Genomic DNA, 57,671 nt, shown 5'->3' on the forward strand with positions numbered 1-57,671 from the left:
GTAAAAGCAGTCGATGTGGCGGGTAACATCAGCAACTATGCGCCCAACTGGATGATTAACTATGACTCTGGCGTGAAGCACAGTTCTGGCGAAGAGAACTGGAACTGTCGCGCCAATACCAGCTGGCAAACCGGCCGGGTGTATCAGTACGGCGGGTTGAAAGTCACCGAACTGAAACATGGCACCAGCAACAACTGTTTCTATACCGGCATCATGAACCGGCCAGATGGCTATGAAAGCAAAGCGATTGAGATGCTGGATCATTCGGTCGTGCAGTTTGATTTTGGCGCCACCAATTACGTCGAGTTCAATTATGGCTATCTCCACAATTGCGATACCTACGTGGATATCTTCTCCCCCAGCGGCGAGCTGCTGGGGCGCGAATACCTGCAGCCCGGCGGCGCCAGCCGGTCTGAGCAGGGGTTGAACACCTTTAGCTGGCAGGCTCCGGCGGGCCAGCAGATTGGTTATATTGACGTCCATTCGGGCGAAGATCCGGATACCTATAAAAAAGTGCTGTGCTGGAACGTGCTGGTGAAGCGCGATGTCGGCTGGATTATTGATACTGTGCGCTGGGGCAAAGACGAGAGCCTGGTACAGCACCATACGCTGCCGGAAACGCTGGAACAGGAGGGCGCGCAGCTGCATCTGAATGATGTGCAGCAGTGGCTGGCGGCGCACAGCGGACAACTGCTGCAGGGCTTCTCTGCGCTGGTGCTGGAAGGAGAACATCAGCAGCTTGATTATCAGCAGCTGACGCAGCATATCAGCGGCCTGCAGCATATCGATCTCACCGGCTCAGGGGACAATCTGCTGCAGCTGGATGCGCAGCAGCTGTTACAGCAGGCGCACCAGGATGTGCTGCTGCCAGAGCGTACGCGCAGCTGGCTGATTGATGGTGATGCCGGCGACGTGGTGCAGCTCAGCGATAGCACGCAATTTTATCAGCAGTGGCAGCAGCAGGGGACGCAGCAGAGCGGTGGCAAAGTGTGGCAGGTGTTTGAGAGTCCCGACCACAGCGCAACGCTGTTAATCAATAATGAGGTGATGGTCGCCTGAGCGTAACAGATGCGGCCGTGCGGTTTAGTACGGCTGCCAGCGGAAAAGGCGCGTGCCTTCTCCGCTGAATTTACATGAACAGCTCCAGCAGCGAATTGAGGAACAGTTTGCCTTTTTCGGTGATCTGCCAGTGCTCTGGCTGCTCCTGCACATAACCGGCGGCAATGGCTGCGTCGATCTGCGGGCGAATCACTGCCTCTTCCAGCCCGGTGTAGCGCTGAAAGTCGGCGCGCGGCGCGGCTTCCAGCAGGCGGAAACGGTTCATAAAGAACTCGAACGGCTTGTCCTCGTCCGGCACGTCATGCTGCTTATCCAGATAGTTGCCCTTCATAAAACCGCGCGGGTGACGGGTTTTCACCGTGCGCACGATGCGCCCGTCCGGCTGCGTCAGCTTGCCGTGCGCGCCACAGCCGATGCCGAGGTAATCACCGAAGCGCCAGTAGTTCAGGTTATGCTCGCAGCGATAGCCCGGTTTGGCGTAGGCCGAGGTTTCATACTGCTGATAGCCTGCGGCGCTCAGCAGCTGATGACCCTGCTCAAAGATATCCCACAGCGCATCGTCATCCGGCAAAACCGGCGGGCGTGAACCAAACAGCGTGTTGGGCTCAATGGTCAGCTGATACCACGACAGATGCGGCGGGTTGAGGGCAATCGCCTGGCGCAAATCGTCCAGCGCCTCTTCCAGCGACTGATCCGGCAGGCCGTGCATCAGGTCGAGGTTAAAGCTGCGCAGGCCGAGACCGGCCGCCAGCTGTGCCGCGCGGACCGCCTCGTCCGGACCGTGGATGCGCCCCAGGCGCGTCAGCTTTTGCGGACTGAAACTCTGCACGCCAATCGAAATCCGGTTAATGCCCGCCCGCTGATAGCCGCTGAAGCGATCGGCTTCCACCGTGCCCGGATTGGCCTCCATAGTGATTTCGGCGTCCGCCGCCAGCGGCAGGCGCGCACGCACGCCGTCCATCAGCTGCTGCATCGCCTCGCTGCTCAGCAGGCTGGGCGTGCCGCCGCCGATGAAAATGGTGCGCACTTCGCGCCCGGCGGTCAGCGGCAGATCCTGGTCAAGATCGTTGAGCAGATGCTGCACATACTCGCTGTGCGGCACTTCGCCTTTGAGCGCGTGCGAGTTGAAGTCGCAGTACGGACATTTCTGCACGCACCACGGGATGTGGATATAAAGGCTTAACGGTGGTAACTCAGGCATTGCGCATCGCTTCCAGCAGCAGCGTCAATGCTTTACCCCGGTGCGACACGGCACGCTTTTCATCCTTGCTCAGCTCGGCGGCGGTTTTACCCAGCGCCGGCACGTAGAAGATCGGATCATAACCGAAACCGCCTTCACCGGCGGCCGCGCGGGTAATCTCCCCGGCCCAGCTGCCGTGGAACACCAGTGGCGTCGGGTCAGCGGCGTGACGCACGTACACCAGTACGCAGTGGAACTGAGCCTGGCGCTCGCCGTTCGGCACCAGCTCCAGCGCCTGCAGCAGTTTGTCGAGATTCTGCTGGTCGCTGGCATCAACGCCGGCATAGCGCGCCGAGTAAATGCCCGGCGCGCCGCCCAGCGCATCGACCGCCAGCCCGGAGTCATCGGCAATCGCCGGCAGGCCGGTGATCTGCGCCGCGTGACGCGCTTTCAGGATGGCGTTTTCGATAAAGGTCAGCCCGGTCTCTTCGGCAGACTCTACGCCCAGCTCGGTTTGCGCCACGATATCCAGGCCGAAGGCCGCTAACAGATCGGCCAGTTCACGTACTTTGCCCGGATTACCGGTGGCGAGCACAACTTTTTGCATAACAGTTCCAGATTAACGAATTACAGCAGGTACCAGAGACCCGGGAACAGGTCCATACCGAGGAAGTTCAGCGCATACAGCACCAGAATCACGATCATCGCCGAGAAATCGATGCCGCCCATCGCCGGCAGGATACGGCGAATCGGTGCCATCAGCGGTTCGGTCAGCTGGATCAGCACATAGTCCATCGCGCCGCGTCCCTGGCTGATCCAGCTCATCAGCGAGCGAATGATGATCACCCAGAACACCAGATAGCCGGCGGATTTGACCAGTGACAGCAGGCCCACCAGCAGGTTGGTCGGATCGACGGAGAACACCCCGACCTGAATCAGCAGCAGAATCGGATATTTCAGCGTGGTCAGCACGAATGCCAGCAGCAGTGACGCGGTGTCAATCGGTCCCAGCGCCGGCAAAATGCGGCGCAGCGGTTTAACAATCGGCTGGGTGATCTTCACGACAAACTGCGCCAGCGGATTGTAAAAGTCACAGCGTGACCACTGCATCCAGATGCGCAGCAGCAGCACCATCACGTACAGATCAATCAGCGTTTTGACTAAAAACGTCAGTGTTAACATGAGGTTCCTCAATTATTGTTGTGAAGGGCGTGCATAATCCCGCGCGCCAAATACCGCGGTGCCGATGCGCACCATCGTACTGCCTGCGGCAATCGCCGCATCCATATCGTCGCTCATTCCCAGAGAAAGCGTATCGACGCCTGGATAGTCCTGTTGCAAGGCGCGAAACGCGCTGGCCATCTGCTGGCACACCGCCAGCTGGCGCGCGTAATCCTGCTCGGGCGCCGGAATCGCCATCAGTCCACGCAGGCGCAAACGCGGCAGAGCGGCAATCTGTTGTGCCAGCCCGGCGACGGCCTCCAGCATGATGCCAGATTTGCTGTGCTCGTCACTGATATTTACCTGAATTAACACGTTGAGCGGCGGCAGCGCGGCCGGACGCTGATCGTTCAGCCGCTGCGCGATACGCAGACGGTCAACGGTATGGCACCAGGCAAAGTTTTCCGCCACCAGACGGCTTTTATTGGATTGTAACGGCCCGATAAAGTGCCATTGCAGATCAGGATGTGCGGCCAGTTCGGCAACTTTTTCAACCCCTTCCTGCACGTAATTTTCACCGAAGGCGCGCTGTCCGGCGGCAATGGCTTCTGCGATAGCGCTCGCAGGTTTGGTTTTGCTCACTGCAAGCAGCGTAATTTCTTCTGGCGCGCGGCCGCAACGCGCGGCGGCAGCAGCGATCCGCTCGCGCACTTGCTGTAAGTTGTGCTCAATGGAAGTCATAGTCAGGAGAAGTTAAATGGATTTGGATGACGTTGTGGCGCTTAGTGTAAAGCATAATGCGGCCGATCTGCACCTTTGCAGCGGACATTTACCGCACTGGCGCCGGCAGGGCGTACTGGAGCCAATACCGCAACAGCACAGCTTGCCTGAGCGCTGGCTGCAGGCCTTTAGCGAGCAGTGGCTTAGCGCCGCGCAGCGCAGCGAGTTAGCTGGCAGCGGTCACGTCGATTTCGCCATCACGCTCGGCAACGGCAGCCGGCTGCGCGCCAATCTGTTCCGCCAGCGTCACGGACTGGCGCTGGCGCTGCGGCTGATTGCCAGTCAGCCACCGGATATAGCGCGCCTGCAGCTGCCGGACGTGGTGCGCTCGCTGCTGCAGCTGGAGGAAGGGCTTATCCTCATCACCGGCGCGACCGGCAGCGGCAAATCCACCACGCTGGCGGCGCTGGTGGATAGCCTCAATCGTCAGCAGGCGCGCCACATTATCACGCTGGAAGATCCGATCGAGTTCGTCCACCACAGCCAGCGTTCGCTGATTCAGCAGCGCGAAATCGGCGCGCACTGCGCTTCGTTTCAGCTCGGATTAAAAGCGGCGCTGCGTGAAGATCCGGATGTGATCCTGCTGGGTGAGCTGCGCGACAGCGAAACCATCCGCCTGGCGCTGACCGCTGCTGAGACCGGCCATCTGGTGCTGGCCACGCTGCATACGCGCGGCGCGACGCAGGCGGTGGACCGGCTGGTGGATGTGTTTCCGGCCGAGGAGAAAAACCTCGTGCGCACGCAGCTGGCCGGCAGCCTGAAAGCGGTGCTGGCGCAGCGTTTAGTCGCCGCCAAAGCCGGTGGCCGCATTGGCCTTTTTGAAGTGCTGGTGGCGACGCCGGCGGTCGCTAACCTGATCCGCGAAGGCAAAATGCATCAGCTGCCCGGTGTGTTGCAGACCGGCGCGCAGGCAGGGATGCAGACTTTCGCCCAGAGCGAGCAGGCCCGGCGCGAGGCGGGATTAATTTGAGCGGGGACGTGCCCTGAGAATCGCCGGCACGGCGGCGCGAAACCGCGCGGCCGCGTCCGGGCTGATTTAATGCGTCTCGAACCAGTCCTGCAGGATAATCACCGCGGACTGCGAATCGATATGGCCTTTCTGCAGCGCGCGATAGCCGCCGCGTTCGAACAGATCGGCACGCGCTTCAACGGTGCTCAGGCGCTCATCCTGCAGCTCCACACGCACGCCGAAGCGGCCGTGCAGCCGGTTAGCAAACTTGCGTGCGCGCGCAGTCAGCGGCTGTTCGCTGCCGTCCATGTTGAGTGGCAGGCCAACCACCACGTAATCCGGCTGCCACTCTTTCAGCAGCTTACCAATCAGCTCCCAGTCCGGTGTGCCGTCCTGCGCTTTCAGCGCGGTAAGCGGACGCGCAGTGCCGGTCAGCTGTTGCCCGATGGCAACGCCGATGCTTTTGGTGCCGAAGTCAAAGCCGAGCAGCGTTTCACTGGCCATCAGGCGTGCCCTGCATCGCTGGTCATGTTGTGGATGTCCACACCCATGCTGCGCGCGGCTTCACGCCAGCGTTCGGCAATCGGCGTCTGGAACAGGATTTGCGTATTGGCCGGCGTGGTCAGCCAGGCATTCTCCAGCAGCTCATTTTCCAGCTGATCCTTCTCCCATGCGCAATAACCCAGCGCTACCAGCACGTTCTCTGGCTGTTCACGCGTGCCGATCGCTTCCAGCACATCGCGTGAAGTGGTGATCACCGTATTGTCAGAAATACGGATACTGGAGGAGAATACGCGCTGGGCCGAGTGCAGAATAAAGCCACGATCTTCCGCCAGCGGACCACCGGCAAACACCGGTTTGTCCAGTTTGATGGCAGGATCGCGTTCTGATGGGCTGATCTTAAGTTTTTTCAGGATGCCTTCGACCGTCAGGTTGTCCATCGGCTTGTTAACGATCAAACCCATGGCACCCTCTTCGTTATGCTCGCAGATATACACCACCGAGCGTTTGAAGAAAGGGTCCTGCAGCGACGGCATCGCAATCAAGAAATGGTGCTGTAAATTCATTCTCACTCGTTTACCAAAAATAGCCGGTGCTGAACGGCTGCACCGGCTTTGGGTGGTTCACGGAGCTCTCACTCCTGCGGCATCCTCAGCCCAAACGTTTTTCAATCGCGTCCATCAGCATGCCGGTGATGGAGACCGGGAACGCCGCCTCGATTTCGCGGATGCAGGTTGGGCTGGTGACGTTAACTTCTGTCAGTTTATCACCGATAATATCGAGGCCGACAAAAATCAGCCCTTTGGCTTTCAATGTCGGACCTACGCGGCGGGCAATTTCCCAGTCGCTGTCGCTCAGCGGACGGGCTTCGCCGCGGCCACCGGCGGCGAGGTTGCCACGGGTTTCGCCGCCCTGCGGAATGCGTGCCAGGCAGTATGGCACCGGTTCACCATCGACCACCAGCACGCGTTTATCACCGTCTTTGATCGCCGGCAGATAATTTTGCGCCATGCAGAAGAACTGACCGTGGTTGGTCAGCGTTTCGGTGATCACGCCGAAGTTGGCGTCATCTTTTTTGATGCGGAAAATCGACGCGCCGCCCATGCCGTCGAGCGGCTTGAAGATCACATCGCCATGCTCCTGCCAGAACGCGCGCAGCTGCTCTTTGTTGCGCGTCACCAGCGTGTCTGGCGTCAGGTCGGCAAACCAGGCGGTGTAGAGTTTTTCGTTGCAGTCACGCAGGCTCTGCGGTTTGTTAACGATCAGCGTGCCTTGCTCTTCCGCGCGCTCCAGCAGATAGGTTGCGTAGATAAACTCGGTATCAAACGGCGGGTCTTTACGCATCAGCACCACGTTAAGATCGGCCAGCGGGATAGTCTGCTCGCTGCCAAACGTGTACCACTGCTCGTAGTTCTGCTCGACGCTCAGCAGCCGGGTGCGCGCGTAAGTCACGCCACCGCGCAGCGACAGATCGCCCATCTCCATGTAGTGAATTTCATAACCGCGGCGCTGTGCTTCCAGCAACATGGCGAAGCTGGAGTCTTTTTTAATGTTGATGGACGAAATCGGGTCCATAACGATGCCAAGCTTAATCATTATTCTCTCCTCAAAGGGGAATTCAGCCACCCCGTTCCGTGCGAAAGCGTTGTGCTGGTCAGTTATCTGCGTGTGTCTTCGGGCTGAAAGTATCCCTTAACCGAGGTCACCAAACCTCACCTGAAGTGCCGTGATGGCGGTGAGCGCCGTGGTTTCGGTGCGCAAAACGCGCGGACCGAGCAGGATATCGGTAAAGCCGTGCTGCGCCGTCATGGCAATTTCCTCTGCCGACAGGCCGCCTTCCGGGCCAATCAGCAGCCGTACGCGTTCAACCGGCTGCGGCAGCGTATTGATGCTGTGGCTGGCGCGCGGATGCAGGTTGAGCTTCAGGCCGTCATCCGCTTCGGCACACCAGGCTTCGAGCGTCATCGCGGCGCGGATTTCCGGCACGCGATTACGACCGCACTGCTCGCAGGCGGCGATGGCAATTTTCTGCCACTGCTGAATCTTTTTCGCCAGGCGTTCGGCATCCAGCTTTACGCCACAGCGTTCAGAAAACAAGGGCGTAATCACATTCACGCCCAGTTCGATCGATTTCTGGATAGTGAATTCCATTTTTTCACCGCGCGACATCACCTGACCGAGGTGTAAGTGCAGCGGGGATTCGCGATCGTCAGGCTGGCTGGCAAGGACCTTTACTTTTACACGCTTTTTGTCGGCCTGGGTGATTTCGGCGCTAAAAGTCAGATTACTGCCATCAAACAGCTCGATCTGCTGTCCGGCGCTCATGCGCAACACGCGGCCGACGTGGTTGGCGGCATCCTCATCAAGCAGAACTTCACTGTTAACGGTTAGAGCTTCGGGGTGATAAATGCGGGGTATGCGCATGCGGTTCCTGCCGGCGTTATGCCGCATCGCGCGATGCGGCCCAATCGAAAAAAGCTAGTGTAGGGTAGCGCTTTCAGCGCTGGCAAGCCTGCTGTACCCAGGAATTGTGATTTCCCTGCACCGTGGCGATGCGCTGGTCACGTTCGCACTCCCACGGCGTGACCGGATACTGCTTGTTCCACGCGGTGAACAGCTGGGTTTGCTGGCGTGACAGGCGCAGATGATACTGGTCGCGCATATAGAAGTAGGTGCGGGCGATGGCGCCGCGCGCGCGCTCTGGAGGCTCGGCGCGCTTCTGCTTAAAATCGATCTTCATGCTGCACTGACCGTACTGCTGCTCGCCACCGTTCCACTGGTTGTACTGGAAGTTGTTGCGGTCACCGTTCACTTCACCGATGGCTGGCTGCAGGTTGTGCAGATCGCTTTCGATGCGGCGGTAATCTGCGTCTTTGCTGCAGTTTTTCCGTCCGCCATTTTGCCAGCACTGACGCTGATGACCAAACTCCCACGCCGGCATGACGTGTTCCCACTCGATGCGTTCCGCGCGGTTGGCGTTCTTGCGCACGCTATAGCCGCAGCTGCTCAGATCCGGCACGCCTTTTTTACCGTGCCAGCTGATTTTGCAGCCGCAGTAAAAATCCGCCGGCGCATCCGCGTTGATCTTTGCCGCGACCACTTTCGCCTGCTGAAAATTGTTCTGGTTGTAATGGGTGAGACTGAGGCTGTACGCGCTGAGCGGCGCGACCAGCAGAGAGAGTAATAACAGCGTTTTGCGAGACATATTCCAAAAAATAACCTGGTACCGAAAAAGGGCGGCAGGGTAACAGAATGGTCGGGCGCGGGGAATGAGAATCGCGGACTAATCCGCTGCGTATTCACCGGGTTGCAGCAGCGTACCGCAATGCACGCAGCGATATTCGCTCTCACCACGCACCACGCGGTTGTGGCGGCGTACCGTCAGCTGATGTTGCTGGCAGCGACAGCGATAGGGGAAGGTATTGCTGCGCACCGAAGTGATTGCGAACTGATGGGTGCGGCGGGCGGGCACGCCCAGCACGTCCTCCATCATCCACTTCCACTCTTTGCCGTGCGGCGGCACGCGGCCGAAGGTTTTCCACACCAGCAGATGCGCCAGTTCATGCGGCACCACTTCATCGATAAAAGCCTGCTGGTTTTCCAGCAGCAGCACCGGGTTGAGGCGAATTTGCCACTGCTCCAGCCACGCGGTGCCTGCGGCCGTGCCGCGCTGCTGATAAACCAGCGTCGGCTCTTCGAAATGACGTTCGAGTTTTTGCTGAGCCAGCTGCAAAAAATGGCGCAGCGAGCGCATGACGGCTTGTTGCAGGGCGATGGGCAGACGTGGCGTTTTCATGTGCGGCAGCATAAGGCGTTGCCGCGGGGTACGCAACTGCATGCGCACAGGCGGCAGATAAAAAAAGGGCCGCCCTGCGGCAGCCCCGGTTAACGCATCTGGCCTTACTGCTGGCCGATATCGCGCAGTTTTTTGCCCGACATCAGGTTGCGCTCGATGTGCTCCAGCGAGACGTTTTTGGTCTCCGGAATCAGCGCGACCGTCAGCAGAATAAAGAACACGTTCAGCGCGGCGTAGACCCAGAAAGTCGGCGCGTTGCCCAGCGAGTTCAGCATGGTCAGGAAGGTGGCACCAACGATCATGTTGGCAATCCAGTTGGTCGCGGTAGAGACGGTGATACCAAAATCACGCCCTTTCAGCGGCTGAATTTCAGAACACAGTACCCAAATCAGCGGACCGGCTGACATCGCGAAACCAACAATGAACATCAGCAGCATGGCGATGGCAAAGTACTGCTCACCGGCAGAGTTGATGCCAATGTGCAGCATGGTACCGAGGATACCCATGCCGGCTGCCATCACCAGGAAGCCCAGCACCAGCGTTGGTTTACGGCCCCAGCGATCCACCAGACCGATAGCAATAAAGGTGGCCAGCACGTTCACCAGACCCACGATCACGGTGCCCCACATTTGCTGCGTGGTATTGGCGAAGCCGGCGATTTCGAAGATTTTCGGTGCGTAGTACATGATGACGTTCATGCCGGTGAACTGCTGCATCACCTGCAACAGCACGCCGAGGAACACCGCGCGGCGGAAGTTGCTGTTGCTCTGGAAGAGCTGCCAGCCGGACTGTTTGATCTTCAGGCTTTCGCGGATCTCATCCAGCTCGCGTTTCGCCTGCTCGCTGGTGTCACGCAGGCGATCCAGCACGCGCTGCGCATCGCGGAAGTCACCTTTCGCCGCCAGCCAGCGCGGGCTGTTTGGCAGGAACACCACACCAACCAGCAGCAGCACCGCCGGAATAGTGATGATGCCCAGCATCCAGCGCCAGTCGCCCGAGGCACTGAACGCGGTGTCCGACAGGTAAGCGCCGAGAATACCGATGGTGATCATCAGCTGATACAGGGAAATCATACTGCCGCGGATCTTCTCCGGTGCGATTTCCGAGAGATACAGCGGGGCGGTATAAGAGGCAACGCCGACGGCAAGGCCGAGCACCACGCGTGCGGCAATCAGCATTTCCGGGTTTGGCGCCATCGCTGACCACAGTGAACCGATAACGAACAGGATGGCACCGGCCATCAGGCTCTTTTTACGGCCGAGACGCGAAGACATCCAGCCGCTGCCCACGGCACCGACTGCAGCACCGAACATCATTGAGCTGACGATCCACTCCTGCTGATGTGCGGTAACGTTGAAATCTTTCGCGATGAAGGGCAGAGCACCGGCGATAACGCCGATATCCAGACCGAACAGCAGGCCCGCCAGAGCGGCCAGAAAGCAGACAAACAGGGTCATCGCCTTGTTTGAGGTTCTGCTTTTGTGAGTATTACCAGGCATATTGCCTCCGAAGTTTATCCATCTTTGTTTTTATCAATGTTAAGTAAGCTGCCTGCGGGAAAAAGTGAGTGCGATCACATCGATGTAATCGGTTACACACGCTGAAACCCTGTAATCCAGCATTTTTTGCCCGAATCAGTCACATAACCAGTAAGGTATAGCACCCTTTAAGTTTCTGACATCACTATAAATATCGGCTATCAGACGACGCTGAAAATAACGCATTTTCATCACCGTTACTACGCTGAAAAATCTCTAAATTGAAGATATTAAAAGGATTTCAAAATGTAATCGTTAACACTTTGTTGTAAGCGCAGTGCTAACAGTGTAGACAGCGCTGAAAAATGCGCCTGCGGTGGTATAGACAAAAAGTGTGATGGTGCAGAGGCACGTTGGATTGGTTCGGAGACATAGCAAATAACCACTTTATTTGAGTGGTTATTGTTCATTTATGATACTATCGGTGCCAGGAACAATTTCTTTCGGAAAGGGAAATCGAATAATGAGTAGCTTATTTCTTCAGGTTGATGGTGTTGCAGGGGAGTCAAGAGACGCCACGCATATGGGCTGGATTGATATTGATAGCTACAACTGGGGGGCCTGGCGATCCGGCAGCGAAGCCGGTATGGGCAGTTATCGCAATCTGGTGGTCAAGGCAAAAATTGATAAGGCTACTCCCGCAATGCTGTTGTTAACGTCGAGTGGTCGAAAGCTAAGAAAAATCATCGTATCGGCTTGCAGAGCAGGAACGGGCCAGCAGGAATACTATCGTATAACACTGGAAAATGTGCAGGTGTTCGAAGCTCAGCTTAATGATAATGATGTAGTTGCGTCAGTCGAGTATGAATTTCAGGCTAATATCGTCAAAATCCAATACTGGGAGCAAACGGCTGCAGGGGGCAAAGGCGCTGAAACGCGTTCAGGCTGGAACATTAAAGAGAATACTTCAGCGTTTTAATAAGGAAGATATTCATGGAAGACATTACTAAATCGATCCTGCTATTTTCATCCCAAAAGAAAGAAAATGATTTTCGCGCAGATGACATGCTTTGTGGGGACTTGACAACAGAAATATGTATAAACAAATACGGCCTTAATAATGTTTCTGCAAAGTTAAATCCTTACACACTTGAACCAGTTTCAGTCTTTAATCGTAAAAAGCTAAATAAATATGAAGCGGCTAAAATACTTTTTTCTGAATTTAGGGAGTTGGCTAGATTTCATTCGTTCTACGGTCCATATAAAGAGATAATATTTCAAATTATAAATCATATGGAGTTAAACTCTGGCAGGCCTTATCAATCACTATTACTCAATTCAGCATTTAAAGAAATGCTATTAAAACAGGCGCCAGAAAGTAGCATGCTCAACAGAATCAAACTGGCGTTACAGGATAGCTTGTTAAACCACTCAGAGTTCGACCCTAAGAGGTTAAAAGCTGATATGATGAAAATGTCTAAGCCTAAATTTTCCAGAAAAGTGGACAATTTTAACGGCCTGGGCATTAGCATCCATGACATTCATCATGTCAGCATCACGCTGGAAAACGTCTGTTATTCTCAGCATAGATATTCTGCTAAGATCAAAGTAAAAGGTCAGGATCATTTTGGACTAGACGATAGAGACATCTTGCATCCACTCTATAACAAGCTCAGAATATTCAACATATGGTTTATCCTGCAAAGACATAAGGATTATGCTTACAAGCCTTTCTTCACGAATATGGAGGCAACAATAGAGTTCTCATGAATAAAAAACCCCGAATTGTAATAATTCTTTTGTCTTTTAGTCTCATCTTTTTATCCATATTAATTTGGGTGGGCACCTCTTCTGAACCTGATATTAAAGATGTTTTTTTTGAGAATGGCGCATTAATGGTCGTTGTTCAGCATCCCCCCGCATCAGGTAAAGCACTTGAGAATTGGTGGATGAATAAACTTAAGCCAATGATTGATCAGCTACCGAACCCGCAGCAACACGATTTAAAATCCATATTCGTGGTGAATTTTAACGGCGGATATAAATCTTTATCGTTTTCTGAAAAGGATTTCTCTGGCGAAAGTGATGAGGATTACATTTGTTTTGAGAAAATAAAAAGCGAAAAAAGATGCTTATTAAAAGACTATCCGGTTTTTATAAATGTTGGGAGTGTTTATTATTCATTGCATATGGGTGAGTTGACTATAAACCTAAAAAAATAGCTTTTTTAATGGTCTTCTAGTGAGTGTACGGAAAAGTAGTACATTCAGCGTATTAAAATAAAAGTTTGCTGTTATAAAAAAGCCCGCTTGCGCGGGCTCGATTTTACCTTCTCCGCTAAGAGAAGCTCGGGGTGAGAGCCGTTGCCCGCACCCGCGGAGATTACAGGCCTGCGGCCTCGCGCAGCTGGGCGGCTTTGTCGGTCTGTTCCCACGGGAAGTGTTCACGACCAAAGTGACCGTAGGCAGCGGTTTCTTTGTAGATTGGCTTCAGCAGATCCATCATCTGAATCAGACCGTATGGACGCAGGTCGAAGAACTCACGCACCAGCAGCGTCAGCTGTTCGGTTGAAACTTTCTCGGTACCGAAGGTTTCCACCATGATTGAGGTCGGTTCTGCCACACCAATCGCGTAAGAAACCTGGATTTCGCAGCGATCGGCCAGGCCAGCGGCAACGATGTTTTTTGCCACGTAGCGCGCAGCGTAAGCCGCTGAGCGGTCAACTTTCGACGGATCTTTACCGGAGAACGCGCCGCCGCCGTGGCGAGCCATGCCGCCGTAGGTATCGACGATGATTTTACGACCGGTCAGGCCGCAGTCGCCCATCGGGCCGCCGATCACGAAACGACCGGTTGGGTTGATGTGGTATTTGGTGCTGGCGTTAATCCACTCGGTCGGCAGTACCGGCTTGATGATCTCTTCCATCACTGCTTCACGCAGATCGGCCTGTGAAATCTCTTCTGAATGCTGAGTTGACAGCACTACCGCATCGATACCGACAATCTTGCCGCCGTCGTACTGGAAGGTAATCTGGCTTTTGGCATCCGGGCGCAGCCATGGCAGCGTACCGTTTTTACGCACTTCAGCCTGACGCTGTACCAGACGGTGCGCGTAGGTCACCGGTGCCGGCATCAGCACGTCGGTTTCATTGGTGGCGTAACCAAACATCAGGCCCTGGTCGCCCGCGCCCTGTTCCAGCGGATCGGTACGGTCTACGCCCTGGTTGATGTCCGGCGACTGTTTACCAATCGCGCTTAGCACCGCACAGGAGTTAGCATCAAAGCCCATATCGGAATGAACATAGCCGATTTCACGTACGGTATTGCGGGTGATCTCTTCGATATCGACCCAGGCGCTGGTGGTGATCTCACCGCCAACCAGCACCATACCGGTTTTTACGTAGGTTTCGCAGGCGACGCGTGCTTTGGGATCCTGTTCAAGGATGGCGTCCAGCACGGCATCGGAAATCTGATCGGCGATTTTATCAGGATGTCCTTCTGATACGGACTCGGATGTAAAAAGGTGTTTAGCCATTCTGTTCTTTACCTTGCAAATGGTTTGAATTCGACTGCATAGCGTAAGCGGGATGATGCCAGCTCGACGCCCCTTCAGGCAAAGCCGCAAGCAGTAGGAAGTGTCAGCGTACCAGGCTCACACCGCCTGGATGTTAATCAGTTTAGATGGAAAACCATCTGGACGGCTATTTTAGGTCACTCAGTGCGCGTTTTTCCAGTGCTTTTTCGCCATCCGCATTTATCGCTACAGATCAACTGGAATATTTTCCTGACACCCGCCGCAGCGCGCCGACAAAGATTTTGCATTTTGCCGCGTCAGACTGTATAAAACGCCGCAGTTGTCCCATGGATGACGCCCCCGTGCGTCGCGCTGTCAGAGGCTGTTGATCTGATTTTCATCCACTCCGTTTCCGCATGCTGTTAGCAGGCGCTGGAGGTGATAAAAACAATGAACCACATTTTCGCTCTCTTCGGTTCACGGCGCCGTTCTGGCGCGCTGGCACGCCTTTCCATTTCCAGTTCTGCTCTTTTCTCTCGTCGAAGTTTTCTGCGCTGCGGTAATTATCCCGACACGAGCGCCGGCTAAGCTATTCCCCCAGTTTCTCTGCTGTGTTTCACTCGCCTGTGGTGAGGTGATGCGGGACGATTTTGCCCCGTTGTTCACCGCTTCCGGCACGGTGTTTTACACTTAACCTCAGTAAGGCGCACGGTAACCTGCTGAGGCAAGATAAGCAGAATGAGGAAATTTGCATCCGGCGCAGTAGCAGCAAAATCCGGCAACTTTTTCATATTTCAACGGAAAATTGAGGTTCGTGATGTCTGACGACATGAAGAATATCAAGGGTTCGTCAGCTGGCGAACAGGGTGTACTCCGCTCAATGCAGGAGGTGGCGATGAACGATCAGGACGCAAGCAGAATGCTGCGCACCTACAACATTGCCTGGTGGGGAAACAACTATTACGACGTCAACGAACTCGGCCACATCAGCGTCTGCCCGGATCCGGATCAGCCGGAAGTGCGCGTTGACCTGGCGAAGCTGGTTAAAGAGCGCGAGGCCGACGGCCAGCGCCTGCCTGCGCTGTTCTGCTTCCCGCAAATTCTGCAGCACCGTCTGCGTTCGATTAATGCCGCCTTTAAACGCGCGCGTGAATCCTACGGCTATAAGGGCGACTACTTCCTGGTTTACCCGATCAAGGTTAACCAGCATAAGCGCGTGATTGAATCGCTGGTCAACTCCGGCGAGCCGCTGGGGCTGGAGGCGGGTTCCAAAGCTGAGCTGATGGCGGTGCTGGCGCACGCCGGGAAAACCCGCTCGGTGATTGTGTGTAACGGCTACAAAGACCGCGAATATATCCGTCTGGCGCTGATTGGTGAAAAGCTCGGCCATAAAGTCTATCTGGTGATTGAGAAGATGACCGAAGTGCGCCTGGTGCTGGAAGAAGCCGAGCGGCTTAACGTGGTGCCGCGCCTCGGCATCCGCGCCCGTCTGGCATCGCAGGGCTCCGGTAAGTGGCAGTCGAGCGGCGGCGAGAAATCCAAATTTGGTCTGGCGGCATCGCAGGTGCTGCAGCTGGTCGATATCATGCGCAAAGCGGGTCGTCTCGACAGCCTGCAGCTGCTGCATTTCCACCTCGGCTCGCAGATGTCCAATATTCGCGATATCGCCACCGGCGTGCGTGAATCGGCGCGCTTCTATGTTGAGCTGGCGAAGCTGGGCGTCAACATCAAGTGCTTTGACGTCGGCGGCGGGCTTGGGGTTGACTACGAAGGCACACGTTCGCAGTCAGACTGTTCAGTCAACTACGGCCTGAACGAATACGCCAATAACGTGATCTGGGCCATCGGCGACGCCTGTGAAGAGCACGGTCTGGAGCATCCGACCGTGATTACGGAATCGGGGCGTGCGGTGACCGCGCACCATACCGTGCTGGTCTCCAACATCATCGGCGTTGAGCGCAATGAATTCAGTACGCCGGTCGCACCGGATGCTGACTCACCGCGCCCGATTCAGAGCCTGTGGGATACCTGGCAGGAGATGCACGAGCCAAGCGTACGCCGTTCGCTGCGCGAATGGCTGCATGACAGCCAGATGGACCTGTTCGACATCCATACCGGCTATTCGTCAGGCACCTACGATCTCGGTCAGCGCGCCTGGGCAGAGCAGCTGTATCTCAGCATCTGCCACTATATTCAGCAACACCTTGACCCGAGCAACCGCGCCCATCGGCCGATCATTGATGAGCTGCAGGAGCGCATGGCGGACAAGATTTACGTCAACTTCTCGCTGTTCCAGTCGATGCCGGATGCGTGGGGCATCGATCAGCTGTTCCCGGTGCTGCCGCTGGAGGGACTGAACAAAACTCCGCAGCGTCGTGCGGTACTGCTGGATATCACCTGTGATTCCGATGGCACCATCGATCACTACGTTGACGGCGACGGTATTGCCACCACCATGCCAATGCCTGAGTACGATGTGGATAATCCACCGATGCTGGGCTTCTTCATGGTCGGGGCGTATCAGGAAATCCTCGGCAATATGCACAACCTGTTTGGCGATACCGAAGCGGTTGACGTCTTCGCCTTCCCGGATGGCAGTGTAGAAGTGCAGCTGTCTGATGAAGGTGATACTGTGGCGGATATGCTGCAATACGTGCAGCTCAATCCTAACGATCTGATGACGTTATTCCGCGATCAGGTAAAACAGCAGCAGGATATTGACGAAGAGCTGCGGGCGCAGTTCCTTGAAGAGTTTGAGAGTGGGCTTTACGGCTACACCTATCTCGAAGACGAGTAAGTGTATTTTCCGCAACGGGCTCCGGCTGGAGCCCGTTATTATCACCTTCCCTGACAATCCTTCCCGCCATTTATTCAATTCGTGATCGCTATCACTCTGAAATTATCCCGGCCGAAACAGCAAATTCAAACCGTTTATTAACAAAAGCTATCTGCTTAATTCAGCAGCGAAAGCGCATCGGCAGCGAAAAAAACGTTTTTTAAATCTGTGGTTTAGTGTTGCACCTGCCCGCAAATGACCAATCTTTCTTTTATGATTTTCTGGCTATCTATAATAAAAATTTAAGCATAAGGCGTTAGGTGAGCGATGTGCAGGCTATCGTTTTTTTGACGCTTTCTGGAATCCCACTTTAAACAGTGCAATATCTCATCTTAAGGGCAAAGCCAGAATTTATACCAATGACGTATAATTTATTACTTATTAATCAATTGAGTATGGATTTTATTTTTTGTCAGGGCCGATAAGCAAAATCTGAAATCTAAGAATTATCTGATCTTTATGTGAAACACGCAGTGAAAATGAAGCTTTATTGATTGGTTTAAACGATTAAAGTTCACGCTGTTGTTCACTGAAATCTATTTTTCAAAATGTAAGTTGTAAGTTAACCTTCAGTTAAGGTGTTAAGTTTTATCGATGTTTCCCTTACGAATCACATGAGAAAAGCTGACGGTTTAACGCGCTATCAGCCAGTGTAAGGATCGTAAAATGCGCTGCAAATCCGACTACATTCTGATGCTGGAGCCGGTTCACGCTATTTCCGGTGAAGTGGTGGCATGGGAATTGTTGACGCGTTTCGCAGATGATGCAGATACCAATAATAAGCGTAACCCTGACAGGGATGCAGGGTTCTTCAGTCGGCTTTCTGCTGACGAAAAATGGCAGTTATTCCTCCACCAGGTCGAAAAACTTATTCAGCTTTACCATGCGGGGTTTGAGCAGGTCATCAGCGTTAATGTAGACAGAGATATTGTTTCAGGCATTTTTAAAGATGCTGAAATACAAAGAAAACTGGCCGCGCTGACGCGATTACGGCTGGAAATCTCTGCCTTCTTCACCGCACGCTTTAATAGCGCCGACCTGCTGATCCTGAAAGGCGTAGCCAAAATCACGCCGGCCCCGTTATGGCTCGATGACTTTGGTCCGGGTTATTCCAACCTGACCATGCTCGATAGCGGAATATTCGACATCGTCAAGATTGATAAAAAATTTTTTTGGCAATTTGGCGAAGATCGCACTTTCGACATTCTGCTCGACCACCTCAATCAATTATGTCGCGGCGTGATTATTGAGGGCGTTGAACATCAACGTCAGGTTGATTTGCTGTCGCAAAAATCAATTTACGGCATGCAAGGCTACCACTGGAAGAGCGTCTATCTCACTGATTTGTTGGCGCAAGTCTGAAAAGAGTTCGGCAGAGCTGTTTTTCGGGCGGGCGGCAAATAACGACTCAGCGCGTTTTCACTGTGCCTCTGGCAGATGAAACCGGCCTGGAGAGGATGTGAGTAATTCATTGAATTATTCGCGAAGAATACCGGTGTCTGGTGATACCGGCCGTTTTTATGGATGCCATTAAGCTTATAACTGCGCGGGATATCGATAAAATGAACAATATCTCTGTAACGCCTAAAGGCGGAACGATTGCTACTGAAGTGAGCGGTAATCAGGTTAATTTGACTGCTCCCAGTGTGGTTAAGCTCAACCTTAATCAGGCTGATATTAAGTCTTTCACACGCAATGGTAGTGATTTAGTGGTCACCACTAAATCCGGTGAAGTCGTTATTATTCATAAATTCTACGATGCTAACGGCGACAGCGATCTGGTGCTGCAGGACGACAAAGGCGCGCTGTGGTGGGTGGAAGATCCCGGCACAGAAGGCTTCCAGTTTGTCTCTATCGACAGCACGGAAGGGCTGTTAGCAGAAAACGTCACGGGTGACGGAACACTAACCGCCTTTGGTATCGCCGGCGCCGCGCTGGCCGGTATCGGTGCGCTGATCGCCGGTAACAACGGCGGTGGCGGTGGTGGTGGCGGGGATAACGGCGGCGGGGATAATGGCGGCGGCGGTGATACCACGGCTCCGGCGGCAGTCAGCGATCTGCTGATCACGGATAACGCGGGCAGCGTGCAGGGCGCTATCACGGGCGGCACCAGCACCGATGACAACACGCCTACGCTGAGCGGTACGGCCGAAGCGGGGACCATTGTCAGTATTTACGACGGCACCACGCTGCTGGGCACGGTCACCGTCGGTGCCGATGGCCGCTGGAGCTTCACGACACCTGCCCTGGGTGAAGGGCAGCACAGCCTGACGGTTACCGTCACCGATGCGGCCGGCAACACCAGTCCGGCCACCAGCCCGGTTGATTTCACTGTCGATACGCAGCCACCGGCAGTGGCCACGGACGTGTCCCTGACCAACAACAGCGGCGGCAGCACCACGCCGGTACCAAACGGATCGAGCAGCGATGACAACACGCCGACCCTGAGCGGCCGCGGTGAAGCGGGCGCTGTCGTCAGCGTTTACGATGGTCAGACGCTGCTCGGCACCGCGCTGGTGGGCGCGAACGGCAACTGGAGTTTTACCACGCCAGCGCTGAGCAATGGCAGCCACAGCCTGACCGTGACGCTGACGGACGCTGCCGGCAACGTCAGCGCTGCGTCCTCTCCGTTTGTGGTGACGATTCAGGCGGGCCTGCCGTCAACCAGCAGTTCGCTGCAAATTACCGACGATAGCGATGCCACGCTGCGCACGCTGAGCGATGGCGCCAGTACTAAAGACAGCACGCCGGTGCTGAGCGGCCTGGCGAGCGCTAACGCCGTCATCACGCTGTACAACGGCACCACGCTGCTGGGCAGTACTATTGCCGACGGCAGCGGTCAGTGGCGCTTCACTCCCGCCACGCTGGCAGATGGTACTTACGCGTTCCGCGCAGTTGCCACCGACGCCGCCGGTAACGTCACCACCTCCGTCACCCTGACGGTCACCATTGATACCGTGGCGCCCGGCGCGGCAGGCGATCTGCTGCTGACCGGCGACAGCAATGGCACGGTGACGCCGATTGCCGCCGGCGGCAGCAGCAATGACAACACGCTGGTGCTGAGCGGCACGGCAGAGGCCGGCAGCACCGTTACGGTACGCGATGGCAACGTCGTGCTCGGCACGGCGATCGTCGGCAGTAACGGCAGCTGGAGCTTCACCACGCCAGCGCTCAGCGACGGCAATCACAGCCTGACTACCACGGTAACCGACAGCGCCGGCAACACCGGTCCGGCGTCAGCGGCTATCGTGGTCACCGTCGATACCACCGTACCGGCGGCGATCGGCGATCTGCAGGTGATCGACAACGTGGGTGCCAGCCAGGGCCCGCTGACGTCGGGCGCTACCACCGATGACAACACTCCTACCCTGAGCGGCAGCGGCGAAGCCGGTGCGCTGATCAGCATTTACGACGGCAGCACGCTCCTGGGCAATACCCTTGTCGGGGCCAACGGCAGCTGGAGCTTTACCACGCCAGCGCTCAGCAACGGCAGCCACAGCCTGACCGTTACGCAAACTGATGCGGCGGGCAACGTCAGCAGCGCGACCGCGGAATTTGTGGTCAATGTGGACGCTGCGCTGCCGCCCGCCAGCGCCAGCATTGAGCTGGTGGGCGACAGCGGCAATACCCTCGTCTCACTGCAAAACGGCGCCGTCACCAATGACGACAGCCCGACCCTCGCCGGCCTGACCCGGGCGGGTAGCCTCGTCCGCATCTTTGACGGCGGCGATCTGCTCGGCAGCACCACCGCCGACGGCAATGGGCAGTGGAGCTTTGCCCTGAGCAACCTGAGTGAAGGCGGCCACGCGTTCAGCGCCACCATTACCGACGTTGACGGTAATGTGATTGACACCGTCACCCTGAACATTACGGTTGATACCACGCCACCGGCGGCAGCCAGCGATCTGGCACTGCTGAACGATGCCGGCAGTACCGCACAGCCGGTGACAGGCGGCAGCGCGATCAACGATGCGACACCGCTGCTGAGCGGCACGGCGGAAGCCGGCAGTATTGTCACGATTCGCGATGGCAACACCGTTCTCGGTAGCGTCAGCGTGGGCAGTAACGGTAGCTGGAGCTTCACCACGCCAGCGCTGGGCGAGGGCAATCACAGCCTGAGCACCACGGTGACCGATGCCGCCGGCAACGTCAGCCCGGCATCAACGCCGATCGCCTTTAGCGTTGACACCACCGCGCCTGCCGCCGTCAGCGGCCTGCAGGTGACGGATAACGCGGGCAGCGCCACCGGCGCGCTGGCTTCCGGCCAGACCACCGACGATCGCACACCAACCCTGAGCGGTTCGGCAGAAGCGGGCGCGGTGGTGCGTATCTATGACGGCACCACGCTGCTCGGTAGCGTGACCGCCGCCAGCAACGGCAGCTGGAGCTTTACGCCAGATGCGCTCACCAACGGACAGCACAGCCTGACCACCACGGTGACTGACGCGGCCGGCAACGTCAGTCCGGCATCGCCGGTGTTCACGGTCAACATTGAGGCGGGCGTGCCGGCCACCAGCAGCCTGCTGATTGTCACCGATGATAACGGCAGCACGCTGGTCGAACTGGCCAATAACGACAGCACCACCGACAGCACGCCGATTCTCAGCGGCCAGGCCGGGGCGGGCGATCTCGTCACCCTGTACAACGGCAGCACGGTTTTGGGCAGCGTGGTCGCGGGCAGCAACGGCCAGTGGAGCTTCACGCCAGCAGCGCTGGCCGACGGCACCTACGCATTCCGCGCCAGCGCCGATAACGGCAGCGGCACGGTGACGGATTCGCCGGTGATCACCATCACCATCGACACCGTCGCGCCCGCGGCACCGACAGGCATCCAGCTGACCAACGATGACGGCGATCCGCTGGGCACAGGCAGCACTAACGTCTCTGCGCCAACCCTGAGCGGCAGCGGTGAAGCCGGCGGTGTGGTCATTATCTCTGATGGCGGTACGGTGATTGGCAGCACCACGGTGGGCAACGATGGCAACTGGAGCTTCACCACGCCGCCCCTCAGCGATGGCAGCCACAGCCTGACCAGCACCGTGACCGATGCGGCTGGCAACACCGGACCGGCGTCAACACCGGTAACCGTCACCGTCGATACGCAGGCACCGGCGGCGGCAGGCAATCTGCAGCTCAGCAATGGCGACGGCACACCGGTTGCCGCGGGCGGCAGCACCAATGACACCACGCCAACCCTGAGCGGTACCGCTGAACCCGGTAGCACGGTGACCGTCAGCGACGGCGATACGGTGCTGGGCACAGCGACGGCAGGCAGCGACGGCAGCTGGAGCTTCACCCCGACCGATCCGCTGAGCGAAGGGCAGCATAACCTGACGTCCACCGTTACCGACACGGCGGGCAATACCGGGCCGGGCAGTACGGCGGTGATTGTCATCGTCGATACCAGCGCCCCTGCTGTGGCCAGCGAGCTGCTGCTCAGCAACGACCAGAGCGGTACACCGGTGCCGGTCAGCAATGGCCTCACCAATGACACCACGCCGGTGCTCAGTGGCCGCGCGGAACCGGGCAGCACCGTGACCATTTCCGATGGCGATACGGTACTGGGCACCGCCACCGTCGGCAACGACGGCAGCTGGAGCTTCACCGCACCGGTGCTGGCAGCGGGTGACCATAGCCTGACGGCGACGGTGACCGATACCGCTGGCAATACCAGCGAACCCTCGGCCGCCCTCAGCTTCACCATCGATACCACCACGCCAGCCGCGCCGGGCAATGTGCAGCTCAGTGATGATCAGAGCGGCACGCCGGTGCTGATCACCAGCGGTGCCACTAACGACACCACGCCGGTCCTGAGCGGCAGCGGCACCGCCGGCAGCACCATCACCGTCTCGGATGGCAATACCGTGCTGGGCACCACCACGGTCAACGACGACGGCAGCTGGAGCTTCACGCCAGCCACCGCGCTGGGCGAGGGGCCGCACAGCCTGACGGCGACCGAAACCAGTCCGGCTGGCAATACCAGCGCACCTTCTGCTCCGCTGGAGGTGAACATCGATCTCACCGATCCGGCGCCCGCCGCAGACTTGCTGCTGGTTAACGATCAGGGCGCAACGCCGCTGCCGATCGCGGCGGATGGCGTCACTAATGACACCACGCCGCTGTTCAGCGGTAGCGCGGAGCCGGGCAGCCTCGTCGCGATTTACGACAATGGCAGCGTGATTGGCTCGGCGCAGGCCGATGCAAACGGCAACTGGAGCTTCACGCCGGATCCGGCACTGGAGGCGGGCACGCATAGCCTGACCACCGTTGTCACCGACACGGCGGGCAACAGCGGGCCGGTGTCTGATGCGTTTGATTTCACAATCGATCTCACCACGCCGTCTGCCGCCGTTGATGTCGTGCTGAACAACGATAACGGCGAGACGCTGCAGCCGATCAACAGCGGCACCGCGACCAACGACACCACGCCGCAGCTGAGCGGCACCGCCGATGCCGGCAGCACCGTCACCATCCTCGATGGCAACACGGTACTAGGCAGCGTGCTGGTGGGGGCCGGTGGCACATGGACCTATGCGGTACCGACGCTGAGCCAGGGCGAACATAGCCTGACCACGACGGTTACCAGCCCGGCGGGCAACGTTAGCGCACCGTCCGCGGCGATTGATTTTACCGTGGATACCACGGCACCGGCCGAGCCGACCGGCCTGCTGCTGGTGAACGATGAGGTTGATCCGGCCGTACCGGTGGCCTCTGGCGGGGCGACCAACGACACCACACCAGTGTTGAGCGGTAGCGCCGAGCCTGACAGCGTGGTGATCGTGCGCGACAACGGCGTGATCATCGGCTCGGCTACCGCCGGCAATGACGGCAGCTGGCGCTTCACGCCAGATACCGCCCTGGAAGCGGGCAGTCACAGCCTGACGGCCAGCGTCACCGATCCGGCAGGCAACGTCGGGCCGGAGTCCGCGCCGTACACCTTCACCGTTGATCTTACGCCACCGGCAGCGCCAGTGGACGTGGTGCTGAGCAATAACGATGGCAGCACGCTGGTGGCGATTGCCGCCAATGGCGCGACCAACGACACCACGCCGCAGCTCTCCGGCAGCGCCACGGCGGGCAGTATCATCACTGTCTACGATGGCGACAGCACGACGCCGATCGGTTCGGTGACCGTGGGCGCCGATGGCAGCTGGCAGTTTGTTACCGGTACGCTGGACGAGGGCGATCACAGCCTGACGGTAACGGTGACTGATGCGGCGGGTAACGTCAGCGATCCTTCCGCGCCGATTAGCTTTACCGTGGATACCACGGCGCCGGACGCGGTCGTCGATCTGCTGCTGGTGAACAACAATGTCGATCCGGCCACGCCGATCGCCTCAGGCAGCAACACCAATGACAGCACGCCGCTGCTCAGCGGAACGGCGGAGCCGAACAGCACCATCATCGTCTATGACGGACAGACGCCGATCGGCACGGCTACGGCAGATAACGACGGCGCATGGACCTTCTCACCTGAACTGACCGATGGCTCGCACAGCCTCAGCGTGACGGTCACCGACGTCGCCGGCAATGTCAGTGCACCGAGCGCCAGTGTGGCGATCACCGTCGATACCGTAGCACCGTCGGCGGTCACCCAGCTGAGCGTCGCCAGCGACAATGGCAACGGCGATCCGGTCACCATCCCGAACGGCGGCTTAACCAGTGACAACACGCCGGTGCTGAGCGGCAGCGGCGATCCGGGCAGCCTGATTGTGATTACCTCGCAGAACGGTCCGGTGGGCAGCGTCACCGTGGGCAGCAGCGGCAGCTGGAGCTTCACGCCGGCCAGTGCGCTGAGTGACGGCAGCTACACCTTAACCGTTGTGGCGCGCGACGCGGCGGGCAACGTCAGCGCGCCGGTCACGGCACAGCTGGTGATTGATGCCACCGCCCCGGATCAGGTGACGGAAATCAGTCTCTCCAATGACAACGGCAGTGCGCTGGTAGATATTCCGTCGGGATCGACCACCAGCGATACCACGCCGTTGCTGGCGGGCGTTGCTGAGCCGGGCAGCACGGTGAACATTCTGGATAATGGCGCGCCGATTGGTACGGCGATTGCGGGCAGTGACGGCGCGTGGAGTTTCAACGTGCCAACCCTCACCAACGCGGCGCACAGCCTGACGGTGACGGTCACCGATGCGGCCGGTAACACCGGGCCGGCGTCGGCACCGATTACCTTTACCGTGGATAGCCAGGCTCCGGCCCAGGCCACGCTGGAAGTGAATAACGACAACGGCACCGATCTGGTACTGGTGCCCGATGGCACCTTTACCAATGACAACACGCCACGCCTGAGCGGTACGGCGGAGGCTGGCAGCCTGGTGACCATTTACGATGGCAATGTGGTGCTGGGTTCGACCACCGCCAATGCGGACGGCGAATGGGTGTTCCTGTCGCCCGTGCTCACCGATGGTCAGCACACCCTGACGGCCACGGTGACGGACAGCCTCGGCAACGTCAGTGCGCCGTCTTCCACCTTTACCGTTCAGGTTGATGCTACGCCGCCGCAGCCGGTCAGCGCCGTGCTGCTGCAGAATGACAACGATCCGGATAACCTTGTCACCATCGCCAACGGTGGCGCCACCAACGACAACACGCCGCTGCTGAGCGGCAGCGGTGAGCCGGGTGGTCTCGTCAACGTGTACAACGGCAACGTGCTGGTGGGGTCGGCGACGGTGGACAGCGAAGGCAACTGGAGCCTGAATACGTCGCCGCTGGATAACGGCAGCTATACGCTGACGGTCGTCGTCAGTGACAGCGCGGGTAACGTCAGCGACCCGGTGAGCGTTGGCGTGACGGTTAACACCGTCGGGCCGGATCCGGTGCTGTCGTTTGAGGTCAACGCCAATAACGGTCCGACCGCACTGCCGCTGGTGGATGGCAGCTTTACCAACGACACCACGCCGGTACTGAGCGGAACGGCGCAGGCCGGTGCCATCATCAATCTGCTGCAGGACGATACGGTGATTGGCTCGGTGGTCGCCGATGCCAATGGCGTATGGCGCTTTGAAACCAGCGCGCTGCAGGATGGCAGCTACGCCTTCTCGGTGCAGGTGGTGGATGCCGCTGGCAACGTCAGCGAGCCGGTGGGTCCGGTGAACATCACCGTCGATACGCTGGCGCCAGACGCGGTTCCTGACCTGGTGGTCGCCGATAACGTGGGCGGCACGACGGGCCCGCTGGATGACGGCGCGTCGACCGATGACAACACGCCAACCCTGAGCGGCACGGCAGAAGCCGGTAGCACGGTGAGCATCTACGATGGCACCACGCTGCTGGGCACTGCGCTGGCCGGCTCGGGCGGGGCCTGGAGCTTTACGACCGCGGCGCTCAACAACGGACCTCACAGCTTCACCGTGACCGTCACCGATGCGGCGGGCAACGTCAGCACGGCGACGCCGGCGTTCAGCCTTGACGTGCAGGCCGATCTGCCGCCAGCCACCTCGACGCTGCAAATCACTGACGACACGGGCACGACGCTGGTGACGCTGGCAGACGGCGCGGTAACCCGCGACACCAGGCCAACCTTCAGCGGCTCTGCCGAACCCGGTCAGCTGATTCGTATTTATGACGCTAATACGGATGCGGTAATCACCAGCGTTACGGCGGATGCTAACGGCCAGTGGAGCTATACGCCAACGTCACCATTAGGTGATAACAGCTACGCCTACTATGTCACCGCGCAAAACCCTGGCGGTGATGAGGGGGCGCCATCGGCTACCCTCGGCTTCACCGTGGATACCACCGCGCCGGCGGTGGCCGCTGATGTGGTGATCAGCAACGATCGCAGCGGCACGGCGGTGCCGATTAGCGACGGCAGCGTCATCAATGACAACACGCCGGTACTCAGTGGCAGCGCCGAAGTGGGCAGCCTGGTCACGGTGTACGATGGCAACACCGCTATCGCGTCGGTGGTGGTGGGCGCAGGGGGAAGCTGGACGCTGACCACGCCAGCATTGAGCGAAGGGACGCACGCGCTGAGCGTGGGCGTCAGCGATGCGGCGGGGAACAGCAGCGACCGCACACCGGCGCTTAGCTTCACTGTGGACAGCATCGCACCGAACGCTTCGACACTGGTCATCACCAACGATGATACCGCGCAGCCGGTGCTTAACGGCGGCTACAGCAGCGATGCCACGCCAACCCTGAGCGGTGTAGCGGAAGCGGGCAGCACGGTCACCATCCTCAACAATGGTGATGTGCTGACCACGCTGACCGTGCCGTCCGGCGGCAACTGGAGCTACACGCCAGCGACAGCGCTGAGTGAAGGATCGCACACCCTGAGCGTTTCGGTGACCGATGCGGCGGGCAACGTCAGCACCAGCACCAGCGCGACGGTGATCGTTGATACCCTGGCGCCGGACGATCTGACGCTGACGGCCAGCAACAACAACGGCAGCACGCCGGTGACCATTGCTGACGGCGGTACCACTAATGACAACACGCCACTGATACGCGGTGTGGCAGAAGCGGGCAGCGTGGTGACGATTCGCCTTGATGGCGATGTGGTGGCCTCGCTGACGGTCGGCAGCAGCGGTAACTGGAGTTACACCTCTGCGGCACTGAGCGACGGCAGCCATACCTTCAGCGTCACGGAAACGGACGCGGCGGGTAACACCGGCGAGGCGCTCAGCGTGACGCTGATCGTTGATGCGACGCCACCGCTGGTGGCCACCAACCTGACCATCACTAACGATGTTACCGGCGTCAGCATACCGGCTGGCGGCGCGACTAACGATACCACGCCAACGCTGAGCGGCAGCGCCGAGGCCAACACCACGGTTAGCGTTTATGACGGCAATACGCTGCTGGGCACGGCGCTCGTGAACGGCAGCGGCGCGTGGAGCTTTGTCTCGCCGACGCTGGGTAACGGCGCGCATGCGCTGAGCGTGGCGGTCACCGATGCGGCGGGCAATACCGGCCCGCGCACCACGCCGGTGACTATCACCGTCGATACCGTTGCGCCGGGCGCGGCCACGCTGGTGGTCACCAGCGACGTCAGCGGCAGCGTCATCCCGAATGGCGGCGTCACCAGCGATACCACGCCGGTGCTGAGCGGCCGGGCGGAGGCGGGCAGCATCGTCACCGTGCTGGATGGCACCACGCTGGTCGGTTCCGCGCTGGTGGGCAGGGACGGCAACTGGACGCTGACGCCAGCCACGGCGCTGAGCGAAACGCTCCATACGCTCAACGTCACGGTCACCGATGCGGCCGGTAACGTCAGTGCCACTACCAGCGCCACGCTGGTGATCGACGCCACGCCGCCGGTAGCCATCACCGGGCTGGCAGCGGTGAACAACAACGGCAGCACGCCGGTGGCGATTGCGGCGGGGGGCGTCACTAATGACAGCACGCCACGCCTGAGCGGCACGGCGGAAGCCAACAGCATCGTGACCATCCGCGATGGTGATACGGTGCTGGGTTCGGTTACCGCGGCCAGCAACGGCAGCTGGAGCTTCGTCACCGCCACCTTGTCTGACGGTTTACACACCTTCAGCGTGACGGCCACCGATGCGGCCGGCAATACCGGTCCCGCAGCGTCCCTTGCGCTGACCGTCGACACCGCGCCGCCGCTGGCGGCAACCGGACTGACGCTGACCAACGACGTCACCGGTGTGGCTATCGTTAATAACGGGGTCACCAACGACAGCACGCCGACGCTACAGGGCACGGCGGAAGCGAACGCGATTGTCACGGTTTACGATGGCAACGCGCTGCTCGGAACGGTGCAGGCTAACGCCAGCGGCAGCTGGAGCTTCGTCTCGCCGACGCTGAGCAATGCCGCCCATGCGCTGAGCGTGACGGTGACCGACAGCGCGGGCAACGTCAGTCCCCGCTCTGAGGTGATTAACCTCACCGTGGATACGGTGGCGCCAGCGAACACCAGTCTCACCATTATTAATGATGCGACCGGTGCCACCATCGTCAACGGCGGCGCGACCAACGACACCACGCCAACGCTGCGCGGCAGCGTCAGCGCGGCGGAGGCCGGGGCACGCGTCACCATTCTGGACAACGGTCTGGCACTGGGCACGGCGATTGTGCAGGCGGACGGCAGCTGGAGCTTCACGCCACTGGCGGCGCTGAGCGCCGGTCCGCACCCGATCACGGTGACGGTAACGGATGCCGCAGGTAACGTCAGCGGCACCACCGCGGCCACGGTGATCATCGATACCACGGCACCGGCGGCCATCACCAATCTGCTGGCGCTCAACAACAACGGCAGCACGGCGGTGACCATTCCGAATAATGGCGTCACCAACGATAGCACGCCGCTGCTGAGCGGCAATGGCGAGGCGGGCGCGCGCATCACGGTGTACGACGGCACCACATTTCTGGGCACCACCACGGTGGGCAGCAACGGCAGCTGGAGCTTCGTGGTAGGTAACGCGCTGAGCAACGGCAGCCACACGCTGAACGTGACGCAGACCGACCCGGCGGGCAACGTCAGCCCGCAGGTGTCGACCACGCTGATCGTCGACACCGTGGTGCCGGTCGCCAGTACGCTGACCATCATTGATGACATCAGCGGTACGCCGGTGACGCTGGCGAACGGTGCCTTTACGCGCGATACCACGCCAACGCTGCGCGGCACCACCGAAGCGGGTGCCGTGGTCACCATCTACGACGGTGCCAGCGCCATTGGTTCTGTGACCGCGGGTAGTGATGGCAGCTGGAGCTTCACCACCGCCACGCTGGCGAACGGCGCGCACACGCTGAGCACCACGGTGACCGATGCGGCGGGTAACGTCAGCACCGGCAACATCACGGCGACGGTGAATGTCGATACCCTGCCGCCAGCGGCGGTAAGCGGGCTGGCGATCAACAGCGCCGGTACCCTTGTCACCGGTAGCGGTGAAGTGGGGGCCACGGTGACGGTGCGCGATGCCAGCGGCAACGCGCTCGGCACCACCACGGTCGGCAGCGGCGGCAACTGGTCGGTGACGCTCACCACCGCGCAGATCACCGGTGCGCCGCTCTCGGTGATCCAGACGGATCGCGCCGGTAACGTCTCGCCGGGGGCCTCGCTGACCGGTGCGATTCGCATCGTGGCGACCAACGACAGCAACGAGGTGGATTACACCAGCACGCAGGCAACGGTGAACAACGGTACGGTCAACTCGTCGCACACCGCGCTGCTGACCGTGGGGCTGGGTACGGTACTCAATGCCAGCGTACTGAACAACGGTAATGCTTACCTGTTCAGCGTGGGTAACGATGACAGCCGTACCGTGACGCTCAACGGTTCGGTGACCAGTCTCGGCGTGGCCGCCAACTATTCGTTAAACCTGTACGAACAGCAGGCGAACGGCTCGTGGCAGTTGATCAGTATTAAGACCAACTACATTAACGCGCTGCTGACGATCGGTACGCTGAAAGGGGCAAACGTCACCTACACCGGACTGGGGACCGGCAACTATGCGGTGGTGGTCGCAGCCACCACCAACATTAGCGTGTTGCCAACCACCACGGTAAGTACGGTGTCGGATTTCACCACGCTGGCGGTCACCACCGCCGCGACGGTCACCGGTAACCTGCTGACCAACGACACCAGCTCCATCGCCGGGACGATTCCGTCCGGCACGGCGGTGGCGTCGGTGGGCAGCAGCGCGGTGGCGTCCAGCGGCAATACGGTGATCAACACCACCTACGGTACGCTGACTATTGATGCGAAGGGTAACTACACCTACACGCTGAAGGCCGGGCTGGATATCGATACCCTGCCATCCGCAGACACCTTCACCTACTCGGTGCGGGATGCCAGCGGTGCAGTGACCTCGGCGACGCTGACGGTGACGCTGCATAACGGTGCGGCCACCGCGCTGTTCGCCACCACCAGTCTGGCGGCGGAAACCACCACCAGCAGCGAGCATGATGCCAGCGGCAGCATCTGGGGAGACAGCAATGTCAGCCACAGCGGCACGCTGAGCATCCTCAATGAGCACGGCGATCTCACCACCGTGAGCAGCGTGGGCAGCACGGCGGTGGCCGGGGACTTTGGTGTGCTGACCATCGCCGCCAACGGTAGCTATACCTATACCCTGAACGCGGATGTGAATATCCAGAACATCACGCATAAGGAGGTGTTTACCTACACCCTGGCGTCGTCCGACGGCACCATCACCAGCAACACCTTTACCATTGAGCTCCACCCGACCATCACGGGCAGCGCCGCGGCTGACAGCCTCACCAGCAGCGCCTACGACGACACCATTACCAGCGGTGCCGGCGCAGATACGCTGGTTTACCACCTGCTGAGCAGCGCAGATGCCACCGGCGGCAACGGTCACGACACCTGGACCGACTTCAGCGTCGCGCAGGGTGACAAGATCGACGTCAGCAGTCTGCTGATCGGCTGGAATGATTCCACCAGTAATATCAATGATTTTGTGAAAGTGGATCATACCGCGGACGGCAATACGGTGTTGTCGATTGACCGTGACGGCAGCGGCACGGGGTACAGCAGTACGCAGCTGATTACCCTGGAAGGCGTAAACGTCTCACTGGAGGAGTTGCTGCAGCAACCGCATCAAAACCACACGGCTTAGTGGGTGTAACGCAGGGAAGCATAACGGGCACAGGGAGGTGCCCCTTTCTCTCTTTTACTGGTGAACAATCGATGGATCTGATGCAATCAGGCGCAACAACTCGCCGTACCTGTAAGCTCAGCGCCCTGTGTGCTGGCATTGTGTTTTTTCACAGTTCTCATCTTATGGCTGCCAGTGATGCCGTGACGCAGGCGGGGCGCATAACCTCAGCCGGTCTGGCGCAGCAGCAGGATCTTCCCTCCTTAACCGGTCAGGTGGCCGAACCCGCGCTGGCTAACGTGCCGGATACCTTAACCCTTAACCAGGCCGTACAGCGCGCCATCCAGTGGCATCCGGACATCGCGCAGGCGATTGGCAAAATGCTGGAGCAGGCCAGCCAGGTCGATGTGGCGCAGGCCAAATACTATCCGCAAATCAGCGCCGGCATGAACAACGGCTACAGCAACGCCTACAGCGAAAAAGGCTTCAGCCCGTCATTTGTGCTGTCGGTATCGCAGATGCTGTATGACTTCGGCAAAGTCAGCAGTTCGGTGCGCTCCGCCGAAGCCGGAGTGGCGCAGGAGCAGGCCAGCGTGCTGGTGAGTATTGATACCGTCGCGCACGACACCGCCGCTGCGCTGGTGCAGGTGCAGGGCTATCAGCAGCTGGTGAAGATCGCCCAGGATCAGCTGACGGCGCTGAGTAAGATTGGCGATCTGGCGCGTCAGCGCAATGAAGAGGGGGCAGCATCGCTCTCGGACGCCACCCAGACCGACGCGCGTATCGAAGGGGCGCGCACCACGCTGACCCAGTATCAGGCCAGCCTCAACCGCTGGCGTGCCACGCTGGCCAGCTATCTCGGCTGGCCGCTGGTGAAAAAGGTCAGCGATGCGTTTCCGCCCAGCCTGACGCGCGCCTGCGCGGTGGGCAAAGCTGACGACAAATCCAATCCGGCGGTGCTGGCGGCGTGGGCGCAGGCGCGGCAGGCGCAGGCTAAACTGGATAACGCCAACGCGCAGAATTTACCCACCATTTCGCTGGAACCGCAGGTCACGCATTACCTCAACAATCACTACTCCGGCAGCGAAACGCTCGACCGCACCCAGTATTCCGCGTTCGTCAAAGTTGAGATGCCGCTGTATCAGGGCGGCGGCATTACCGCGGCGCGCGATGCGGCGGCCAGCGCGCTGCAGGCGGCCAATGCGGCGGTGAACTCGGCGCGCCTCAAAGCGCAGCAGCAGCTCAGCGAATCGCAAACCGAAGCGCTGAGCCTGTCGCAGAGCCTGGCGATCATGTCGCGTCAGCAGACGCTGGGCGAGAAGACGCAGCAGCTGTATCAGGATCAGTATCTGCAGCTCGGCACCCGTCCGCTGCTGGACGTGCTCAACGCCGAACAGGAAGTGTTTCAGACGCGCTTCGCCATGCAGCAAACCATCAGTCAGTTACGTTCACTGCAGCTCGACTGCTTATACAGCACCGGGCAGATGCGGTCAGCGTTTGCGCTGAATAACCAGCGCATCCAGTCCGTGGAGATCCAGCCATGACGCAATTACAGATTCCGGACGCCTCCAATGGCAATCCCGCCAGCGCCGCCGGTGGCGAGGTGCCGCTGCACGGCTGGGCCACCGCCATTATTCTCATCGCGACCCATTATCGCCTGCCGTGCTCGCCGGGCATGATCATGGCTGCCAGCGAATGGCAGGGCAAACAGTCACGTGATAAAGCGCTGCGCCATCTGGCGCGTCAGGCCGGGCTGTCGCTGCAGCTGTATGAAGAGCATCAGTGGGAGATCAGCAGCTGGCGCTTGCCGCTGGCGGTGGAACTGAGCGACGGCCAGGTTGGCGTCATCACCAGCTTTGATGGCGATGACACGGTGCGCGTGCACCTGGCCGGCGATGAACAACCGGCGCCGATCGCGCTGAACACGCTGCTGCCGCAGATCCGCTACGCCGCGGCGCTGCGTCCGGTGACGGCCGCCAAAGATAGCCGTGTCGATCGCTATCTCGCCACGGTCAGGCCCGACTGGCTGCGCCGTCTGGTGCTGCACGACATGCGTCCTTACGGCTACGTGATGCTGGGATCGTTCCTGATCAACCTGCTGGCGCTGGTCGGCATCATCTTCTCGATGCAGGTGTACGATCGGGTGATCCCGGCGCAGTCGTACCCCACGCTGTACGTGCTATATATCGGGGTGATCCTCTCGGTGGTGTTCACCTATATTCTGCGCGTCGGTCGCGATCACGTCACCGATCTGCTCGGCAAGCGCGCCGATATGCGCGTCTCCGACCGCGTGTTCGGCCACGCGCTGCGGCTGCGTAACAGCGCGGTACCGCGATCGACCGGCACCTTTATCTCGCAGCTGCGCGAGCTGGAAGCGGTGCGCGAAATGGTGACGTCGACCACGGTGACGGCGATCGTCGATATGCCATTCTTCCTGCTGTTTATGCTGGTGATGGCGATCATCGCGCCGCAGCTGGCGTGGATCGCGCCGGTGGCGGTGCTGCTGATGATCCTGCCCGGCGTGCTGAGCCAGAAAAAACTGGCAAAGCTGGCGCAGCAAAACCTGAAAGAGTCGACGCTGCGCAACGCGGTGCTGGTGGAGAGCGTGCAGGGGCTGGAAGATATCAAGCTGATGCAGGCGGAGGATCGCTTTCTGCAGCAGTGGAACAGCTATATCCGCATCACCGCGCAGTCGGGCGTCGAGATGCGCAAAGTGATGCATGCGCTGATTAGCTGGGGCGTCACCATTCAGGGGCTGGTGTACGCCAGCGTGATCGTGGTCGGGGCGCCGATGGTGATCAACGGCGACATCACCACCGGGGCGATTGTCGCCGCGTCGCTGCTGTCTTCGCGCATGATTGCGCCAATGGCGACGCTGTGTGGCGTGCTGGCGCGCTGGCAGCAGGTAAAAGCGGCGAAGAGCAGCCTCGATGCGCTGATGAATCTGCCGGTGGAGAACAGTAAAGACGAAACGCGCATTCACTGTCCGGTGCTGTTTGGCCACTACCAGTTCACCGATGCCATGTTCCGCTACTACAGCGATTCGCTGACGGTGGCGCTGCGCATCAAGACGCTGACCATCAAGCCGGGTGAGCGCATCGCCGTGCTGGGGCGCAACGGCTCTGGTAAATCCACGCTGCTGCAGGCGATGGCCGGCGGCATGGATCTGGTGGGCGGCGAGCTGCGGCTGGACAATCTTAGCCTGCCGCATATTGATGTCGCGGACGTGCGGCGCAACGTCGGGCTACTGACGCAGAACGCGCGGCTGTTCCACGGTACGCTGCGGGAAAACCTCACCATGGGCGCGGCGCACGCCACCGACGAGGCGATTTTTGCCGCACTGACGGTCAGTGGCGGGGCCGATTTTATTCGTCGTCTGCCGCTCGGGCTCGATCATCCGGTCATGGAGGGCGGCGTCGGGCTGTCCGGCGGCCAGCGCCAGTCGCTGCTGCTGGCGCGCATGCTGCTGCGCGATCCTAATATCGTGCTGCTGGATGAGCCGACCGCTTCGCTCGACGATCATACCGAGAGGGATTTTATTGAGCGGCTGGGTGCCTGGCTGAATGGCCGCACGCTGATCGTGGCGACGCACCGCGCGGCAATTCTGTCGCTGGTGGATCGCATACTGGTGCTGAAAGAGGGGCAGCTGGTAATGGACAGCCCGAAAGAGAACGCGCTGCCGGCACCGCGCGCCAGCGGAGCGGCGGGGGAGGGACAGCCATGATGAAACAATTGCCGGCAAAACTGCGGCTGGTGACCGCCGCGGAAGTGGATTCGTCCGACGATCTGCTCGGCGAACTGAAATCGGAAAGCCACTATACCGGCGCAGTGCGGCTGATCGTCATCAGCACCGCGCTGATCGTGGTGGCGCTGGTGTGGGCGTGGTTTGGCATGCTGGATGAGGTCTCAACCGGCACCGGGAAGGTGATCCCCAGTTCGCGCGAGCAGGTGCTGCAGTCGCTGGAGGGCGGCATTCTCACGGAACTGTATGTGCATGAGGGCGATCGCGTGCAGGCCGGGCAGATCGTGGCGAAACTGGATGCCACACGCTCGCAGTCCAGCGTCGGCGAGAGCGCGGCGCGCTACCGGGCCGCGCTGGCAGCGGCCTCGCGCCTGCGTGCGGAAGTGAACGATGATCCGCTCACGTTTCCCGCCGAGCTGAAGGGCTACCCGGATCTTATCGCGGCGGAAACCCGGCTGTATAACACCAAACGCGCCCAGCTCAATGATGCAACCCGGCAGTTTAAGGAGTCGCTGGCGCTGGCTAATCGCGAACTGGCGATCACCCAGCGGCTGGCGAAAACCGGTGCCGCCAGCAGCGTGGAAGTGCTGCGCTTACAGCGCGATAAGTCCGACCTGGAGCTGAAACTTACCGATATGCGCTCGCAGTATTATGTGCAGGCGCGCGAAGAGCTGGCGAAGGCCAGCGCCGAAGCCGACAGCCTGGCGCAGGTGATTAAAGGGCGCGAAGATACCGTAACGCGTCTGACCATCCGCGCGCCGATGCGCGGCATCGTGAAAAACATCAAAGTCTCGACGGTGGGCGGGGTGATTCCGCCCAACGGTGAGTTGATGAACATCGTACCGATGAACGATCGGCTGCTGATTGAAGCACGCCTGTCGCCGCGCGATATTGCTTTTATCCATCCCGGCCAGCGCGCGGTGGTAAAAATCTCCGCTTACGATTACGCCATCTACGGCGGCCTGAACGGCGTGGTGGAAAGCATTTCGCCGGATACCATCCAGGACGAAGTCAAACCAGAGATTTACTACTACCGCGTGTTTATTCGTACTGATAATGACTATGTGCAGAACAAGGCTGGCCGGCGCTTTGCCATCAGCCCGGGCATGGTATCCACCGTGGATATCAAAACCGGCGAGAAGAGCATCATGGATTATCTGGTCAAACCGTTTAACAAGGCCAAAGAGGCGATGCGCGAGCGCTAATTGCGATGCGCGGCAATCTCGGCGATAATCACGCCCATCAATCCCTTCCTCGTCGGGCCTAACGACGCGGAGGGGATTTTTTTCATCTATACCTTAACTGGCTAACCGATTTAAGGATTTAAGAGGACTCGTTATGTACAACACGCTGGGCAATCAGTACGACAACTCCCTGGTTTCTAACGCCTTCGGTTTCATGCGCTTTCCGCTGAACTTCCAGCCTTATGACAGCGACGCCGAGTGGGTGATTACCGGTGTGCCGTTTGATGCCGCAACGTCAGGCCGGCCAGGCAGCCGTTTAGGGCCGGGTGCGATCCGTCAGATCTCCACTAACCTGGCGTGGGAAGGCTGCCGCTGGCCGTGGGATTTCGATCTGCGTCAGCGCCTCAACGTGGTGGACTGTGGCGATCTGGTGTACGCCTTCGGCGATTCACAGGATCTGTCCGACAAGCTGCAGGCGCACGCGGAAAAACTGCTGGCGAACGGCAAGCGCATGCTGACTTTTGGCGGTGATCACTATGTCACACTGCCGCTGCTGCGCGCGCACGCTAAACACTTCGGCAAGATGGCGCTGGTGCACTTCGATGCGCATACCGATACCTACTCCAACGGCCCGACTTTTGACCACGGCACCATGTTCTACACTGCGCCGCAGGAAGGGCTGATCGATCCGCAGCATTCGGTGCAGATTGGTATCCGTACCGAGTTCGATAAGAGCCTGGGCTTCAACGTGCTGGACGCCGCGCAGGTTAATGACCGCAGCGTGGACGACATTCTGGCCGAAGTGAAGCGCACCGTGGGCGATCTGCCGGTGTACCTGACGTTTGATATCGACTGCCTCGATCCGGCCCACGCGCCAGGCACCGGTACGCCAGTGATTGGCGGCCTGACCAGCGATAAAGCCACCAAGCTGATTCGCGGCCTGCAGGGTATGAACATTGTGGGGATGGATCTGGTGGAAGTGGCGCCGGGCTACGATCACGCCGACCTGACCTCACTGGCCGCTGCCACGCTGGCGCTGGATATGCTGCACGTGCAGGCGGCGAATAAAGGTTAAGCAGCGGTGCGGACGGCTGCCCTCACCCTGACCCTCTCCCCCAGGAGAGGGAACCGATCGAGCGGGCGGTGAGAACAGCACGGCCTGCTCCCTCTCCCGCGTGCGGGAGAGGGAAGCGATCGAGCTGGCGGTGAGAACAGCACGGACTGCCCCCTCTCCCGCGAGCGGGAGAGGGCTGGGGTGAGGGGAAAACGGCGACTACTTACCATCCGCCGCGATGCGGTCGCGAATATGCTGCGCGCGCGACTCAGAATCCGGATGCGAGTCAAACATCGAACTCTGGCGGCCCTGATCCAGCTTCGCCAGCTTCTCGAAGCTGGTCGCCAGACCAAGCGGATTAATGCCGCGCTTCTTCAGCAGATCGTACGAATAGTCATCCGCCTGCGACTCCTGGGTCTGTGAGAACTGCGCGTTAACCAGCTTCTCGCCCATTTCGCCCAGTTGTGACTGCGACAGCGAACCAATCACGCCACCCACCGACGCCGCAGCATTGCGTGCCGCCGTGGTCGCGAAAGCCACCTGCATCGCTTTGCGCGTGTGGCCGAGCGCGACGTGGCCCATTTCATGGCCGAGCACGCCTTCCACTTCGTTGTCGCTCATCATATCCATCAGACCGCTATAAACGCGGATACAGCCATTCGCCATCGCCCAGGCGTTGACGTCTTTGGTCAGATACACCTTGTAGTTGGCCGGTACGCCGTTGATGTTATCGCCCAGCGCGGCGGCGATTTTGTTCAGCCGCTGCTGATAGCTGCTGTTGGCCGGCGCCAGCTGGTTCTCTTTATCCATCTGGGCACATGACTGATCGCTCAGCTCTTTAACCTGGGCGTCATTCAGTGAGTAAGCCTGAAACGCCTGCGCGCCGGACTGCAACAGTGCGTTATTATCCATTCCTTCGCAGCCGCTCAGCAGCGAAACCATTCCCAGCGCGACAACCATGGCGCGAATTTTCATATCAGCATCCTTTGAGTAACAAGTAGAGAAAACAAACACCTGAAAAACCACGCAGGTGTTTAAACGCATTGGTTATAGCGTGCCAGGGGCGGATTGGCTAGCAGACAGGCCCCGAAATGCAACCCTGAACCGCAGATTTAGCATCCTGATACATGTACTTTTGCCCCGATTTTCATGTACATTGATGTGCGACTTTTTTCTCGCTTCGCCTTATAACTCATTAATTACAATCAGTTAAGCGTGGCGGAGCATTAATCCGACCTGGAGTAGAAGATGCCCTCTCGTAAAGAGCTTGCCAACGCCATTCGCGCGTTAAGTATGGATGCAGTACAGAAAGCGAAATCGGGACATCCGGGTGCCCCAATGGGCATGGCCGATATCGCTGAAGTGCTGTGGCGTGATTTCCTGAACCACAATCCAACTAACCCGCTGTGGGCAGATCGCGACCGTTTCGTGCTGTCCAACGGCCACGGCTCGATGCTGATTTACAGCCTGCTGCACCTCACCGGCTATGACCTGCCGATGAGCGAGCTGCAGAACTTCCGTCAGCTGCACTCTAAAACCCCAGGTCACCCGGAATACGGCTACACCGCAGGCGTAGAAACCACCACCGGCCCACTGGGTCAGGGCATCGCGAACGCCGTGGGCTTCGCCATTGCTGAGCGCACGCTGGCGGCGCAGTTCAACCGTCCGGGCCATGACATCGTCGACCATCACACTTACGTGTTCATGGGCGACGGCTGCATGATGGAAGGCATCTCACACGAAGTGTGCTCCATCGCCGGTACCCTGAAGCTCGGCAAGCTGGTGGCGTTCTATGACGACAACGGCATCTCTATCGACGGTCACGTGGATGGCTGGTTCACCGACGACACCGCCAAACGCTTCGAAGCCTACGGCTGGCACGTGGTGCGTGGCGTGGACGGTCATGACGCCGACGCGATCAAGAAAGCGGTGGAAGAAGCCAAAGCGGTCACCGACAAGCCATCGCTGCTGATGTGCAAAACTATCATCGGTTTCGGTTCCCCGAACAAAGCCGGTACGCACGATTCGCACGGTGCCCCGCTGGGTGACGACGAAATCGCGCTGACCCGTAAACAGCTGGGCTGGAACTACGCGCCATTTGAGATTCCTTCTGAAATCTACGCACAGTGGGATGCCAAAGAAGCCGGCCAGGCGAAAGAGAAAGCCTGGGACGAGAAATTTGCTGCTTACGCCGCTGCGCATCCGGAACTGGCCACAGAGTTCAAACGCCGCGTGAACAACGAGCTGCCTGCTAACTGGCAGGCGGAATCGCAGAAGTTCATCGAGCAGCTGCAGGCTAATCCGGCAAAAATCGCCAGCCGTAAAGCGTCGCAGAATGCCATCGAAGCTTTCGGTAAGCTGCTGCCAGAATATCTGGGCGGCTCGGCTGACCTGGCGCCAAGCAACCTGACCATGTGGTCTGGCTCGAAGCCGATTAATGAAGATGCCGCAGGCAACTACATTCATTACGGCGTGCGTGAGTTTGGTATGACTGCCATCGCCAACGGTATCGCGCTGCACGGTGGCTTCCTGCCGTACACCGCAACCTTCCTGATGTTCGTTGAGTACGCGCGTAACGCGGCACGTATGGCGGCGCTGATGAAAATCCGTCAGGTGATGGTTTATACCCACGACTCTATCGGTCTGGGTGAAGATGGCCCGACGCACCAGCCGGTTGAGCAGATGGCCAGCCTGCGCACCACCCCGAACATGAGCCTGTGGCGTCCGTGTGACCAGGTGGAATCTGCGGTGGCGTGGAAATACGCTATCGAGCGCGTTGACGGCCCATCAGCCCTGATCTTCTCGCGTCAGAACCTGGCGCAGCAGGATCGTAGCGCTGAGCAGCTGGCTAACGTGGCGCGCGGTGGTTACGTGCTGAAAGATTGCGACGGCACGCCGGAGCTGATTCTGATTGCGACCGGTTCTGAAGTTGAGCTGGCGGTCGGCGCTTACGAGCAGCTGAGCGCGGAAGGTCGTAAGGTGCGCGTGGTGTCCATGCCGTCTACCGATGCGTTTGATAAGCAGGATGCGGCTTATCGTGAGTCTGTGCTGCCGAAAGCAGTTGGCGCACGCGTTGCTATCGAAGCCGGTATTGCGGATTACTGGTTCAAATACACCGGCCTGCACGGTGCCATCGTTGGCATGACCACCTTCGGTGAGTCAGCGCCAGCTGAGAAGCTGTTCGAAGAGTTCGGCTTCACTGTGGCCAACGTGGTGAAAACCGCGAAATCGATTCTGTAATTTCGCGTATTCCGTCGCGCCGCTGCGCGTTGTAGCGGCGCGATTCATCGCGCATTTCTGTTGCCATCCTCATGCTTAACCACGCGCAATAAATTGCGCCGCGACACCGATGTGCAGACCGACGGTCCTGTTATCGCCTGAACCTGAAACGGTTCAATTATTCCTGCAGTAATAATTGTCATTGCCTGAATTTGTGACGCAGATCGAATAATCAGCAGCACAGTTGATCGCAATCATTCCTGTTATTCCTTCCATGCTTTATTCTCGCTGAACCGTTTCAGTTGCAGCCGTGTGCTCTCCGTCAGCAACCGTAACCGGGCAAGAATTCCCTGTACAAAACGCAGCGAAACGCTCAAGGTATTTGGCACGTTTTTTCAGGTGTGGCTGCAGGAAGTGAGATGACCATTCGTATCGCAATAAATGGTTTTGGTCGTATCGGGCGCAACGTGTTGCGTGCGCTGTATGAAACCGGTCGCCGGGCGGAAATCACCGTAGTGGCGATTAACGAACTGGCGGAAGCGGCTGGCATGGCGCATCTGCTCAAGTACGACACCAGCCACGGCCGCTTTGCCTTTGAGGTCCGCCAGGAGCGCGATCAGCTGTGGGTTGGTGACGATACCATCCGTATCCTGCATCAGGCGGAGATTGCCGCGCTGCCGTGGCGCGAGCTGAATGTCGATATCGTGCTGGACTGCACCGGCGTGTACGGCAGCCGCGACGATGGTGAAGCGCATCTGCAGGCTGGCGCGAAGAAAGTGTTGTTCTCGCATCCCGGCGGCAACGATTTGGATGCCACCGTAGTGTTCGGCGTTAACGAACAGGCTCTTAAACAAACTGACCGCATTGTCTCCAACGCATCCTGCACCACCAACTGCATTATTCCGGTGATCAAGCTGCTGGATGACGCCTTTGGCATTGAGTCGGGCACCGTGACCACCATTCACTCGGCGATGCACGATCAGCAGGTGATTGACGCGTACCACAGCGACCTGCGCCGTACACGTGCCGCCAGCCAGTCGATCATTCCGGTCGATACGCGTCTTGCCGCTGGCATTACCCGTATTTTTCCGAAATTTAACGATCGCTTCGAGGCTATCGCGGTGCGCGTGCCGACGATCAACGTAACCGCCATTGATCTGAGCGTTTCGGTGCGCCAGGCGGTGAAGGCGTGTGAGGTCAACGCGTTGCTGCAAAACGCGTCAGAGGGGGCATTTCGTGGTATAGTTGACTATACGGAATTACCGTTAGTCTCAGTAGATTTTAACCACGATCCGCACAGTGCCATAGTGGACGGCACGCAAACGCGGGTCAGCGGTCACCACCTGATCAAAACCCTGGTCTGGTGTGACAACGAATGGGGCTTTGCTAACCGCATGATCGACACCACGTTAGCAATGGCCGCAAGCGGTTTCAGGTAAGACGCGGACTGCGTCTGGCAAAACTTATGAGAATCAACGAGAGGGTTCACCATGTCTGTAATTAAGATGACCGATCTGGATCTTGCTGGTAAACGCGTTCTGATCCGTGCCGATCTCAACGTACCAGTGAAAGAAGGGAAAGTGACGTCAGATGCACGTATTCGTGCTTCTCTGCCTACCATCGAAGCGGCGTTGAAACAGGGCGCGAAAGTGATGGTTACCTCTCACCTGGGTCGCCCGACCGAAGGTGAATACAACGAAGAGTTCTCCCTCCTGCCGGTTGTTAACTACCTGAAAGAAAAACTGAACGGCACTAACGTGACCCTGGCGAAAGACTACCTCGACGGCGTTGAAGTGGGCGCGGGTGAACTGGTAGTGCTGGAAAACGTTCGCTTCAACAAAGGCGAGAAAAAAGACGACGAAACCCTGTCGAAGAAATATGCCGCGCTGTGTGACGTGTTCGTCATGGATGCATTCGGCACCGCGCACCGCGCGCAGGCATCCACTCACGGCGTGGGCAAATTCGCTCCTATCGCCTGCGCCGGTCCGCTACTGTCTGCCGAACTGGAAGCGCTGGGCAAAGTGATGAGCAATCCACAGCGTCCGCTGGTCGCCGTGGTGGGTGGTTCTAAAGTGTCGACCAAATTCGACGTGCTGCAGTCGCTGGTGAAAATCGCTGACACCGTGATTGTCGGTGGCGGTATCGCTAACACCTTCGTGGCGATCGACAACAACGTCGGCAAATCGCTGTATGAGCCAGACTTCGTTGAGGCCGCTAAAGGCCTGCGCGACCAGTACGGCATTCCGGTACCGACCGATTCACGCGTCGGCACGGAATTCTCCGAAACTGCCCCGGCAACCGTGAAAAAGGTTTCCGAAGTAGCGGATAACGAAGAAATTATGGACTTCGGTGACGAAACCGCACAGAACATGGCGAAACTGCTGAAAGACGCAAAAACCATTCTGTGGAACGGTCCGGTTGGCGTGTTTGAGTTCCCGAACTTCCGTAAGGGCACCGAAATCGTTGCCAACGCTATCGCAGACAGCGACGCGTTCTCTGTTGCCGGCGGCGGTGATACCCTGGCGGCTATCGACCTGTTCGGTATCGAGGACAAAATCTCCTACATCTCTACCGGTGGCGGTGCGTTCCTCGAGTTCGTGGAAGGCAAAAAACTGCCGGCAGTTGCCATGCTGGAAGAGCGCGCGAAGCAGTAATTTTTGGGGGCAGCGCTTCGGCGCTGTCTGAAGGCTTGCCCGCTGTGGGCGAACAGATCGCATTCCCATTGGGGAGTGGACGATAAACGAAACAGGACACAACCATGTCTAAAATTTTTGATTTCGTAAAACCCGGCGTTGTCACTGGTGATGACGTTCAGAAAATCTTCAAAGTAGCGAAAGAAAACAAATTCGCTCTGCCAGCCGTTAACTGCGTCGGCACGGATTCCATCAACGCGGTACTGGAAGCTGCGGCTAAAGTTAAAGCGCCGGTCATCGTTCAGTTCTCTAACGGTGGTGCTGCCTTCATCGCCGGTAAAGGTTTCAAAACCGACAAACCTCAGGGCGCTGCGATTTTCGGCGCAATCGCTGGTGCACACCATGTGCATCTGATGGCTGAACAGTACGGCGTGCCAGTAATCCTGCACACCGACCACTGTGCGAAGAAACTGCTGCCGTGGATCGACGGCCTGCTGGATGCTGGCGAAGAGCACTTCAAAAAAACCGGTAAGCCTCTGTTCTCTTCACACATGATCGACCTGTCTGAAGAGTCACTGGAAGAGAACATCGAGATTTCTTCTAAATATCTGGCGCGCATGGCGAAACTGGATATGACGCTGGAAATCGAACTGGGCTGCACCGGTGGTGAAGAAGATGGTGTGGACAACAGCCACATGGACGCTTCTGCACTGTACACTCAGCCAGAAGACGTAGATTACGCTTACACCGAGCTGAGCAAAATCAGCCCGCGTTTCACCATCGCTGCGTCTTTCGGTAACGTGCACGGCGTGTACAAACCCGGCAACGTGAAACTGACTCCAACCATTCTGCGTGATTCGCAGAAATACGTTTCAGAGAAACACGGCCTGCCGCACAACGCGCTGGACTTCGTGTTCCACGGCGGTTCCGGTTCTTCTGCTGCAGAAATCGAAGAGTCTATCAGCTACGGCGTGATCAAGATGAACATCGATACCGATACCCAGTGGGCAACCTGGGACGGCATCCTGCAGTACTACAAAACCAACGAAGCGTACCTGCAGGGTCAGCTTGGTAACCCGAACGGTGCTGACAGCCCGAACAAAAAATACTACGACCCACGCGTCTGGCTGCGTGCGGCACAATCTTCCATGGTTGTGCGCTTAGAGCAGGCTTTCAAAGAGCTGAACGCTGTCGACGTACTGTAATTTTTGCTTACCGTACAAAAAAGGCCCGAAAGGGCCTTTTTTTATGCGTCCCGTCTGGAAATCCCGGTTTATACAGCACATTTTTGGCGCTTCGCCCCATTATTGTTTACCCTTGTACTCGGGAGTGTCGGATTGAATCTGGCAGTTTTTGTACTTTCCTGCGGGAAACTCAACAACAGGGCTAACAAATGGAAGATCTTAACGTCGTTGACGGCATTAACAATGCAGGTGGCTGGCTGGTGCGCAACCAGGCGCTGATCCTCAGCTATGCGGTGAACATCGTGGCGGCTATCGCCATCATTATTGTCGGGATGATTATCGCGCGCGTGGTATCGAACGGCGTCAATCGCCTGCTGGTCGCGCGTCATATTGATGCCACCGTGGCTGATTTCCTCTCGGCGCTGGTGCGCTACGGTATCATTGCCTTCACGATTATTGCCGCGCTGGGCCGCGTCGGTGTGCAGACCGCCTCGGTGATTGCCGTGCTCGGTGCTGCCGGTCTGGCCGTCGGTCTGGCACTGCAGGGGTCGCTCTCCAACCTGGCGGCAGGCGTACTGTTGGTGACCTTCCGTCCATTCCGCACCGGTGAGTTCGTCGATCTCGGTGGCGTGATGGGGACCGTACAGAATGTACAGATCTTCTCGACCACGCTGAAAACCGCTGACGGCAAAATCGTGGTGGTGCCAAACGGCAAAATCATCGCCGGCAACATCGTTAACTTTTCGCGCGAACCTATCCGCCGCAACGAGTTCATAATTGGCGTCGCCTACGATGCGGATGTCGATCAGGTGATCGATCTGCTGCGTGACGTGGTGGAAGCTGACGAGCGCGTACTGAAAGATCTGGGTATTCAGATTGGCCTGAACGAACTGGCGGCCTCGTCGCTGAACTTTGTGGTGCGCTGCTGGAGCAAAAGCGGTGATCTGCAGAACGTCTACTGGGATCTGATGAAGAACTTCAAGCGCACGCTGGATGCGCACGGTATCGGTATTCCTTATCCGCAGATGGACGTGCACCTGCATCAGGTGCAGAGCGAGGCGCAGCAGCCTGCGCGCAGCGAGTAAGTTATCTGGGCACCTGCGGGTGCCCTTGTTTTATCAGTTCCGCTAATGACCGATTAATTCTTTCCATTTCCGCTAATATCCGCGCCTCACTATACTGCACAGCAACACCACTTTTTCAGGAACTCCTCTGTGTTATCTGTTTACTTACAAGGGCTTGCCCTTGGTGCTGCGCTGATCCTGCCGTTAGGCCCGCAGAACGCCTTCGTATTGAACCAGGGCATTAAGCGCCACTACCATTTGATGACCGCGTCGTTGTGCACACTGAGCGACATTGCGCTGATCTGTGGCGGAATATTTGGCGGCAGCGCGCTGTTGCAGCAGTCGCCGGTTCTGCTGATGCTGATCACCTGGGCTGGCGTGGCGTTTCTGCTGTGGTATGGCTGGGGCGCGCTGCGCAGTGCCTGGCAGGGTGATGTCACGCTGGCGTCAGAGGCGGCGCTGAAGCAGGGGCGCTGGCGCATTGTCGCCACTATGCTGGCGGTGACCTGGCTCAATCCGCATGTCTATCTCGACACTTTCGTGGTGCTCGGCAGCCTCGGCAGTCAGCTGCCGTCGGCGGAGGCGCGCCGCTGGTTCGCTTTCGGCACAGCCAGCGCCTCGCTGCTGTGGTTTTTCGGTCTGGCGCTGCTGGCCGCCTGGCTGTCGCCGCGCCTGCGCACCGTGCGCGCGCAGCGCATCATTAATCTGCTGGTGGGCGGCGTGATGTGGTTTATCGCCCTGCAGCTGGCGCGTCAGGGCATCGCCGGCTGGTGATACACATGCAGGCCGTAAAGCGCGGGCAGGGCGCCTGCGCTGGCCAGCAGCTCCAGTCGTATCTGGCGGAATGCGGTATCCGGGGGCAGCGCATGATGGCACAGCGAGTGATGATTATCGCTGACCTCGGCCAGCAGCGTGTTATCCAGCCATAGGCGATAATGGGTAGTGCAGTGCGGCGTCACCGCCTGCGCATGGCCCATCTGCACCGTTTCCATCGCATGATCGAAATCGTTATCGAACAGCAGCGTAATCTGGCTGGCGCGCTGCGCGTCCGGCCACTGCCAGCACACCCACGGCTGGCGATCGTCCGCTGCCGGCAGCCAGCCGTTGGTGTGACTTTCCGGCCGCAGTTTACCGTTGAGCAAATAGTCGCAGTGCCACAGCTGCAGCGGCGTCGCCAGACTAAACGCGATCAGGATCTGATTAGGCGCGCGGCGCGGTAGCCAGAAATCAAACTCATCCACGCCGTAATCGCCGTCGTTTATCTGCCGGGTGCGTTTCGCGACGCGCGGATTGAGGCTGTTGAATACCATCATAATGCCCGGCAGGCGCTGGCGGGTGAGCGCCACTTCAACCGCCGGATTGTCTTCAAAGGCGATAAACAGGTAGCGATCGCACTCCGCACGGTAGTCAAACGGCGGCGAATACGCCTCTTCACCGTCAATCTGCAGGCTGTGCGTGGCCAGCAGCCGATCGCCGCAGGTGTTGGCCGGATTGTCGCTGGTCAGCAGTGAAACCTGCAGCGTCTGCGCGGATGACGCCCGCAGCCGCACCGTCAGCGCGGGCAGGCGTTCTCCGGCTTTAAGCGGCAGCAGCAGGGCGCAGCGTGAGGTGAGGGCGTACCAGCCGCCATCCGCCGGCAGGGCGTGCAGCGCGAAGGTGCTGCTGGCGCTGACCTGAGCGGCACCGGCCGGATGTACCAGCTGCTGACGCGGAATGAACGCGCCGTGGCGCAGCAGCTGTTGCTGCAGCTGACCAATATGCTCCGGCTGCGCCAGCTGACGCGGTGTCTGGTTATGCTGCTGACACAGCGCCGCCGCGCGGCCCACCACTTCGCCCAGCACGCCACAGGTGCACATCACGCGCGCGCTGCCAAAGGCAACGTGCGTGGCAGAGATAAGCCGGCCGGTCAGCAGCAGATTATCCAGCGACTGGCTGTACAGCGCCCGAAACGGAATGGTGTAAGTGCCTTTGCTGTGGAACTGGCGACAGCCGTCGTGAGCGCTGTACACGCCGTCGGCCGGATGCAGGTCAATCGACCAGCCGCCGTAGGCCACCGCATCGTAGTGGTCGCGCTGCGCGATGATATCCTGCTGACACAGCAGAGTATCGCCGAGAAAGCGTCGGCTCTCGCGCTTGCCGGGAATCAGCCCAACCCATTCAATGGTCAGCGTGTCGGCATCGGCAAACTCGCCGGAGTTTTTGATGTAATCCCACACGCCCCAGACAATCTTCCACAGCTCCCACTTGATGGTTTCGCTTTCATGCACGGTATCCAGCCGGCCGCCCCACTCAAGCCACCACAGATCGCAGCCGTTGAGATCGGAGCTCAGGCGTTTATAGCGCGGAATGGCGGTGATCTCTTTCAGCGCAAAGGAGGGCGGTACAAAACGCACCGGCTGCGCGCTGCGTTTGGTATAAAAATAAATCGAGTGGCCGAGCTTGTGGCCAAACTGCTCGCCCGGCGCCATTTTTTCGCCAAACTCCTGCGGTGATTCTGCGCCCACACGGTGCGCTGCCCCGGCCAGATAGCCGAGCACGCCGTCGCCGCTGGCATCAATAAACTGGTCGGCCGTCACGCGATAGCGGGTCTGATTGATGGCGTTGAAAGCCTGAACCGCCTGCAGGCGCTGCGCGGATTTTTCGATGTCGCTGACCACGGTATTGAGCAGCAGCGTCAGGCGCGGCTGCGCCTGCACGATGTCCAGCAGCACCATGTCAAACAGCACCGGGTTGCCCTCTTTGTTGCGCCACAGGTTCTCCTCCATGATCTCGCCCATGATGCCGCCTTCACGCGCCCAGCGGTTGTTATTACCCATATGCGACGTCGCGCCGTTGGCCCACAGCCGTACTTCGCTGGAGGCGTTGCCGCCGAGCACCGGGCGATCCTGAATCAACACCACCTGCTGGCCCGCGCGTGCCGCAGCCAGCGCGGCGCACACGCCCGCCAGACCGCCACCGGCGACCAGCACATCGGCGTGTAACGACTGCAACGGAAAGGCACGGGCGGCCTGAGAAGAGAAAGTTTGCATCATGAGGTTACTCCCGCCTGAAGGCTGCTAAGATTGAATTTTTACCGTCACAAGGTGATTTATGTCTTCGCAACCCAACCAGAGCCTGATTGACGGAATTCGCTGCCTGCAATATCTGGTCTCCAGTGACAAAGCGGTCGGCGGCCGTGAACTGGCGCGCCAGATGGGGATGAACAGCACGCGGGTAAACCGTCTGCTGATGACCATGGCGTCCATCGGCCTGACGATTCAGGATGAACACCGGCGCTATCTGCCGGGCCCGGGCATTCATGCGCTGGCGGCGCAGGCCATTCGTGGATCGTCGCTGTTTGCTTCGGCACTGCCGCAGCTGGAGGCGCACGCGCCGCGCGATATCGTGGTGGCGCTTGGCGTGCTGTGGGAGGACCAGGTCATCTACATCTGGCACTCGGAGCCCGGCGAGCGCACCAGTACCAGCCAGGCGCTGGCCGGATTCCGCATGCTGCCCGCGTGGCAGTCGGTGATTGGCGTCGCGCTGCTGGCGGCGGAGAGTGACGAGGTGCTGCGGCCACGCTTCAGTGACGAACAGTGGGCGCAGATTGCGCCGCTGCTGGCGCGCAAACGCACCGGGGATTATCTGGTGTGGCATCGCGAGGACGGCGAAATCAGTATGGCGCAGCCTATCAATAACAACCGCGCGGCGCTGGCCTTCGCCAAAATATGGCAGGCCGATGAAGCCCAGCTGGCGCAGCGTCTGCAACAGCTGCACGCGCTGGCGAAACGGCTCATCAGCGCGCGCTGACATGGTCAATTTTTCCTACCACAAACAGATAGCTGCAGATGCCAATAGCGGCCAGCACGGCGATAAAGGCCAGCGCCGGCGCGAAGTTGCTGCCGTCAATCAGGGCGCCGATGGCGATGGGCACCACGATCGATGACAGCGCGCCGGTAAAGTTAAATACGCCGCCGGCCAGACCGATCAGATGGCGCGGCGCCAGCGCGGTAACAAACACCCAGGTGATGGTCGCCAGGCCATTACCAAAAAACGCCAGCGACATAAACAGGATGATCAGCCGCGAATCTTCGGTGTAGTTAGCACCCAGAATGAACAGCGTGAGGAACAAGCCGAGGATCACCGGCAGCTTGCGCGCCACGCTGGCTGAGACGCCGCGCCGAATCATGCGGTCTGAGGCAAAGCCAGCCAGCAGCACACCACAAAACGCCGCGAAGTAGGGCAGCGACGCCACATAGCCGCTCTTGATAAAGTCCATGTGGCGATACTCCACCAGATAGGTAGGAAACCAGGTGAGGAAAAACCAGAAGGTGGCGGAGATGGTGAACTGGCCAATATAGATGCCGACCAGCTTGCGGCTGCGAAACATCTGCGCCAGATCGGCCCAGCGTGCGCGCGGCGGCTGGCTGTCCTGACGATTTTCCAGCAGTGCGCCGTTGTCACGCAGATAGTTAAGTTCAGCCTCTGATACGCCTTTGTGCTGGTTCGGCTCGCGATACAGCAGATACCACACCAGCGCCCAAATCATGCCCGCTACGCCGGTAATCAGAAACAGCCCGCGCCAGCCAAACGCAGCCTGCACGTGAAACAGCAGCGGTGTCATACAGGCGAGGCCAACAAATTGCGCGGACGAGTAGATGCCAATTGCACTGGCACGCTCCTGCTCGGGGAACCAGCTGGAAATCACCCGATTGTTAGCGGGCATCACCGGCGCCTCGAAGGCACCCACGCCGAGGCGCAGACCGAACAGCGCGCCGAAGCTGCTGGCAAAAGCGTGCAGTGCGGTGATCAGCGACCAGGCAAACAGACCCGCGCCGTATACCAGCCGCGCGCCGAGACGATCGATCAGGAATCCGCCGGGAATTTGCAGCGCCGCATAGATCCAGCCGAACGCCGAGAAGATCAGCCCCATCTCCAGCGGCGTGAAGCGCAGTTCACCGGCCATCTGCGTGGCGGCCACCGACAGGTTGGTGCGATCCATGTAGTTAATAATGATGTTGATAAACACCAGTGCCAGCATCATAAAGCGTGTGCGTCCGGCTCGCACGCTGACCGCGCTTTGGCTAAGTGGCTGTTCTGTCATAATACAACTCTCCCGAGGGGCAGAAGTGTTTCTTTAATAGAAACGCAGGCGGCGCTTTTCAGCGAATCTGTAGCGATAAATTTGCGATCGCGGATACGTTAAACCTGAGCAAAGCCGAACTTTTTGCTAATTTCAAACTCAGACCATCACGCATAGTAATGTGTTTTGGGTTTCGCCATAGTGGCGACCTGCAAATTGAACCCTTCAAGGAGGACTTTCGTGAAACTGAAAGCACTGGCGCTGGCCGCCGTAATGAGCACGGGCGCACTGTCCGGTCTGGTCCAGGCGGGAGAAGTGCCGAACGGACCGCACGTGGTGACATCAGGACAGGCCAGCGTGGATGCCCGTCCTGATATGGCTACGCTCTCCATCGTGGTGAATGTTTCGTCGAAAGACGCGGCGGATGCAAAAAAACAGGCTGACGACCGCGTGGCGCAATATTTTGATTTCCTGCAAAAGAACGGCATCGAGAAGAAAGATATTGATGCGGCTAATCTCAGCACCCAGCCGGAGTATGACTACACCAAAGAGGGTAAATCGGTGCTGAAAGGCTACCGTGCGGTGCGTCAGGTGGAAGTGACGCTGCGCCAGCTGGATAAGCTGAATGAGCTGCTGGACGGCGCGCTGAAGTCGGGCCTGAATGAGATTCGTTCTGTTGAGCTGGGCGTGGCTAACGCGGACAGCTACAAAGATCAGGCGCGTAAAGCGGCGATTGCCAATGCCACACAGCAGGCGAGCGCCCTGGCGGAAGGCTTCAACGCCAAACTGGGCCCGGTGTACAGCATTCGCTATCACGTGGCTAACTACCAGCCGATGCCGATGGCGCGCATGTACAAAGCGGCCGGTGCCGCAGCGGACACCACCGCGCAGCAGACCTACGAGCAGCAGAGCATCCATTTTGACGATCAGGTGGATGTGGTCTTCGAAATCAAACCGAATACGGCGCAGTAAGTTAGCCTGTAAAATTGTAGCGGCGCGATTCATCGCGCTTTCCAGCAGCAGAACCGCTGTTAAAACGCGCGATGAATCGCGCCGCTACGACTATTGTGCGCTAATCTGAAGGGCGCTAAGCCGCAACTTCATCCTGGCGCAATACGCGGTGGCCGTGGGCAATCAGCGCATCGGTCACGCTGCGCATCAGACGGCTTTCCGGCGCGAAACGGTGCCAGTACAGCATCCGGCGCTGATACAGACCAGGCGTCAAATCAACCAGCTCTCCCTGCGCCAGCTCGCGCTCAATCTGCAGGTGCGGAATCATACAGCACACCGATCCCTGACGCGCCAGCTGCACAAAAGCCTCTGACGAGTTCACGATGTGGCACGGCACGCTGCCCGGCGATAAATCAAAGTTCTGCTGCAAAAAGGCCTGATGCATATCGTCGAGGTGATCAAACGCCACCGCCGGGGCTTTCAGCAGCGCCGAGCGCGTCACGCCATTGGGGAAATAGCGCGCGGCAAACTCCGGCGAGGCGCAGAACAGATAGTCCAGCGCACCCAGCTGATCCACCAGGCAACTTGGCAACGGCTGCGGCTGGATACTCACCGCCCCGACCACCTCACCGCGTCGTAAACGCTCCTGCGTGCGGGTTTCATCCTCTACCTGCAGATTCAGGCGCACCGGCGAGTCGGCCAGCACATCTTTCAGCGCCGGCAGCAGCCAGGTAGCAAGACTGTCGGCGTTCACCGCCAGCGACAGCAGCAGCGGCGTGGTGCCACCGTTATCATCGCCCAGCCACTCTTCTTCCAGCAGCTCCACCTGATGCAGCAGAGCCAGCAATTTTTGTCCCTGCTCGGTCGGGCGCGGCGGCACGGTACGCACCAGCAGCGGCTGACCAAATAAATTTTCCAGCTGTTTAATGCGCTGCGACACCGCAGACTGCGTGATGCACAGCTTCTGGGCGGCACGCTCAAAGCCGCGTTCGCGAATCACAGCATCCAGCGCCTGAAGCGTTCGATAATCCGGGCGTTTCATTGTTGTTCTCTCTCGTTCAGGGTGGAAACTACTATGCCATAAAACGGCGAAGCTGTGCGGCCGACGCGTTTTTGCGGGCTGGCTTCCAAAGGCTTACATCCAACGTCGGTCAGCCGCGCTTTTTGACAGCGCCTTGTTTTATACTACGCGCACTTCGATGTCGCACAGGTTTTAAACATACCATGACCCAGGATGAACTGAAAAAAGCGGTAGGTTGGGCAGCGCTGCAGTACGTGCAGCCAGGCACCATTGTTGGCGTAGGCACCGGTTCAACGGCGGCGCATTTTATTGACGCGCTTGGTACCATCAGGGATCAGATCGAGGGCGCGGTTTCCAGTTCGGAAGCCTCAACCGAAAAGCTCAAATCGCTGGGCATTCCGGTGTTCGATCTCAACAATGTGGATGCGCTGTCGGTGTATGTCGACGGTGCTGATGAGATCAATCCACAGATGCAGATGATCAAGGGCGGCGGTGCGGCGCTGACGCGCGAGAAAATTGTCGCGGCGGTGGCGCAGAAATTTATTTGCATCGCGGATGCGTCCAAGCAGGTCGATGTGCTGGGCAACTTCCCGCTTCCGGTGGAGGTGATTCCGATGGCGCGCGCTTATGTGGCGCGGGAGCTGGTGAAGCTGGGCGGCCTGCCGGAGTATCGTCAGCACGTGGTTACGGATAACGGCAACATTATTCTCGACGTACATAATCTGCGCATCCTTGACCCGATTGCGCTGGAAAAAACCATCAATGCGCTGCCGGGCGTTGTCACCGTGGGGCTGTTTGCCGCACGCGGAGCGGATATTGCGCTGATTGGCACGCCGGACGGTGTGAAAACCATCACCAATTGATCTCACCGGCGCGCTGCCAGCGCCGGTTATTTCCATCCGCAAAACATCTTTTCTTGCTGCAGTGAAATTTGGTGACTTATGTCACAAATGATTCATCAACAGCAGGTTCGTACTTTGCGCTCTCGTCATCTCACGATTTTGTGTGGATTTGTGTTGTCTGCACGTGGGCGCGTGCTGGCGTGCAGGCAATCGTTTGTATTGCCGCGCCGGAAAATTTTGATATTTTGACAGAAGGCTACCTTATGGTAGTCCTCGTTGAATTCTGAATAGGGTCGGGAAATGGCAAAGGTATCACTGGAAAAAGACAAGATTAAGTTCCTGCTGGTGGAAGGCGTTCACCAGAGTGCGCTGGATAATCTGCGCGCCGCAGGTTACACCAACATCGAGTTCCACAAAGGCGCACTGGATGCTGAGACGCTGAAGTCCTCCATCCGCGATGCCCACTTCATTGGTATCCGTTCCCGTACCCAACTGACTGAAGAGATCTTCGCGGCAGCTGAAAAGCTGGTGGCGGTTGGCTGCTTCTGTATTGGTACTAACCAGGTTGATCTCAGCGCGGCAGCGAAACGCGGCGTGCCGGTGTTCAACGCCCCGTTCTCCAATACCCGTTCGGTCGCGGAACTGGTGATCGGCGAAATGCTGCTGATGCTGCGCGGCATTCCGGAAGCCAATGCCAAAGCACACCGCGGCATCTGGAATAAAATCGCCACCGGTTCGTACGAAGCGCGTGGTAAGAAGCTGGGTATCATTGGCTACGGCCATATCGGGATGCAGCTCGGCGTGCTGGCGGAAAGCCTCGGCATGCACGTATTTTTCTACGATATCGAAAACAAGCTGCCGCTGGGCAATGCCACCCAGGTGCGCCATCTCTCTGACCTGCTGAACATGAGTGATGTGGTCAGCCTGCACGTGCCGGAAACGCCGTCCACGCAGAACATGATTGGCAGCGAAGAGCTGGCGCTGATGAAGCCCGGTGCGCTGCTGATCAACGCCGCGCGCGGCACCGTGATCGACATCCCGGCGCTGTGTAATGCGCTGGCCAGCAAGCACCTCGCCGGTGCCGCCATCGACGTCTTCCCGGTTGAACCTGCAACCAACAGCGATCCGTTTAACTCGCCGTTGTGCGAATTCGACAACGTGATCCTGACGCCGCACATCGGCGGATCCACGCAGGAAGCGCAGGAGAACATCGGTCTGGAAGTGTCTGGCAAGCTGGCCAAGTACTCTGACAACGGCTCGACGCTCTCCGCAGTAAACTTCCCGGAAGTCTCGCTGCCGATGCACGCTGCCAGCGCCAGCCGCCTGCTGCACATCCATGAAAACCGCCCGGGCGTGCTGACCGCCATCAACCAGATCTTTGCCGAGCAGGGCATCAACATTGCCGCTCAGTATCTGCAAACCTCGCCAGTGATGGGTTATGTGGTTATTGATATTGATGCCGAAGAGGATGTGGCGGAAAAAGCGCTGCAACTGATGAAGGCGATTCCGGGCACTATCCGCGCCCGTCTGCTGTACTGACAGTGCAGGGCGCCGCTGGGCGCCCTGTCTTTATCCCGCCAGCGTTTCCCACTGCCAAAGCTTTGACGGCGTGAGAATCGCCGGCAATGGCACATCCCAGGCCGCCACCGGCAGCGCATCCACGCGCTGGCAGTCGTGCGCAATACCCAGCGGTAAAAAACCATGCTGCTGCCAGTGCTGTAGTGTGCGATCGTAAAAACCCCCGCCCATGCCTAAGCGCTGTCCCTGCGCGTCAAATGCCACCAGCGGTACCAGCATCACATCCAGCTGATCGAGTGTCGCCAGCTGCGTAATATCCAGCGGCGGCTCAGGGATGCGCAGCTTGTTAGGCCGCAGCGGGGTTTCTGGCGTGTAGCGCAAAAAAAGCAGGTGACCGGGCGCAAACGGGTGCAGGACCGGCAGAAAGACCTGCTTCTTCTGCTGCCACAGTTTGGCAATCAGCGGTCGGGTATTGATTTCGCCATCGACGGAGAGAAACAGCGCGATGCGTTGTGCGCTGGCCAGAGGGGCAAAATTGATGGCATGTTCAGCCAGCAGATCGGCGGCCTCAACCTGTTGCTCAGGCGTAAGATTGCGGCGCAGATGGCGCACATGCTGACGAATATCCTGTCGGTCGAGAAGAGAAGGTGCTGGCATGATGTCCCCGGCTGATAAGGCTGTTGATAGCCACATTATCACACCGGGAATAACAGGGTGGAACTAAGAGGAGATCTCCGAGATGCCGCCGCAGGCTGTAACCCTTGAACCCTTGGTTCAAGGTGAGTATGCCGTCGTAACCATCAGGCTTCTCGGACGGACCGAGCATGCTCACAGGTTACAGAGCGTCACACTCTGTTGGTATGAAATATCGGCTCAGGGGACTGGCCCGCTTGCAAACATCTCAGAGAAAATTGACTTCACCGTTAATCTAACACGAGTACCATGAAGTGTTATTCGAATTTAGGGCCCTGACGTTCAGTTATGCGACCTTGCTCAACTAATGCCTGCTCAATGGTCTGCTGCAGCATACGGATACGTTGTTCCATATTGGCTGCGTAATCGCGCGTTTTACCTTTCTCTTGTGCCAGCTCGTGGCAAATGTTTAACGCGGCGATGAACACCAGCTGCTCTGTATTTGTGACTCTAGTGCGAACTTTTAAATCTTGCAACCGTTGATTGAGATCCTCTGCGGCCAGATTCAGCGCATCTTGCTGTTCAGGCGGACAATTCACTCTCAATGAACGACCAAAAATCTGAATATCTACCGGTTGTGCAGACATGCCACCATCCTGACTGATTACTTCGTTCGCATCTCCCTTACCTGTCAATGGGTTGGGAGGTGCGCAACTATATAGACCCGCGTGATAAGTTACAACCCCTTTTCTGGAAACCCTGAGGCACCTGGTGGTAGCATAACACGAACTTATTCTGCCAACGACGACCAAAGCCCATGTCTTTACAGAACGCAACACCCACTTACAACGCGCTGGCCGCGGCACTTTCCCAGCAGGGCGTAGGCATGACGCCCGCCGAGATGCACGGACTGCTGTGTGGCATTCTGTGCGGCGGCAATCAGGACAGCAGCTGGAAAACCCTGGTGCACGACCTGACTAACGAGGGCATGGCGTTCTCGCAAAGCCTGTCGCAGCCGCTGCAGGCGCTGCATGAAAACCTGGCCAACACGCTGGATGAAGAGGGTTTCCTGTTCCAGCTGATGCTGCCGGATGAGGAGGACATCACGGTGTTCGATCGTGCTGACGCGCTGGCCGGCTGGGTCAATCACTTCCTGCTGGGCCTGGGCGTGACGCAGCCGAAGCTGGACAAAGTGACCGGTGAGACCGGCGAAGCGATTGACGATCTGCGCACCATTGCGCAACTTGGCTACGATGAAGATGAAGATCAGGAAGAGCTCGAACAGTCGCTGGAAGAGGTGATTGAGTACGTGCGCGTTGCCGCGCTGCTGTGCCATGACACCTTCACCCGGCCACGCACGCCGACCGCACCGGAAGTGCAAAAACCTACGCTACACTAAGCGCGTCATCGTGGGCAGGTCGCTGCCCGTTTTCTACAGGGAGTGCAAATATGATTACACTGGAAACTTTCCGGCAACGTCGTCAGGCGCTGATCGCCCGCATGGCGCCCGGCAGCGCGGCTTTGATTTTTGCTGCACCTGAAGTGACGCGCAGCAACGACACCGAATATCCCTTTCGCCAGAACAGCGACTTCTGGTACTTCACCGGCTTCAACGAGCCGCAGGCGCTGCTGGTATTAATCAAGAGCGATGACAATCATAACCACAGCGTGCTGTTTAATCGCGTACGCGACCTGACGGCCGAGATCTGGTTCGGGCGTCGGCTTGGTCAGGAAGCCGCACCGGCGAAGCTGGGCGTTGACCGCGCGCTGCCGTGGGATG

42 protein-coding genes and 1 other RNA gene (1 of these 43 running past the window's edge) are annotated in these 57,671 nt (G+C 58.7%); 24 read left to right on the forward strand and 19 right to left on the reverse strand.

The features are described from left to right. Positions 1–1,059 (forward strand): hypothetical protein (locus FT726_RS10090; RefSeq protein WP_346302772.1); only part of this gene is annotated, 1,059 nt, incomplete at its 5' end. A gap of 70 nt (positions 1,060–1,129) precedes the next feature. Here the strand turns inward: FT726_RS10090 and hemW are convergent. Genes hemW through FT726_RS10110 form a run of 4 tightly spaced genes read right to left on the reverse strand, consistent with a single transcriptional unit; the run spans position 1,130 to position 4,141 of the window. Beyond that, a complete protein-coding gene (hemW, locus tag FT726_RS10095; protein WP_088517887.1) occupies positions 1,130–2,260 on the reverse strand; it encodes a radical SAM family heme chaperone HemW in 1,131 nt (376 codons plus the stop codon). Beyond that, entirely contained in the window at positions 2,253–2,846 is a 594-nt protein-coding gene (locus FT726_RS10100; protein ID WP_104093689.1) for an XTP/dITP diphosphatase, read from the reverse strand. Before FT726_RS10100 ends, hemW begins: the two co-directional genes overlap by 8 nt. Before the next feature lie 20 nt (positions 2,847–2,866). After that, on the reverse strand, positions 2,867–3,421 hold the full coding sequence (locus tag FT726_RS10105; RefSeq protein WP_021506626.1) for a YggT family protein: 555 nt from the start codon (positions 3,419–3,421) through the stop codon (positions 2,867–2,869). Positions 3,422–3,433: 12 nt separating this feature from the next. Continuing rightward, positions 3,434–4,141 (reverse strand): YggS family pyridoxal phosphate-dependent enzyme, encoded by a 708-nt coding sequence (locus FT726_RS10110; protein WP_021506627.1) that lies wholly within the window; start codon positions 4,139–4,141, stop codon positions 3,434–3,436. A gap of 16 nt (positions 4,142–4,157) precedes the next feature. On the opposite strand from FT726_RS10110, the gene FT726_RS10115 reads away from it, so the two are divergent. Further along, positions 4,158–5,150, forward strand: a complete 993-nt coding sequence (locus tag FT726_RS10115; protein WP_288424734.1) for a type IV pilus twitching motility protein PilT — start codon at positions 4,158–4,160, stop codon at positions 5,148–5,150. Between the two features lie 66 nt (positions 5,151–5,216). Here FT726_RS10115 and ruvX read toward each other — a convergent pair whose 3' ends face one another. From ruvX to FT726_RS10150, 7 genes are all read right to left on the reverse strand, one after another. Then, positions 5,217–5,633 (reverse strand): Holliday junction resolvase RuvX, encoded by a 417-nt coding sequence (gene ruvX / locus FT726_RS10120; RefSeq protein WP_058757113.1) that lies wholly within the window; start codon positions 5,631–5,633, stop codon positions 5,217–5,219. Next, entirely contained in the window at positions 5,633–6,196 is a 564-nt protein-coding gene (locus FT726_RS10125; protein ID WP_021506630.1) for a YqgE/AlgH family protein, read from the reverse strand. Before FT726_RS10125 ends, ruvX begins: the two co-directional genes overlap by 1 nt. Before the next feature lie 85 nt (positions 6,197–6,281). Then, a complete protein-coding gene (gene gshB, locus FT726_RS10130; RefSeq protein ID WP_058781622.1) occupies positions 6,282–7,226 on the reverse strand; it encodes a glutathione synthase in 945 nt (314 codons plus the stop codon). 96 nt (positions 7,227–7,322) lie between these two features. Continuing rightward, positions 7,323–8,054, reverse strand: coding sequence for a 16S rRNA (uracil(1498)-N(3))-methyltransferase (rsmE, locus tag FT726_RS10135; protein ID WP_021506632.1), 732 nt, complete (start codon positions 8,052–8,054; stop codon positions 7,323–7,325). Positions 8,055–8,127: 73 nt separating this feature from the next. Beyond that, the gene (gene endA, locus FT726_RS10140; protein WP_346302773.1) at positions 8,128–8,835 is read right to left on the reverse strand and encodes a deoxyribonuclease I; all 708 of its coding nucleotides are present in this window, start codon (positions 8,833–8,835) and stop codon (positions 8,128–8,130) included. A 78-nt stretch (positions 8,836–8,913) separates the two neighbouring features. After that, a complete protein-coding gene (locus FT726_RS10145) occupies positions 8,914–9,426 on the reverse strand; it encodes a SprT family zinc-dependent metalloprotease (RefSeq protein WP_088517903.1) in 513 nt (170 codons plus the stop codon). A 104-nt stretch (positions 9,427–9,530) separates the two neighbouring features. Next, positions 9,531–10,925 (reverse strand): sugar porter family MFS transporter, encoded by a 1,395-nt coding sequence (locus FT726_RS10150; RefSeq protein WP_031279461.1) that lies wholly within the window; start codon positions 10,923–10,925, stop codon positions 9,531–9,533. Positions 10,926–11,424: 499 nt separating this feature from the next. On the opposite strand from FT726_RS10150, the gene FT726_RS10155 reads away from it, so the two are divergent. Genes FT726_RS10155 through FT726_RS10165 form a run of 3 tightly spaced genes read left to right on the forward strand, consistent with a single transcriptional unit; the run spans position 11,425 to position 13,126 of the window. Further along, positions 11,425–11,883, forward strand: coding sequence for a type VI secretion system tube protein Hcp (locus tag FT726_RS10155; RefSeq protein ID WP_288424869.1), 459 nt, complete (start codon positions 11,425–11,427; stop codon positions 11,881–11,883). Between the two features lie 14 nt (positions 11,884–11,897). Further along, positions 11,898–12,674 carry a DUF3289 family protein gene (locus tag FT726_RS10160; RefSeq protein ID WP_288424740.1) on the forward strand — a complete coding sequence of 259 codons (777 nt, stop codon included), beginning with the start codon at positions 11,898–11,900 and terminating at the stop codon, positions 12,672–12,674. After that, positions 12,671–13,126, forward strand: a complete 456-nt coding sequence (locus tag FT726_RS10165; protein WP_288424742.1) for a DUF943 family protein — start codon at positions 12,671–12,673, stop codon at positions 13,124–13,126. Before FT726_RS10160 ends, FT726_RS10165 begins: the two co-directional genes overlap by 4 nt. 160 nt (positions 13,127–13,286) lie before the next feature. Here FT726_RS10165 and metK read toward each other — a convergent pair whose 3' ends face one another. Then, on the reverse strand, positions 13,287–14,438 hold the full coding sequence (metK, locus tag FT726_RS10170) for a methionine adenosyltransferase (RefSeq protein WP_021506636.1): 1,152 nt from the start codon (positions 14,436–14,438) through the stop codon (positions 13,287–13,289). Between the two features lie 796 nt (positions 14,439–15,234). Here metK and speA point away from each other — a divergent pair. The 7 genes from speA (at position 15,235) to speB (ending at position 37,785) form a co-directional block, all read left to right on the forward strand. Further along, a complete protein-coding gene (gene speA / locus FT726_RS10175; RefSeq protein WP_071813582.1) occupies positions 15,235–17,214 on the forward strand; it encodes a biosynthetic arginine decarboxylase in 1,980 nt (659 codons plus the stop codon). 705 nt (positions 17,215–17,919) lie between these two features. After that, positions 17,920–18,615 carry an EAL domain-containing protein gene (locus tag FT726_RS10180; protein WP_058776232.1) on the forward strand — a complete coding sequence of 232 codons (696 nt, stop codon included), beginning with the start codon at positions 17,920–17,922 and terminating at the stop codon, positions 18,613–18,615. A 200-nt stretch (positions 18,616–18,815) separates the two neighbouring features. Next, positions 18,816–31,805, forward strand: a complete 12,990-nt coding sequence (locus FT726_RS10185) for an Ig-like domain-containing protein (RefSeq protein WP_346302774.1) — start codon at positions 18,816–18,818, stop codon at positions 31,803–31,805. 71 nt (positions 31,806–31,876) lie between these two features. Next, the gene (locus FT726_RS10190) at positions 31,877–33,328 is read left to right on the forward strand and encodes a TolC family outer membrane protein (protein WP_031279469.1); all 1,452 of its coding nucleotides are present in this window, start codon (positions 31,877–31,879) and stop codon (positions 33,326–33,328) included. After that, positions 33,325–35,508, forward strand: coding sequence for a type I secretion system permease/ATPase (locus FT726_RS10195; RefSeq protein WP_346302775.1), 2,184 nt, complete (start codon positions 33,325–33,327; stop codon positions 35,506–35,508). Before FT726_RS10190 ends, FT726_RS10195 begins: the two co-directional genes overlap by 4 nt. After that, entirely contained in the window at positions 35,508–36,731 is a 1,224-nt protein-coding gene (locus tag FT726_RS10200) for an HlyD family type I secretion periplasmic adaptor subunit (RefSeq protein WP_369974314.1), read from the forward strand. Before FT726_RS10195 ends, FT726_RS10200 begins: the two co-directional genes overlap by 1 nt. A 133-nt stretch (positions 36,732–36,864) precedes the next feature. Continuing rightward, entirely contained in the window at positions 36,865–37,785 is a 921-nt protein-coding gene (gene speB, locus FT726_RS10205) for an agmatinase (RefSeq protein ID WP_021506644.1), read from the forward strand. Between the two features lie 198 nt (positions 37,786–37,983). On the opposite strand, the gene FT726_RS10210 is transcribed toward speB, so the two are convergent. Next, positions 37,984–38,739 carry a M48 family metallopeptidase gene (locus FT726_RS10210; protein ID WP_021506645.1) on the reverse strand — a complete coding sequence of 252 codons (756 nt, stop codon included), beginning with the start codon at positions 38,737–38,739 and terminating at the stop codon, positions 37,984–37,986. A gap of 273 nt (positions 38,740–39,012) precedes the next feature. Here FT726_RS10210 and tkt point away from each other — a divergent pair, with 273 nt between their 5' ends. The 6 genes from tkt to argO all read left to right on the forward strand — a co-directional run bounded on the left by tkt (position 39,013) and on the right by argO (position 46,638). Next, positions 39,013–41,004, forward strand: a complete 1,992-nt coding sequence (gene tkt / locus FT726_RS10215) for a transketolase (protein WP_058757105.1) — start codon at positions 39,013–39,015, stop codon at positions 41,002–41,004. A gap of 398 nt (positions 41,005–41,402) precedes the next feature. Further along, positions 41,403–42,422, forward strand: a complete 1,020-nt coding sequence (gene epd / locus FT726_RS10220) for an erythrose-4-phosphate dehydrogenase (RefSeq protein ID WP_058771543.1) — start codon at positions 41,403–41,405, stop codon at positions 42,420–42,422. Between the two features lie 51 nt (positions 42,423–42,473). Continuing rightward, positions 42,474–43,637 (forward strand): phosphoglycerate kinase, encoded by a 1,164-nt coding sequence (gene pgk / locus FT726_RS10225; RefSeq protein ID WP_021506648.1) that lies wholly within the window; start codon positions 42,474–42,476, stop codon positions 43,635–43,637. A 104-nt stretch (positions 43,638–43,741) separates the two neighbouring features. After that, the gene (gene fbaA / locus FT726_RS10230; RefSeq protein ID WP_058757103.1) at positions 43,742–44,821 is read left to right on the forward strand and encodes a class II fructose-bisphosphate aldolase; all 1,080 of its coding nucleotides are present in this window, start codon (positions 43,742–43,744) and stop codon (positions 44,819–44,821) included. A 188-nt stretch (positions 44,822–45,009) separates the two neighbouring features. Continuing rightward, entirely contained in the window at positions 45,010–45,885 is an 876-nt protein-coding gene (mscS, locus tag FT726_RS10235) for a small-conductance mechanosensitive channel MscS (protein ID WP_211726637.1), read from the forward strand. A gap of 129 nt (positions 45,886–46,014) precedes the next feature. Continuing rightward, positions 46,015–46,638 carry an arginine exporter ArgO gene (argO, locus tag FT726_RS10240; protein ID WP_021506651.1) on the forward strand — a complete coding sequence of 208 codons (624 nt, stop codon included), beginning with the start codon at positions 46,015–46,017 and terminating at the stop codon, positions 46,636–46,638. Here the strand turns inward: argO and FT726_RS10245 are convergent. Continuing rightward, complete coding sequence (locus tag FT726_RS10245; RefSeq protein WP_407075063.1) at positions 46,617–48,893, reverse strand: FAD-dependent oxidoreductase; 2,277 nt, start codon at positions 48,891–48,893, stop codon at positions 46,617–46,619. The genes argO and FT726_RS10245 overlap by 22 nt on opposite strands. 61 nt (positions 48,894–48,954) lie before the next feature. Here FT726_RS10245 and FT726_RS10250 point away from each other — a divergent pair, with 61 nt between their 5' ends. After that, positions 48,955–49,653: an IclR family transcriptional regulator gene (locus FT726_RS10250; protein ID WP_021506653.1), complete on the forward strand. Its 699-nt coding sequence runs from the start codon at positions 48,955–48,957 to the stop codon at positions 49,651–49,653. Here the strand turns inward: FT726_RS10250 and FT726_RS10255 are convergent. Continuing rightward, on the reverse strand, positions 49,640–50,947 hold the full coding sequence (locus FT726_RS10255) for an MFS transporter (RefSeq protein WP_125309832.1): 1,308 nt from the start codon (positions 50,945–50,947) through the stop codon (positions 49,640–49,642). The genes FT726_RS10250 and FT726_RS10255 overlap by 14 nt on opposite strands. A gap of 219 nt (positions 50,948–51,166) precedes the next feature. Between FT726_RS10255 and FT726_RS10260 the strand changes: the two genes are divergently transcribed. Further along, positions 51,167–51,898: an oxidative stress defense protein gene (locus tag FT726_RS10260; protein WP_058771547.1), complete on the forward strand. Its 732-nt coding sequence runs from the start codon at positions 51,167–51,169 to the stop codon at positions 51,896–51,898. 115 nt (positions 51,899–52,013) lie between these two features. Here FT726_RS10260 and FT726_RS10265 read toward each other — a convergent pair whose 3' ends face one another. Then, entirely contained in the window at positions 52,014–52,919 is a 906-nt protein-coding gene (locus tag FT726_RS10265) for a LysR family transcriptional regulator ArgP (protein WP_021506656.1), read from the reverse strand. A gap of 182 nt (positions 52,920–53,101) precedes the next feature. Here FT726_RS10265 and rpiA point away from each other — a divergent pair, with 182 nt between their 5' ends. Both rpiA and serA read left to right on the forward strand, forming a co-directional pair. After that, positions 53,102–53,761 carry a ribose-5-phosphate isomerase RpiA gene (rpiA, locus tag FT726_RS10270; RefSeq protein ID WP_021506657.1) on the forward strand — a complete coding sequence of 220 codons (660 nt, stop codon included), beginning with the start codon at positions 53,102–53,104 and terminating at the stop codon, positions 53,759–53,761. A gap of 279 nt (positions 53,762–54,040) precedes the next feature. Beyond that, the gene (gene serA / locus FT726_RS10275) at positions 54,041–55,279 is read left to right on the forward strand and encodes a phosphoglycerate dehydrogenase (RefSeq protein ID WP_058757100.1); all 1,239 of its coding nucleotides are present in this window, start codon (positions 54,041–54,043) and stop codon (positions 55,277–55,279) included. A gap of 30 nt (positions 55,280–55,309) precedes the next feature. On the opposite strand, the gene FT726_RS10280 is transcribed toward serA, so the two are convergent. From FT726_RS10280 to zapA, 3 genes are all read right to left on the reverse strand, one after another. Continuing rightward, entirely contained in the window at positions 55,310–55,915 is a 606-nt protein-coding gene (locus tag FT726_RS10280) for a 5-formyltetrahydrofolate cyclo-ligase (protein ID WP_058771549.1), read from the reverse strand. 70 nt (positions 55,916–55,985) lie between these two features. Beyond that, a non-coding RNA gene (ssrS, locus tag FT726_RS10285) (6S RNA) lies at positions 55,986–56,169 on the reverse strand. Positions 56,170–56,208: 39 nt separating this feature from the next. After that, complete coding sequence (gene zapA / locus FT726_RS10290) at positions 56,209–56,538, reverse strand: cell division protein ZapA (protein ID WP_021506660.1); 330 nt, start codon at positions 56,536–56,538, stop codon at positions 56,209–56,211. Between the two features lie 170 nt (positions 56,539–56,708). Between zapA and FT726_RS10295 the strand changes: the two genes are divergently transcribed. After that, on the forward strand, positions 56,709–57,290 hold the full coding sequence (locus FT726_RS10295) for a YecA family protein (RefSeq protein WP_058757098.1): 582 nt from the start codon (positions 56,709–56,711) through the stop codon (positions 57,288–57,290). Between the two features lie 50 nt (positions 57,291–57,340). Continuing rightward, positions 57,341–57,671 carry the 5' portion of a Xaa-Pro aminopeptidase gene (pepP, locus tag FT726_RS10300; protein WP_346302777.1) on the forward strand. Its footprint extends 992 nt past the window's final position, so 331 of the gene's 1,323 nt are visible here — the first part of the coding sequence; it begins with the start codon at positions 57,341–57,343; its stop codon lies beyond the right edge, outside the window.

The sequence above is a fragment of the Pantoea sp. Morm genome, assembly GCF_016643525.1.
GTDB classification, from domain to species: domain Bacteria; phylum Pseudomonadota; class Gammaproteobacteria; order Enterobacterales; family Enterobacteriaceae; genus Pantoea; species Pantoea dispersa.

Coding starts and splice junctions, on each gene's coding strand:
- hemW (WP_088517887.1), bottom strand. CDS start 2,260: ATGCCTGAGTTACCACCGTTAAGCCTTTATATCCACATCCCGTGGTGC.
- FT726_RS10100 (WP_104093689.1), bottom strand. CDS start 2,846: ATGCAAAAAGTTGTGCTCGCCACCGGTAATCCGGGCAAAGTACGTGAA.
- FT726_RS10105 (WP_021506626.1), bottom strand. CDS start 3,421: ATGTTAACACTGACGTTTTTAGTCAAAACGCTGATTGATCTGTACGTG.
- FT726_RS10110 (WP_021506627.1), bottom strand. CDS start 4,141: ATGACTTCCATTGAGCACAACTTACAGCAAGTGCGCGAGCGGATCGCT.
- FT726_RS10115 (WP_288424734.1), top strand. CDS start 4,158: ATGGATTTGGATGACGTTGTGGCGCTTAGTGTAAAGCATAATGCGGCC.
- ruvX (WP_058757113.1), bottom strand. CDS start 5,633: ATGGCCAGTGAAACGCTGCTCGGCTTTGACTTCGGCACCAAAAGCATC.
- FT726_RS10125 (WP_021506630.1), bottom strand. CDS start 6,196: ATGAATTTACAGCACCATTTCTTGATTGCGATGCCGTCGCTGCAGGAC.
- gshB (WP_058781622.1), bottom strand. CDS start 7,226: ATGATTAAGCTTGGCATCGTTATGGACCCGATTTCGTCCATCAACATT.
- rsmE (WP_021506632.1), bottom strand. CDS start 8,054: ATGCGCATACCCCGCATTTATCACCCCGAAGCTCTAACCGTTAACAGT.
- endA (WP_346302773.1), bottom strand. CDS start 8,835: ATGTCTCGCAAAACGCTGTTATTACTCTCTCTGCTGGTCGCGCCGCTC.
- FT726_RS10145 (WP_088517903.1), bottom strand. CDS start 9,426: ATGAAAACGCCACGTCTGCCCATCGCCCTGCAACAAGCCGTCATGCGC.
- FT726_RS10150 (WP_031279461.1), bottom strand. CDS start 10,925: ATGCCTGGTAATACTCACAAAAGCAGAACCTCAAACAAGGCGATGACC.
- FT726_RS10160 (WP_288424740.1), top strand. CDS start 11,898: ATGGAAGACATTACTAAATCGATCCTGCTATTTTCATCCCAAAAGAAA.
- FT726_RS10165 (WP_288424742.1), top strand. CDS start 12,671: ATGAATAAAAAACCCCGAATTGTAATAATTCTTTTGTCTTTTAGTCTC.
- metK (WP_021506636.1), bottom strand. CDS start 14,438: ATGGCTAAACACCTTTTTACATCCGAGTCCGTATCAGAAGGACATCCT.
- speA (WP_071813582.1), top strand. CDS start 15,235: ATGTCTGACGACATGAAGAATATCAAGGGTTCGTCAGCTGGCGAACAG.
- FT726_RS10180 (WP_058776232.1), top strand. CDS start 17,920: ATGCGCTGCAAATCCGACTACATTCTGATGCTGGAGCCGGTTCACGCT.
- FT726_RS10185 (WP_346302774.1), top strand. CDS start 18,816: ATGAACAATATCTCTGTAACGCCTAAAGGCGGAACGATTGCTACTGAA.
- FT726_RS10190 (WP_031279469.1), top strand. CDS start 31,877: ATGGATCTGATGCAATCAGGCGCAACAACTCGCCGTACCTGTAAGCTC.
- FT726_RS10195 (WP_346302775.1), top strand. CDS start 33,325: ATGACGCAATTACAGATTCCGGACGCCTCCAATGGCAATCCCGCCAGC.
- FT726_RS10200 (WP_369974314.1), top strand. CDS start 35,508: ATGAAACAATTGCCGGCAAAACTGCGGCTGGTGACCGCCGCGGAAGTG.
- speB (WP_021506644.1), top strand. CDS start 36,865: ATGTACAACACGCTGGGCAATCAGTACGACAACTCCCTGGTTTCTAAC.
- FT726_RS10210 (WP_021506645.1), bottom strand. CDS start 38,739: ATGAAAATTCGCGCCATGGTTGTCGCGCTGGGAATGGTTTCGCTGCTG.
- tkt (WP_058757105.1), top strand. CDS start 39,013: ATGCCCTCTCGTAAAGAGCTTGCCAACGCCATTCGCGCGTTAAGTATG.
- epd (WP_058771543.1), top strand. CDS start 41,403: ATGACCATTCGTATCGCAATAAATGGTTTTGGTCGTATCGGGCGCAAC.
- pgk (WP_021506648.1), top strand. CDS start 42,474: ATGTCTGTAATTAAGATGACCGATCTGGATCTTGCTGGTAAACGCGTT.
- fbaA (WP_058757103.1), top strand. CDS start 43,742: ATGTCTAAAATTTTTGATTTCGTAAAACCCGGCGTTGTCACTGGTGAT.
- mscS (WP_211726637.1), top strand. CDS start 45,010: ATGGAAGATCTTAACGTCGTTGACGGCATTAACAATGCAGGTGGCTGG.
- FT726_RS10245 (WP_407075063.1), bottom strand. CDS start 48,893: ATGCAAACTTTCTCTTCTCAGGCCGCCCGTGCCTTTCCGTTGCAGTCG.
- FT726_RS10250 (WP_021506653.1), top strand. CDS start 48,955: ATGTCTTCGCAACCCAACCAGAGCCTGATTGACGGAATTCGCTGCCTG.
- FT726_RS10255 (WP_125309832.1), bottom strand. CDS start 50,947: ATGACAGAACAGCCACTTAGCCAAAGCGCGGTCAGCGTGCGAGCCGGA.
- FT726_RS10265 (WP_021506656.1), bottom strand. CDS start 52,919: ATGAAACGCCCGGATTATCGAACGCTTCAGGCGCTGGATGCTGTGATT.
- rpiA (WP_021506657.1), top strand. CDS start 53,102: ATGACCCAGGATGAACTGAAAAAAGCGGTAGGTTGGGCAGCGCTGCAG.
- serA (WP_058757100.1), top strand. CDS start 54,041: ATGGCAAAGGTATCACTGGAAAAAGACAAGATTAAGTTCCTGCTGGTG.
- FT726_RS10280 (WP_058771549.1), bottom strand. CDS start 55,915: ATGCCAGCACCTTCTCTTCTCGACCGACAGGATATTCGTCAGCATGTG.
- zapA (WP_021506660.1), bottom strand. CDS start 56,538: ATGTCTGCACAACCGGTAGATATTCAGATTTTTGGTCGTTCATTGAGA.
- FT726_RS10295 (WP_058757098.1), top strand. CDS start 56,709: ATGTCTTTACAGAACGCAACACCCACTTACAACGCGCTGGCCGCGGCA.